This window comes from Mesorhizobium sp. B3-1-7, from assembly GCF_006439385.1.
In the GTDB taxonomy this organism is placed as follows: domain Bacteria; phylum Pseudomonadota; class Alphaproteobacteria; order Rhizobiales; family Rhizobiaceae; genus Mesorhizobium.
The window spans coordinates 1-53,446 of sequence record NZ_VFTL01000029.1; the positions used below are offsets into that span (position 1 = coordinate 1).

Sequence of the window (53,446 nt, forward strand, 5' to 3'; positions counted from 1 at the left end):
GCCATGGAAGAGAAGCTGCGCTTCGCCATCCGTGAAGGCGGCCGCACCGTCGGTGCCGGCATCGTCGTCACCATCAAAGAGTAATTTGGACTGAAACCGATCTGTCGCGGGCGCGGGAGCTGCCCGCGCCGCGCCAGAACAAGGAATTGACGCATGAACGGACAGAATATCCGCATCCGCCTTAAGGCGTTTGACCACCGGGTGCTCGACGCCTCGACGCGCGAAATCGTGTCGACCGCCAAGCGCACCGGCGCCAACGTCCGCGGCCCCATTCCGCTGCCGACGCGGATCGAGAAATTCACGGTCAACCGGTCGCCCCACGTCGACAAGAAGAGCCGTGAGCAGTTCGAGATGCGCACGCACAAGCGGCTGCTCGACATCGTCGATCCGACCCCGCAGACGGTCGATGCTTTGATGAAGCTCGATCTGGCGGCCGGTGTCGACGTCGAGATCAAGCTCTAAGGGAATGAGAGCGCGGTAAGGGGCGGTGCCCCTGGCCCGGAACTCTAAAGGAACAAGAGGCGTGGAGGGGCGATAGCCCCGACAGGGAACTCTAAAGGAATTGAACCGATGCGTTCAGGTGTGATTGCAAAGAAGGTGGGAATGACCCGCATCTACAACGATGCCGGGGAGCACGTTCCCGTCACCGTTCTCCAGATGGAGAACTGCCAGGTCGTGGCCCAGCGCACGCAGGAGAAGAACGGCTACACCGCCGTCCAGCTCGGCGTTGGCCTTGCCAAGGTGAAGAACACGTCGAAGGCGATGCGCGGCCATTTCGCCGCCGCTTCCGTCGAGCCGAAGGCGAAGGTCGCCGAGTTCCGCGTCTCCGCCGACAACATGATCGACGTCGGCGCCGAGCTGACCGTCGAGCACTTTGTCGCCGGCCAGAAGGTCGACGTCACGGGCACCTCGACCGGCAAGGGCTTCCAGGGCGTGATCAAGCGTCACCACATGGGTGGCGGCCGCGCCACGCACGGTAACTCGGTCTCGCACCGCACGCACGGTTCGACCGGTCAGCGCCAGGACCCCGGCAAGGTGTTCAAGGGCAAGAAGATGGCCGGCCACATGGGCGACACCCGCGTCACCACGCAGAATGTCGAGGTCGTCTCGACCGACGCCGATCGCGGCCTGATCCTGATCCGCGGCGCGGTTCCCGGCGTCAAGGGCGCCTGGATCCTGGTTCGCGACGCCGCCAAGGTTGCGCTGCCGGCCAATGCGCCGAAGCCCGCCGCGATCCGTGCCGCTGCTGCCGCCAAGAACGAAGCCCCGGCCACTGAGGGAGCCGAATAATGGATCTCAAGATCACAACGCTGGGCGGCAAGGACGCCGGCAAGGTGAAACTCTCCGAGGAGATTTTCGGCCTTGATCCGCGCGAGGACATCCTGCAGCGCGTCGTGCGCTGGCAACTCGCCAAGAAGCAGCAGGGCACGCACAAGGCCAAGGGCCGCGCCGAAATCGCGCGCACCGGCGCCAAGATGTACAAGCAGAAGGGTACGGGCCGCGCCCGTCACCACTCGGCTCGCGCTCCGCAGTTCCGCGGCGGCGGCAAGGCGCACGGCCCGGTCGTTCGCAGCCACGAGCACGAGCTGCCGAAGAAGGTCCGTGCGCTTGGCCTCAAGCACGCTCTCTCGGCCAAGGCCAAGAGTTCTTCGCTGATCATCGTAGACGAGCTGAAGCTGACCGAAGCCAAGACCAAGGCGCTGGTGGCGAACCTCGAGACGCTGGGGCTGACCAACGCCCTGGTTATCGGCGGCGCCGAGCTTGACCAGAACTTCAAGCTGGCCGCGACCAACATTCCCAACATCGACGTGCTGCCCATCCAGGGCATCAACGTCTACGACATTCTGCGCCGCGGCACGCTGGTCCTTTCGAAGGCCGCCGTCGAGGCTCTCGAGGAGCGCTTTAAATGACCGACCTCCGTCACTACGACGTGATCGTCTCGCCGGCGATCACCGAAAAGTCGACCATGGCTTCCGAGCAGAACCAGGTCGTCTTCAACGTCGCCAAGAAGGCGTCGAAGCCGGAAATCAAGGCTGCCGTGGAAGCTCTCTTCGGCGTCAAGGTGACGGCTGTGAACACGCTCGTCCGCAAGGGCAAGATCAAGCGCTTCCGCGGCACTGTTGGCCGCCAGGGCGACGTCAAGAAGGCGGTTGTGACGCTGGCCGACGGCCAGTCGATCGACGTCGCGACGGGTCTCTGAGCAAGGCCGCGAGGACAGGACAATGGCACTCAAGAAATTCAACCCGGTAACGCCGAGCACCCGCCAGCTGGTCATCGTCGACCGCTCGGGCCTCTACAAGGGCAAGCCCGTCAAGGGGCTGACCGAAGGCCTGACCAAGTCGGGCGGCCGCAACAATTACGGCCGCATCACGGCCCGCTTCATCGGCGGCGGTCACAAGCGTTCGTACCGCATCATCGACTTCAAGCGTAAGAAGTACGACGTCGTCGGCACGGTCGAGCGTATCGAATACGATCCGAACCGCACCGCCTTCATCGCGCTGATCAAGTATGACGACGGCGAGCTGTCCTACATCCTGGCCCCGCAGCGTCTTGCTGCCGGCGACAAGATCGTGGCCGGCGAAGCGGTCGACGTGAAGCCGGGCAACGCGATGCCTCTGGCCGCGATGCCGGTCGGCACGATCGTCCACAACATCGAGCTGAAGCCGGGCAAGGGCGGCCAGGTCGCCCGTTCGGCTGGCGGTTACGCCCAGCTCGTCGGCCGCGACCAGGGCATGGCGATCCTGCGCCTCAACTCGGGCGAGCAGCGTGTCGTGCACGGCTCCTGCATGGCCACCGTCGGTGCCGTGTCGAACCCCGATCACGGCAACATCAACGACGGCAAGGCCGGTCGCACCGTGTGGCGCGGCAAGCGCCCGCACAATCGCGGCGTGACCATGAACCCGGTTGACCATCCGCATGGCGGCGGCGAAGGCCGCACCTCCGGTGGTCGCCATCCGGTTTCCCCGTGGGGCAAGCCGACCAAGGGCAAGAAGACGCGGTCCAACAAGGCGACCGACAAGTTCATCCTGCGCTCGCGTCATCAGCGCAAGAGCTAAGAAGAGGTAACGCCAAGTGACTCGTTCGATTTGGAAAGGCCCCTTCATCGACGGCTACCTTCTCAAGAAGGTGGACAAGGTTCGTGAAGGTGGTCGCAATGAGGTGATCAAGATGTGGAGCCGTCGCTCCACCATCCTGCCGCAGTTCGTCGGCCTCACCTTCGGTGTCTACAACGGCCAGAAGCACGTTCCCGTCTCGGTGAACGAGGACATGGTCGGCCACAAGTTCGGTGAATTCGCTCCGACCCGGACCTATTACGGTCACGGCGCGGATAAAAAGGCGAAGAGGAAATAATCATGGGCAAGGCCAAAGCTCCGCGCAGGCTTGCTGATAACGAGGCGCGTGCCGTTCTGCGCACGATCCGCATCAGCCCGCAGAAGCTCAACCTGGTTGCCGCGCTGATCCGCGGCAAGAAGGTCGCGACAGCGCTTTCCGACCTCGAATTCTCGGCCAAGCGGATTTCCGGCACGGTCAAGAAGACGCTGGAATCGGCGATCGCCAACGCGGAAAACAACCACGACCTCGACGTCGACGCTCTGATCGTGGCGGAAGCCTATGTCGGCAAGTCGATCGTCATGAAGCGTTTCCACGCTCGTGGCCGCGGCCGCGCCAGCCGTATCGAAAAGCCGTTCTCGCACCTCACGATCGTCGTTCGTGAAGTCGAGGAAAAAGGGGAGGCCGCATAATGGGCCAGAAAGTCAATCCGATCGGGCTGCGTCTCGGCATCAACCGTACCTGGGATTCGCGCTGGTTCGCGAACACCGGCGAATACGGCCAGCTGCTGCACGAGGACCTCAAGATCCGCAAGTATCTCGAGAAGGAACTCAAGCAGGCCGCGATCTCGAAGGTCGTGATCGAGCGTCCGCACAAGAAGTGCCGCGTCACCATCCACGCCGCGCGTCCGGGCCTCATCATCGGCAAGAAGGGCGCCGACATCGAGAAGCTTCGCAAGAAGCTGACCGAGATGACGAAGTCCGAAACGCACCTCAACATCGTCGAAGTGCGCAAGCCGGAAATCGACGCCACGCTGGTCGCCCAGTCGATCGCCCAGCAGCTCGAGCGCCGCATCGCGTTCCGCCGCGCCATGAAGCGTGCCGTTCAGTCGGCCATGCGTCTCGGCGCCGAAGGCATCCGCATCAACTGCTCCGGCCGTCTCGGCGGCGCCGAAATCGCGCGCATGGAGTGGTACCGCGAAGGCCGCGTGCCGCTGCATACGCTGCGCGCCGATGTCGACTACGGCACGGCCGAGGCGAACACGGCCTACGGTATCTGCGGCGTCAAGGTCTGGGTGTTCAAGGGCGAGATCCTCGAGCATGACCCGATGGCCTCCGAGCGCCGTGCAACCGAAGGTGATGCCGCGCATGGCGGCGGCGGTGCTGGCGGTGAGCGTGAACGCGGTCGCCGTCGCGAGAACGCCTGAGACATTTGAGAATTTGGAGTTAGAACGATGCTGCAGCCAAAGCGCACAAAGTTCCGCAAGCAGTTCAAGGGCCGTATCCACGGTACCGCCAAGGGCGGCACCAATCTGGATTTCGGCGGTTTCGGGCTGAAGGCGCTTGAGCCGAACCGCGTCACCGCGCGCGAGATCGAGGCGGCCCGCCGCGCGATCACCCGCGAGATGAAGCGCGCCGGCCGCGTCTGGATCCGGGTGTTCCCGGACCTGCCGGTCACCTCTAAGCCGACCGAAGTCCGCATGGGTAAGGGCAAGGGCGCCGTCGACTACTGGGCGGCGCGCGTCAAGCCTGGCCGTATCATGTTCGAGATCGACGGCGTCAGCGAGGAGACGGCTCGTGAAGCGCTGCGTCTCGGCGCCGCCAAGCTCTCGGTCAAGACGCGCTTCGTGCAGCGCATCGCAGAATAAGGACAGGCGATCATGAAAGCCGAAGACATCCGGACCAAGACCCAGGATCAGCTGACCGACGACCTGGCGGCCCTCAAGAAGGAGCAGTTCAACCTGCGCTTCCAGAAGGCCACCGGCCAGCTCGAGAAGACCGCGCGCGTGAAGCAGGTCCGCAAGGACATCGCGCGCATCAAGACCATCGCCGCGGAAAAATCCGCGGCCAAGAAGGCTTAAGGACGAGAACCATGCCAAAGCGCATCCTGCAGGGCACCGTCGTCAGCGACAAGAACGAGAAGACGGTCGTGGTCAAGGTCGAGCGTCGCTTCACCCATCCGGTGATGAAGAAGACCGTGCGCATGACCAAGAAGTACAAGGCGCACGACGAGAACAACGCCCACAAGGTCGGCGACCAGGTGTTCATCCAGGAATCGAAGCCGATTTCCAAGGACAAGCGCTGGGTTGTCGTCTCTTCGGATCAGGCTTGATCCGGGCGAACGAACCGAATTTTGGACAGACCGGGGAGGGGTGAAGAACCCGTCCCGTTAGAAAAGAAGAAGGCGGCCAGTCATGATTCAGATGCAAACAAACCTCGACGTCGCGGACAATTCCGGCGCCCGTCGTGTCATGTGCATCAAGGTGCTGGGCGGCTCGAAGCGGAAATATGCCTCCGTCGGCGACATCATCGTGGTGTCGATCAAGGAAGCCATTCCGCGCGGCCGCGTTAAGAAGGGCGATGTGATGAAGGCGGTCGTGGTTCGCACGGCCAAGGACATCCGCCGCCCGGACGGCAGCGTGATCCGTTTCGACAAGAACGCGGCCGTTCTCGTCGACAATAAGAAAGAGCCGATCGGCACCCGTATCTTCGGACCGGTTCCGCGCGAATTGCGCGCCAAGAACCACATGAAGATCATCTCGCTCGCGCCTGAAGTGCTGTAAGGAGCCGGACCAATGCAAAAGATCAAAAAAGGCGACAAGGTCGTCGTGCTTGCCGGCAAGGACAAGGGCCGTTCGGGCGAAGTCCTGTCGGTGCAGCCGAAGGAAGACACCGCGGTCGTCCGCGGCGTGAACCTCATTCGCCGTCACCAGAAGCAGACCCAGTCCCAAGAGGCCGGGATCATCACCAAGGAAGCGCCGATCCACCTGTCGAATATCGCGCTGGCCGACCCCAAGGACGGCAAGCCGACCCGCGTCGGCTTCACCATCCAGAAGGATGGCAAGAAGGTGCGCGTCGCCAAGCGTTCGGGAGAAGTCATCAATGGCTAAGGCTGAAACCAAGCAGGCAACTGCCAAGAACGAGCCGCGCCTCAAGAAGGTCTACAACGAGACCATCCGCAAGGCGATGCAGGAGCAGTTCGGCTACAACAACGACATGCAGGTTCCGCGCATCGACAAGATCGTGCTGAACATGGGTGTCGGCGAAGCAACCGCAGACTCCAAGAAGCCCTCGGTCGCGGCCGAGGATCTCGCGCTGATCGCCGGCCAGAAGGCCGTCGTCACCCGCGCCCGCAACTCGATTGCCGGCTTCAAGGTGCGCGAGAACATGCCGATCGGCGCCAAGGTCACGCTGCGCAAGGAACGCATGTACGAGTTCCTGGACCGCCTCGTGAACATCGCGCTGCCGCGCGTTCGCGACTTCCGCGGACTGAACCCGAAGAGCTTTGACGGCCGTGGCAACTATGCCATGGGCATCAAGGAGCACATCGTGTTCCCGGAGATCAACTACGACAAGGTTGATCAGGTCTGGGGCATGGACGTCATCGTTTGTACGACGGCGAAGACGGACGACGAGGCAAGAGCACTGCTCAAGGCCTTCAACTTCCCCTTCCGCCAGTAACGGCAGCGAAAAAGGAAACATCTGAAATGGCAAAGACCAGCTCAGTCGAGAAGAACAACCGGCGCCGCAAGCTCGCCAACCAGTATGCCGCCAAGCGCACGGCGCTCAAGGCCATCATCATGGATCAGTCCAAGCCGATGGAAGAGCGTTTTCGCGCCCAGTTGAAGCTTTCGGCGCTGCCGCGCAACTCGGCCAAGATCCGCATCCGCAACCGCTGCGAAGTGACGGGCCGTCCGCGCGCCTATTATCGCAAGCTGAAGCTTTCGCGTATCGCGCTTCGCGATCTGGGCAATACCGGCCAGATCCCGGGCCTGGTCAAGTCGAGCTGGTAAGGAGACACTGAGATGTCATTGAGCGATCCTCTCGGCGATATGCTGACCCGCATCCGCAACGCCTATGGCCGCAAGAAGTCGAGCGTTTCGACTCCGGCCTCGCGTCTGCGCGCCCGCGTCCTCGAAGTGCTGAAGTCGGAAGGCTATATCCGCGACTACAGCCAGACCGATTTCGAAAACGGCAAGTCCGAAATCGAGATCGAGCTGAAGTATTTCGACGGCGCTCCGGTCGTGCGCGAAATCGAGCGCGTCTCGAAGCCCGGCCGCCGCGTCTATGTCTCGGCCAAGTCGATCCCGCAGGTCGCCAACGGCCTCGGCATCGCCATCCTTTCGACGCCGAAGGGCGTCATGGCCGACCATGAAGCACGCGAGCAGAATGTCGGCGGCGAGATCCTCTGCCAGATCTTCTGATCCGGCGCGAGATTGATGAATGGGCTTCGGTTCTCGGGATCGCGCCCGGGAACTGGAACCTGAAACGAAAGAAGTGACGAGGACAACAAAATGTCTCGTATCGGAAAGAAACCCGTTTTGCTGCCGCAGGGCGTGACCGCGTCCGTCAACGGCCAGACCGTGACGGCGAAGGGCCCCAAGGGCGAGCTGAAGTTCGTGGTGAACGACGAAGTGCTGGTGAAGATGGAGAACAACGAGATCTCCGTCGAGCCGCGCGACCAGACCAAGAACGCCCGCTCCAAGTGGGGTATGTCGCGCACGCAGATCGTAAACATCCTGCAGGGCGTGAGGGACGGCTTCGAAAAGAAGCTCGAGATCACCGGCGTCGGCTATCGCGCGGCGTTGCAGGGCAAGAACCTGCAGCTGGCGCTCGGCTTCAGCCACGACGTGGTTTATCAGACCCCGCAGGGCATCACCATTACGGTGCCGAAGCCGACCGAAATCACCGTCTCGGGCATCGATAAGCAGCAGGTTGGCCAGGTCGCCGCCGAGATCCGCGAATACCGCGGCCCCGAGCCCTACAAGGGCAAGGGCGTGCGCTATGCCAACGAGCGCATCGTGCGCAAGGAAGGCAAGAAGAAGTAATAGGCCTGGCCCCGAAAAGTTGCAGACTTTTCGCAAAGGGCCAAGCCGCAGAAGTGTAACGCCGCGGGGAGCGGCCGCGGGAGGCTTGGCCTACCGCACAGGGTTGCCCCCGTTTTCTGAAGGCAAGGAACTGACATTATGGCAAGTCCCAAAGAAACCATCCAACGCCGCGCGCAGCGCGTGCGCCGCCAGCTGAAGAAGGTCGCCGGCGAACGTCCGCGGCTTTCGGTGCACCGCACCTCGAAGAACATTTACGTCCAGGTCATCGACGACGCCAACGGCCACACGCTGGCCGCCGCGTCGACGCTGGAGAAGGACCTCAAGGGTTCGCTCAAGACCGGCGCCGACACCTCTGCCGCCGCCGCGGTCGGCAAGCTGATCGCCGAGCGTGCCACGAAGGCAGGCGTCAAGGAAGTCGTCTTCGACCGCGGCCCGTACATCTATCATGGCCGCGTCAAGGCGCTGGCCGAGGCTGCCCGCGAAGGCGGTCTCAGCTTCTAATGCATGATCCCGAACCGGGAGGTCCGCGCAGCGAAAAGTTGCAGACTTTTCGGATAAGATCATGCAAAGGAAAAATTCGCCGCTGACGACCCGAAGCGGCGTCGGCAAACAGCAACCCGTGCTTCCGGAAAAGAACAAGGACTAGGATATGGCACAGGAACGTAGAGAAGGCGGCCGCGGCCGCGAGCGCGAAGAGCGTGACGACGGCATGGTGGACAAGCTCGTCCACATCAACCGCGTCGCCAAGGTGGTGAAGGGCGGCCGTCGTTTCGGCTTTGCCGCTCTCGTCGTCGTCGGCGACCAGAAGGGCCGCGTCGGCTTCGGCCACGGCAAGGCGCGCGAAGTGCCGGAAGCGATCCGCAAGGCGACCGAGTCGGCCAAGCGCGACATGATCTTCGTGCCGCTGCGTTCGGGCCGCACGCTGCATCACGACGTCGAGGGCCGTTGGGGCGCTGGGCGCGTTCTGCTGCGCGCCGCCAAGCAGGGTACCGGCATCATCGCCGGCGGCCCGATGCGCGCCGTCTTCGAGACGCTCGGCATGCATGACGTGGTCGCCAAGTCGATGGGTTCGTCGAACCCCTACAACATGGTTCGCGCCACCTTCGACGCGCTGAAGAGCCAGATGCATCCGAAGGATGTGGCTGCCGCGCGCGGCATCAAGTACTCGACCCTTCAGGCCCGCCGCGGCACCGCCGTTGCGGCTGAAGAATAGTCGACGCTGACCAGGGATTTCGACCATGGCCAAGAAAGCTACCAAGACCATCACCGTCGAGCAGATCGGCTCGCCGATTCGCCGGCCGAAGGAGCAGCGCGCGACGCTGGTCGGCCTCGGCCTGAACAAGATGCACAAGCGGCGCACGCTGGAAGATACCCCTTCGGTGCGCGGCATGATCGCCGCCGTCCAGCACCTCGTCCGCGTCGTGGACGAGGCCTGAACGGAAGCGCAGGAGAAGAAACATGAAACTCAACGATCTGCGTGACAAGGACGGCGCCACGCACTCCAGGAAGCGCCTCGGTCGCGGCATCGGCTCCGGCTCGGGCAAGACCGCCGGTCGCGGCGTCAAGGGCCAGAAGGCCCGCTCGGGCGTTGCCATCAACGGCTTCGAGGGCGGCCAGATGCCGCTCTACCGGCGCCTGCCGAAGCGTGGCTTCAACAACATCTTCGCCAAGAGCTTCACCGTTGTGTCGCTGGCTCGTATCCAGGCCGCGATCGATGCCAAGAAGCTCGACGCCAAGGCGACCGTGACGGCCGAGGCCCTGGTTGCCGCCGGCGTCATCCGCCGCGCCAAGGACGGCGTGCGCGTGCTGTCCGACGGCGAACTCAAGGCCAAGCTCTCCTTCGACGTCGCCGGCGCCTCCAAGGCCGCGATCGAGAAGATCGAGAAGGCCGGCGGTTCGGTGAAGCTGCCGGAAGCGGCCGCCGCCGAGTAACGGCGATTTGAAGCGCGGCCGACCGGGATGATTTCGCATTTTCCGTCGAACCGTGCTTTGACCGGATGAAATGGGCGGCCGCGTCAACGCGGCCGCTTGCATGTTTACGGTCCGGAGCTTATCTCGTGAGCTTCGGTGACACGCGCCGCCTGAGCTGCGGGCATCGAGCGTGACATGGAAATCAAAAGAAGTAGAGCATGATATCGTCCGAAAACCGCTCCACACTTTTCGGCATCATGGTCTAGCGGAGAATCAGGCATGGCCTCGGCTGCTGAACAACTAGCCTCCAATCTGAATTTCGCGGCCTTCGCCAAGGCCGAGGACCTCAAGAAGCGCATCTGGTTCACCATCGGCGCGCTGCTCGTCTACCGCCTCGGCACCTATATCCCGCTTCCCGGCATCAATCCCGACGCTTTCGCCCAAGCCTTCTCCTCGCAGAGCAAGGGCGTGCTCGGCATGTTCAACATGTTCGCCGGCGGCGCCGTGCAGCGCATGGCGATCTTCGCGCTGGGCATCATGCCCTATATCTCCGCCTCCATCATCATGCAGCTGATGACCTCGGTCATCCCTTCGCTGGAAACGCTGAAGAAGGAAGGCGAGCAGGGTCGCAAGATCATCAACCAGTACACGCGCTACGGCACCGTGCTCCTGGCGCTGATCCAGGCCTACGGCATTTCGATCGGCCTCGAGGGCGGCAACGGCATCGTCAACGATCCCGGCATGTTCTTCCGCATCTCGACCGTCGTCACGCTGGTCGGCGGCACCATGTTCCTGATGTGGCTCGGCGAGCAGATCACCGCGCGCGGCATCGGCAACGGCATTTCGCTGATCATCTTCTCCGGCATCGTCGCCGGCCTGCCCCGCGCGATCTCCGGCACGCTGGAGCTCGGCCGCACCGGCGCGCTGTCGACGGGCCTCATCCTCGCGATCATCGTGCTGGCCATCATCGTCATCGCGCTCATCGTCTTCTTCGAGCGCGCGCAGCGCCGCCTGCTCATCCAGTATCCGAAGCGCCAGGTCGGCAACCGCATGTTCCAGGGCGATACCTCGCATCTGCCGCTGAAGCTCAACACCTCTGGCGTCATCCCGCCGATCTTCGCGTCCTCGCTGCTGCTTCTGCCGGCGACGGTCGCGGGCTTCTCGCAGACGACGAACCTTCCGGCCTGGGCCAGCACGATCCTCGCTTCGCTCGGCCACGGCCAGCCGCTCTACATGGTCTTCTATGCGGGCATGATCGTCTTCTTCGCCTTCTTCTACACGGCGATCGTCTTCAACCCGAAGGACACGGCCGACCAGCTCAAGAAGCACTCCGGCTTCATCCCGGGCTATCGTCCGGGCGAGCGCACCGCCGACTATATCGACTATGTTCTGACGCGCATAACCGTCATCGGCGCCATTTACCTGGTGCTGGTCTGTCTGCTGCCGGAGTTCCTGATTTCGGCGACTGGCGTACCTTTCTACCTCGGTGGCACATCGCTTCTGATCGTGGTCAGTGTCACGCTCGACACGGTGGCGCAGATTCAGGGTCACCTGATCGCGCACCAGTATGAGGGCCTGATCAAGAAGTCGAAGTTGCGCGGGGGGAAGAGGAGCAGATGAGGCTGATATTGCTTGGGCCGCCAGGAGCGGGCAAGGGGACGCAAGCACAAAGACTGGTAGAAAAACACGGCATCCCTCAGCTCTCGACGGGTGACATGCTGCGTGCCGCCGTCCAGGCCGGAACCGAGGTCGGCAAGCGTGCCAAGGCGGTGATGGATGCCGGTGAGCTGGTCTCGGATGCGATCGTCAACGCCATCGTCGCCGAACGCATCGATCAGCCGGATTGCGCCAAGGGTTTCATCCTCGACGGTTACCCGCGCACGCTGGTCCAGGCAGACGCGGTCGAGGCGATGCTCGCCGAGCGCGGCATAGCGCTCGACACCGTCATCGAGCTCGTCGTCGACGACAAGGCGCTCGTAGGCCGAATCGTCAAACGCGCCGACGATGCCAAGGCCGCCGGCCAGCCAGTGCGCAAGGACGACAACCCGGCGGTGTTCGAAGAACGCCTGCGCGAATACTACAAGAAGACGGCGCCGCTGATCGGCTACTACTACGCCAAAGGCAAGCTCAAGACCGTCGACGGCATGGCCAGTATCGATGCGGTGACCGCCGAGATCGGCAAGGTCCTCGCGGCGGCGGCGAAGTAGGCCGGGCCGACAATTGAAGATTGCGCTTGGCGACAATTGAAGATTGCGCTTGACTGGAATAGGCCGCTGGGGTATGGCGGCCCGTCTTCCTATCAGGCATGGACTTTGCTTGCCCTTGCGGGCAAGGCGGTCGCTTTGAACCAGGAAACTCCCGCAAGGGCCGGCCTCCACCGGACGCGGGGCAACTTCGACAGCGCCGGGCATGCCCGGCCCACATGGAGAAAGAGAAGAAAATGGCTCGTATAGCCGGCGTCAACATTCCGACCAACAAGCGCGTCGTTATCGCGCTTCAGTACATTCACGGCATCGGCAAGAAGTTTGCCCAGGAGATCGTCGACAAGGTCGGCATCCCGGCGGACCGCCGTGTCAACCAACTGACCGACGCGGAAGTGTTGCAGATCCGCGAGGCGATCGACCGCGATTACCAGGTCGAAGGCGACCTGCGCCGCGAAGTCTCGATGAACATCAAGCGGCTCATGGACCTCGGCTGCTACCGCGGCCTGCGTCACCGCCGCTCGCTGCCGGTCCGCGGCCAGCGCACGCATACCAATGCGCGCACCCGCAAGGGTCCGGCCAAGGCGATCGCCGGCAAGAAGAAGTAATTTAGGGGAGTAAGGGAGTAGGGCAGTAAGGCAATAGGGATTGTGTTTTCCCTACTCCCTTACTGCCTTACTCCCCTACTGCCTTCCCAAGGTGGAGCCGCTGGCATTACGGCGGTGTAGAGATCAACTGAAAGGACTACCATGGCCAAGGAAGCCGCTCGTGTTCGCCGTCGCGAACGCAAGAACATTTCGTCGGGCGTTGCCCACGTCAATTCGACCTTCAACAACACCATGATCACCATCACCGACGCGCAGGGCAATTCGATTGCCTGGTCGTCGGCTGGCGCGCAAGGCTTCAAGGGTTCGCGCAAGTCGACCCCGTTCGCCGCCCAGATGGCTGCCGAGGACGTCGCCAAGAAGGCCCAGGAACACGGCATGCGCATGCTCGAGGTCGAGGTCTGCGGACCCGGCTCCGGCCGTGAATCGGCGCTCCGCGCGCTGCAGGCGGCGGGCTTCACCATCACCTCGATCCGTGACGTGACGCCGATCCCGCACAATGGCTGCCGTCCGCGCAAGAAGCGCCGCGTCTGATTTTTAAGCGCCGCGCGAACGCCACGGCGTTCCTCCGCGGTTTTCCGTGTCGCCCGCCACGATTGGATGGTGGCGGGGCAAAGGAAGGAAGACATTTATGATCCAGAAAAACTGGCAGGAACTGATCAAGCCGAACAAGATCGAGTTCTCGTCGAAGAAGAAGACGCTGACCACGCTGGTGGCCGAGCCGCTCGAGCGCGGCTTTGGCTTGACGCTGGGCAACGCGCTGCGGCGCGTGCTTCTGTCTTCGCTGCGCGGTGCGGCCGTCACCGCGGTGCAGATCGACGGCGTGCTGCATGAATTCTCGTCCATCGCCGGCGTGCGCGAGGACGTGACCGACATCGTGCTCAACATCAAGGAAATCGCCATCCGCATGGAAGGCGATGGTCCCAAGCGCATGGTCGTTCGCAAGCAAGGCCCGGGCGCCGTGCTCGCCGGCGACATCCAGACCGTGGGTGACGTCGAGATCCTCAACCCCGACCACGTCATCTGCACGCTGGACGAGGGCGCCGAGATCCGCATGGAGTTCACCGTCGACACCGGCAAGGGCTATGTGCCGGCAGAGCGCAACCGCGCCGAGGATGCGCCGATCGGCCTGATCCCGGTCGACAGCCTCTACTCGCCGGTCAAGAAGGTCTCCTACAAGGTCGAGAACACCCGCGAGGGCCAGGTGCTCGACTACGACAAGCTGACCATGACCATCGAGACCAACGGCTCGATCTCGGGCGAGGACGCGGTGGCTTTCGCCGCCCGCATCCTGCAGGACCAGCTTGCGCTCTTCGTCAACTTCGACGAGCCGCAGAAGGAAGTCGCCGCCGAAGCCGTCACCGAGCTCGCCTTCAACCCGGCGCTGCTCAAGAAGGTCGACGAGCTCGAGCTTTCGGTGCGTTCGGCCAACTGCCTGAAGAACGACAACATCGTCTATATCGGCGACCTGATCCAGAAGACCGAAGCCGAGATGCTGCGCACCCCGAACTTCGGCCGCAAGTCGCTGAACGAGATCAAGGAAGTGCTGGCGGCAATGGGCCTCCATCTCGGCATGGAAGTGCCGGACTGGCCGCCGGAAAACATCGAAGACCTCGCCAAGCGTTACGAAGACCAATATTGAGCATGAATTCCAAGGATCGGCGGCGAGAGCCGCTCGATCCGACGGTCATGCGGAAAACCATCAGAGGCCGTGGCCTCTTGAACAACTGAAGAAGGAAAAGAGCCATGCGCCACGGTTTCAAAGGCCGTCGCTTCGCCCGCAGCGTAAGCCACCGCAAGTCAATGTTCGCCAACCTCGCCGTGTCTCTGATCGAGCACGAGCAGATCCTCACCACCCTGCCGAAGGCGAAGGACCTGCGTCCGATCGTCGAGAAGCTCGTCACGCTCGGCAAGCGCGGCGACCTGCACGCCCGTCGTCAGGTCATCGCCCAGATCGGCAATGAAGGCGTCGTCAAGCGCCTGTTCGAAACCCTCGCCCCGCGCTACGCCACCCGCAACGGCGGCTATCTGCGCATCATGAAGGCGGGCTTCCGCAAGGGCGACAACGCCGCGATGGCGGTCATCGAATTCGTCGACCGCGACACCTCGGCCAAGGGCGCCGCCGACCGCGCCCGCCTCGAGGCCGAGGGCGTCAACGAGGAAGCCGCGGCCGCCTGAGGTCAAGCGTTTTCGTCAATGACTTCAAGGGGCCTGCGGGCCCCTTTTTGCATTTGCCGGAGGGGCGGCAGGCGTGCAGATTTTTCGCCCTTGCGCGAACGCTTTTCCGCGACAAGTGTCGCATTTGTGTGCATTAGCCTTTCATTCTGCACAATCGTCGGGACAATGGCGCCCTATCCGGAGGGATTCGAGAATGCATCTCAAACGACTGTTTCTTGTTGCCGCGCTGGCGGTCTTCGCCGCGGCACCGGCCGCAAGACAGGCTTTTGCCGAGGATGCCGCCAAGCCGGCCGATCCGGGCCTCTCCGATGTGCTGACCGATCTCCTGCATGGCGTCGAGGGCGAGAACGGCACGTCCGGCCCCGACAAGCGCGTGCCGTTCGGCCGCGAGGAGGTGCAGCTCTCCTTCGCGCCGCTGGTCAAGCAGACGGCGCCGGCCGTGGTGAATGTCTATGCCTCGCAGACCGCAAAGGTGACGTCGCCTTTCGAGGGCGATCCCTTCTTCGAGGAGTTCTTCGGCCGTGCCCAGCCGCGCGCGCAGTCCTCGCTGGGCTCCGGCGTGCTGGTCGATCCGAGCGGCGTCATCGTCACCAACTTCCACGTCATCAAGGACGCCGACGAGGTGAAGGTCGCGACCGCCGACGGACGCGAGTTCACCTCCAAGGTCATGCTCAAGGACGAGACGCTCGATCTCGCCGTGCTCAAGATCTCGGCCGACAAGCCGTTCCCGGTGATTGCCATCGGCGATTCCGACGCGCTCGAGGTCGGCGACTTGGTGCTCGCCATCGGCAACCCGTTCGGCGTCGGCCAAACCACCACCAGCGGCATCGTCTCGGCGCTTGCCCGCAGCCATATCGGCGTCTCCGATTCGGGCTATTTCATCCAGACCGATGCGGCCATCAATCCCGGCAATTCGGGCGGCGCGCTGATCAACATGGGCGGCCAGCTGGTCGGCATCAACACCGCGATCTACAGCCGCAGCGGCGGCTCGATCGGCATCGGCTTCGCCATTCCCTCGAACATGGTGCGCGCCTTTGCCGACGCCGCCAAGGCCGGGCTTGACTTCTTCGAGCGCCCCTATATCGGCGCCGAGTTCGAAATGGTGACGCCGCAGATCGCCGAATCTCTCGGCATGGAGAAGCCGGCCGGCGCCCTGGTGTCGTCCGTGGACGCGACCGGGCCCGCGGGCAAGGCCGGCTTGAAGCCTGGCGACGTCATCCTGTCGCTCAACAACACGCCGGTTGAAAGCATCGAGGCGCTCGACTACCGCATGGCGACGCTGTCGATCGGCACCAAGGCGACGTTTGCCGTGCTGAGCAAAGGGCAGCAGGCGACGTTGGAGATTCCGCTGGAGCGCGCGCCGGAAGGCGCCAAGCCCAGCGAAGTCACCTTGCGCGGCCGCAGTCCCTTTTCCGGCGCCAAGGTCACGGAGCTGTCGCCCCGGCTTGCCCAGCGCCTTGGCCTTCGCACGGATATCAAGGGCGTCACCGTCATCGATATCAGCCGCGATTCGCCGGCCGCCGATTTCGGCTTCCAGCCCGGCGATATCGTGCGCGAGGTCAACGGCACCACCATCGACACTGCGGCGACGCTGGCGCAGGTTGCTCAGCAGGACACGCGCTGGTGGCGCTTTACCGTCGAGCGCGGCGGGCAGATACTGCGCCAGGTGTTGCGCTACTGAGGCGGTCTTCCCATCTTTGAAGATCGCTTTTCAACCAAAAGACTTGCATGGCCGATCTGTTCAGTTCCGATGAACCGGAGAAAGTGGCGCCCGGGCGACCGCTTGCCGACCGATTGCGCCCCAAAAACCTCGGCGAGGTCGTGGGCCAGGAGCATCTGACGGGTCCCGACGGCGCCCTGACCAGGTTGATCGATTCCGGTTCGCTCGGCTCGATGATCTTCTGGGGGCCGCCCGGCACCGGCAAGACGACGGTGGCGCGGCTGCTCGCCGGTGAGACCAATCTTGCCTTCGAGCAGATTTCGGCTGTGTTTTCTGGTGTCGCGGACCTCAAGAAAGTCTTCGAGGCGGCGAAGCTCAGGCGCTCCAACGGGCGCCAGACGCTGCTCTTCGTCGACGAGATCCATCGCTTCAACCGCGCCCAGCAGGACGGTTTTTTGCCGGTGATGGAAGACGGCACCGTGGTGCTGGTCGGCGCCACGACAGAGAACCCGTCCTTTGAGTTGAATGCAGCACTTCTGTCGCGAGCGCGTGTGTTGGTGTTCCGTTCGCTGGGCGAGGAAAGCATCGCCAAGCTTCTGGCCCGGGCGGAAGAAACCGAGGGCAGGGCGCTGCCGCTCGACGAAGAAGCGCGCGCGATGCTGATCCGCATGGCGGATGGCGACGGCCGCGCCTCGCTGACGCTGGCCGAGGAAGTCTGGCGCGCCGCCAAGAAAGGCGAGGTGTTCGGCCCGGAGGGCCTGCAGCGCGTCATCCAGCGCCGCGCCCCGATCTACGACAAAGGCCAGGACGGCCATTACAATCTGATCTCGGCGCTGCATAAATCGGTGCGCGGCTCCGATCCGGATGCCGCGCTCTACTATCTTGCCCGCATGTTCGATGCCGGCGAGGATCCGCTCTATCTCGGCCGCCGGCTCGTGCGCATGGCGGTGGAGGATATCGGGCTTGCCGATCCGCAGGCGCTTGTCGTCGCCAATGCGGCCAAGGATGCCTATGACTATCTCGGTTCGCCCGAGGGCGAACTCGCCTTCGCCCAAGCCGCTGTCTATCTGGCCACAGCGCCGAAATCGAACGCTGTCTACACCGCCTTCAAGGCTGCGACCGCGGCCGCCAAGGAGTTCGGCTCGCTGCTGCCGCCCAAACACATCCTCAATGCGCCGACCAAGCTGATGAAGCAGGAGGATTACGGCGCCGGCTATCGCTACGACCATGACGAGCCGGACGCATTTTCAGGCCAGGACTATTTTCCGGAGAAGATGGGCCGGCGCACTTTCTACGATCCGCCGGAGCGCGGTTTCGAGCGCGATATCCGCAAGCGGTTGGAATACTGGGCAAAGCTTCGCGGCGAACGGAGCAGCTGAGTTGCGCGGCCCGGCGGTCGGCACGCTTCGTCGCGAAAGCGTCGTCGGCTTCGAATTCCTGGCCGGCGATCCGATCCCTAGGGAAAGATGGGACGAGCTTGGTTTGCCGGCCGTGCATTGTTGAAGTGGAGTAACATACTCCAAATATTCATCCGGGGCCGACCACCGGGACCGTGCGCGGCATTGTGCCGGGAAACAAAAAATCTTATCAAGACGCACGGCGGGCGGGGGTCGCCGTGATTTTGGCAAACGGAACAGGATCGCGCTCCCGCGCGAATGACAATGACAAAGAAAACCGTCAAGACGCTCCGCAAGGCTGCGATTGCAGTCGTGGTTCTCGCGCTCGCCGTCTACTTCATCCCGATCCTGACCGCCATCTGGGTCGTTTTCGGCCTGATCGACGTCATGCGCAACGACCAGAAGAACCGGAATCTGTTCGAGCGCTATTTCCTCGGCAATGGCCTTTTCACCTGGCTGCTGTCGCCGTTCAACCTGATCGTCGACCTTCTCTGCTACCGCAACCCCGGCGTCTGGAAGCCCGAGCAGTTCCCCGAGGACTATCAGCGCGAGATCAACGAGGTGCTGGGCGTCTTCAACGCCCGCAAGGACGAGATCATCGCCGATATCGACGCCAATTTCGGCACCGGCCGGCGCGGCATGTATGTCTACCAGTGGTACGGCAAGCACAAGATCGACAACGTTCCCGAATTCAACAAGGATTACAAATACATCAAGACGATCGCAGTATCCGTTTTCAGCAAGCGCGAATCCACGTCCTGGCATTTCGGACCGCTGCGGCTCAGCCTGCGCATCCTCTACAACCTGATCCCGGTGAAGGCGGAGATCTTCGTCCAGTGCGGCAGCAAGAAGAACTACTGGTACGACAACCCGCTGTTCATTTTCGACGACACGCTCTTCCACCGCTCGGTCAACGAATATGACGGCCGCCGCTATTGCGTCTTCGTCGACATCATCCGTCCGTCTCCGTTCCCGAGGCTGATCGCTGGCCTTCTCTCGATCGTCTCGGTCAGCGTGGAGCGCATCAATTCCGTCTTCTACAAGAACTGGAAGATGATCGGCTCGTCCAAGCCGAAGGCGGCAAACTGACTACGGCCCCGCTTCAATCCAAGGTCGGCCAGCGTGCGGCCGAACCTCGGATGGCTGCGATTGGGGCAATCGTCGCGCTTTGTTGGGTCTTTGGCTCGCACAATGCCTGCCTTAGTGCTATGGCGCCGCTTTCAAACGGAAAAGCGTATCCATGGCGGGTGTTGAACAGATCACGATTGAGGCCGGCGAGGCGGGCATGCGGCTCGACCGCTGGTTCAAGGTCCATTATCCGGGCCTCGGCTTCGGCCATCTGCAGAAATTGCTTCGGTCCGGCCAGATCCGCGTCGATGGCGGCCGGGTGAAGGCCGACACGCGTGTCGAGCCCGGCCAGTCTGTCCGCGTTCCGCCGCTCGACGTCGATAAGAAGGGCGACGCGCCGCTTACCGGTCACTCGATCCGCAACCAGGGCGATGCCGACGTGCTCGCCAAGATGCTCTTGCATGAGGACCCGAAGGTTTTCGTCTTCAACAAGCCAGCGGGGCTCGCCGTGCAGGGCGGCTCCGGCGTCACCCGCAATGTCGACGACATGCTCGAGGCCTGGCGCAATCAGAAGGGCGAGAAGCCGCGCCTCGTCCACCGCCTCGACCGTGACACGTCCGGCGTGCTGGTGGTTGCCCGCACCCGTCTTGCGGCGATGAAGCTGTCGGAAGCGTTCCGGGCGCGAGAGACCAAGAAAACCTACTGGGCGCTGGTCAAGGGCGTGCCGCCCAAGCGCGAGGACAAGATCTCGACGTGGCTGATCAAGGAGCCGACGGAGGATGGCGACCGCGTGCGCGTGGCCGCGCATGGAGAGAAGGGCGCCGACCACGCCGTCTCCTACTACCGCGTCATCGAGCAGGCGGCGCAGACGATGACCTGGCTGGAGATGGAGCCCTATACCGGCCGCACCCACCAGCTTCGCGTTCACGCCGCCTATATAGGTTGTCCGATCATCGGCGACCCAAAATATTTCGAAGCAGATACCAACTGGGATTTCCCGGGCGGCATTCAAAACCGCCTGCACCTGCATGCGCGCCGCATTATCATCCCGCATCCGGACCAGGGCGTCATCGACGTCACGGCGCCGATGCCGCCGCATATGCGCCAGAGCTGGAACCTGATCGGCTTCGACGACCAGAGCGCGGAGGACTGACTTGGCTGTCGCCCCCGCATTGGATCGTCGCGATGCAGTCGACATGGCCGCGGCTGTCATTATGGTCGGACTGACCTTTTCCTGGGGCCTGAACTACGTCGCCGCCAAGGTCTCATACGCCGGCTACGACCCTGTCTTCGTCTCGGTCGCACGATCGCTCATTGGGGGAGCCTGCGTGCTTGGCTGGTGCCGGCTGCGCGGCATCAAGCTGTTCGAAGCGGATGGGACTTTGCCCGCCGGCATCGTCGTCGGCGTGCTCTTCGGCGTCGAGTTCCTGTGCCTCTATATCGGGCTCGAATACACCACCGTTGCCCGCAACACGCTCCTGGTCAACACCATGCCGTTCTGGGTCCTGATCGGCGGCCATTTCCTGCTCGGCGAGCGCATCAACCCGCGCAAGCTCGGCGGGCTTGTTCTGGCCTTCTGCGGCCTGGCGGCGGTTTTCTCCGACGGCATCACTGCCGGCAGCGACGCGACACTGGCGGGTGACCTGCTCAGTCTCGGCTCGGGCATTCTCTGGGCGGCGACCAGCATCTTCATAAAGCGGTCGAAACTGGTGGAAACCAACGCCGAAAAGCTTCTGCTTTACCAGCTGGCGGGTGCGACTGTCGTCGGACTGCTGGTGATGCCTTTCGCCGGCCCGCCGATCCGTGCGGTTGCCGCCTTGCCGACATTGGCGCTGCTCTTCCAGTCTTTCTATATCGTCGCCTTCACCTATGTGTTGTGGTTCTGGCTGCTCACGCGTTATCCGGCCGCCGGTCTGTCGAGCTTCGCCTTCCTGTCGCCGGTGTTCGGCGTCCTGTGCGGTGCGGTGTTGTTGGGCGAGCTGCCGACGACCAGGATTTTCCTGGCGCTCGGCCTGATCGCCGCCGGTCTGATCATCGTCAATCGCCCGGCGCGCAGGCAGCCCGCACCATAGATCAGCTCGCCGAACGGCAAGCTGCTCCATCTCTTTGTTTTGACGCAATTCCGGACGGAACCGCTTCACACTTTTCCCGGAATTGCTTTAAGGAGTTCGGCATGCGCGACATCCTCGAAGACCTCGAAGCCGGAAAGCTGCTTTCCGACCCCGATCCCGTGCGCCGCGCCCAGATCCAGATGAAGACGCCGCTGCCGAAGCGTTTCTACAAGGCTGTTTCGGTGGCTCCCGTCGAGAATGGCTTTGCCGTTCATCTGGACGGCCGGCCCGTGCGCACGCCGGGCAAGGCTGTGATGGTGCTGCCGACCGAAAACGCTGCCGCGCTCGTTGCCGATGAATTCAGCGCGCAAGGCGAGGTCATCGATCCCGTGACGATGCCTGTCATGCGGCTCGTCAACACCGCCATCGACGGCGTCGCCTCGGATCCGCAGGCGGTGCTGGAGGACGTGCTGCGCTTCGCCTCGTCCGATCTTTTGTGCTACCGCGCCGATGGCCCGCAGGGACTGGTCGATCGCCAGAACAAGCTCTGGGATCCGGTGCTGGACTGGGCACGCGGCAGCCTCGGCGCGCGCTTCAACCTTGCCGAAGGCGTCATCCATGTCGAGCAGCCGCGCGAGGCGATCGCCGTGCTCGGCGCGCATCTTGGCCAGCGTGTCGAGCCGATGCGGCTGGCCGCCATTCATGTCATGACCGCGCTGACCGGTTCGGCGCTGCTGGCTTTGGCCGTCGATTTCGGTCACCTCGACGGCGAGGAAGCTTGGGCTGCCGGCCATGTCGACGAGGACTGGCAGATCGAGCATTGGGGCCAGGATGCGGAGGCCGTTGCGCGCCGCTCGGCACGCAAGCGCGACATGATGGCGGCGGTCAGCCTGCTCGAAGCGCTGCAGGCCCAGAGCAATTCAAGCGCGGCGCCGCTTTCGCAGCGCACCTAATACCAAAGTCATAATCCCATCGTCGCGGTGCCTTTCGCCCGTCCTTTCTGTCATTTTTTCCTTCGTTGGCTGCGTCTTTGAGTCCGCGTTCGGAGGAGCGCGGACGGTGGCTCGCAGCCATCGAGGACAGACGGGATCTCACGGGAGGATACATCAATGGCAATGGCTTCGACCGCCGGCGGAACCAGCCGCGGCATGACGCGGGAGGAGAAGAAAGTCATCTTCGCCTCCTCGCTCGGCACCGTTTTCGAATGGTACGATTTCTATCTCTACGGCTCGTTGGCCGCCTTCATCGGCTCGACCTTCTTCAGCCCGGCGATTCCCGAGGCAACGCGCAACATCTTTGCGCTGCTTGCCTTTGCCGCCGGCTTCCTTGTCCGACCGTTCGGCGCGCTGCTTTTCGGCCGCATCGGCGATCTCGTCGGCCGCAAATACACCTTCCTCGTCACCATGACGATCATGGGTCTGTCGACCTTCCTGGTCGGCCTGCTGCCCGGCTACGCAACCTTGGGCATCTTGGCTCCCGTGATCCTGATCGGGCTGCGCATGTTGCAAGGCCTGGCGCTCGGCGGCGAATATGGCGGTGCTGCGACCTATGTCGCGGAGCACGCGCCTGACGACCGTCGCGGTTTCTATACGTCGTGGATCCAGACGACGGCGACGCTCGGCCTTTTCCTGTCGTTGATCGTCATCCTGATTGTTCAGGGCTCGCTCAGCAAGGAAACCTACGCTTCCTGGGGCTGGCGCATTCCCTTCATCGTTTCTTTCGTGCTGCTTGCCGTTTCGATCTGGATCCGGCTGTCGCTATCGGAGTCGCCGACTTTCCAGCGCATGAAGGAAGAGGGCAAGGGCTCCAAGGCGCCGCTCTCGGAAGCCTTCGGTCAATGGAAGAACGCCAAGATCGCGCTGCTGGCACTGCTCGGCCTCACCGCCGGCCAGGCCGTGATCTGGTACAATGGCCAGTTCTACGCGCTGTTCTTCCTCACGAACGTGCTCAAGGTCGACGCGCAGTCGGTCAACATCATGATCGCGATTGCGCTCGCCATCGGCTCGATCTTCTTCGTCGTGTTCGGCTGGCTGTCGGACAAGATCGGCCGCAAGCCGATCATCATGGCAGGCCTTGCGCTCGGCATCGTCTGCACCTTCCCGCTGTTCAAAGCGCTGACCTGGGCCGCCAATCCGGCTCTGGCCACCGCGCAGCAGAACACCCGGGCGACGGTGACGGCAGCGCCCGGCGACTGCAAGTTCCAGTTCAACCCGGTCGGCACGGCAAAATTCACGACATCCTGCGATATCGCGACTTCGTTCCTGACCAAGAACTCGGTGCCTTATGATGTGGTGACCACGGCAACCCCAGGCACCGCAGCCTCGGTCAAGATCGGCAACGAGACGGTGGAATCCTATGACGCCGTCGCCGCCGGCGATCAGGCCAAGGCCAAGGACGCGGCCTTCGCCAAGGCGGTGAACATGTCGCTTCAGGACGGCGGCTATCCGTTGAAGCGCGCCGCGGCCAAGGTGGCGGACCAGAAGCTCGACGCCTTCATCGCGGCCAATCCCGAGCTGAAGCTTGACGCGGCGGCCATCCGCGGCGGCGAAAAGGCGGCGGTTCCGACCGACAAGGCGATTGCCGACAAGATCCTGACCAAGGACGAGGCAGCCGGTGCGCCGGAAGTCACCGTCTACACCGTCCCGGGCGGTGGCGCCTTCGCCATGACTGCCGATCCGGCAGCGATCAACTGGCCGCTCACGATCGGTATCCTGTTCATCCTGGTGCTGTTCGTCACCATGGTCTACGGGCCGATCGCCGCGATCCTGGTCGAGATGTTCCCGACCCGCATCCGCTACACCGGCATGTCGTTGCCCTATCACATCGGCAATGGCTGGTTCGGCGGCCTGCTGCCGGCGACGGTGTTCGCGCTCAGCGCCTATAAGGGCGATATCTACTACGGCCTCTGGTACCCGGTGATCATCGCGGCGATGTCGCTCATCATCGGCATGATCTTCGTCAGGGATACGCTCGGCACCGACCTCCACGCCAAGGACTGACCTCGATCGTCCGCTCAAAGGAAGAAAGCCCGGCGCGAGTGGTCGCGCCGGGCTTTTCCGTTCATGAAGCTCAAAGAGGCGATCAGCTCTTGCGCTGATTTTCTTCCTCGACGGCTGCTTCGTGGTACCAGCCGTCAAAGTCGGCATGCTCGCCGCGAAGCGTCGCAAGCTCTGCCGCGAATTTGGCCTTGGCGCCTAAATTTGCGGCAGGCTTGCGTCCTGCCAGCGGGAACATCAGGATTTTTGCCGACGGACGCGGCTGCACGACTTGCATTGGCGACCTCCTTGCTTGTCCGGGGACTTGCCGATTCAACTTATCAGGCAAGATAGGTTCTGCGATTCGTTTAGGCAATATGCCTACAAAAAGATCATTATTTGCCAATTATTTATGCAGAAATATCGATTGAGCGATCCGAGCGCACAAGTGAGGCGGCTGAGCAAAATCAACGCCTTGCCATGACCCATTTTGCCGCACCCGCCGAAGGCGGAGTGGCATACGAATTGCTTTTTAATGATCGGCAGGCCGGCAAGCCCGGCCATGCGTTGACGCCGCCCACTTGCGGCGCCCAAGCAACGAGAGGCACTGGAATGACCAAATACAAGCTCGAGTATATCTGGCTCGACGGATACGTCCCGACCCCCAGCCTGCGCGGCAAGACCCAGATCAAGGAATTTGCCGAGTTCCCGACGCTGGAGCAGCTGCCGCTGTGGGGCTTCGATGGCTCGTCCACCAACCAGGCCGAGGGTCACAGCTCCGACTGCGTGCTGAAGCCCGTCGCCGTCTATCCGGATCCGGCCCGCACCAATGGCGTGCTGGTCATGTGTGAAGTCATGATGCCCGATGGCGTAACGCCGCATGCCTCCAACAAGCGCGCCACCATCCTCGACGACGAGGGCGCCTGGTTCGGCTTCGAGCAGGAGTATTTCTTCTACAAGGACGGCCGTCCGCTCGGCTTCCCGGAGAGCGGCTATCCGGCGCCGCAGGGTCCTTATTACACCGGCGTCGGCTACAAGAATGTCGGCGACGTCGCGCGCAAGATCGTCGAGGAGCATCTCGACCTGTGCCTCGCCGCCGGCATCAACCATGAAGGCATCAACGCCGAAGTGGCGAAAGGCCAGTGGGAATTCCAGATCTTCGGCAAGGGCTCCAAGAAGGCCGCCGACCAGATGTGGATGGCCCGCTACTTGCTGCTGCGCCTGACCGAGACGTATGGCATCGACATCGAGTTCCACTGCAAGCCGCTCGGCGACACCGATTGGAACGGCTCGGGCATGCACTGCAACTTCTCCACCTCCTACATGCGCGAAGTCGGCGGCAAGGCCTATTTCGAGGCGCTGATGGCCCAGTTCGACAAGAACCTGATGGATCACATCGCCGTCTACGGCCCGGATAACGACAAGCGCCTGACCGGCAAGCATGAAACCGCGCCGTGGAACAAGTTCAGCTACGGCGTCGCCGATCGCGGCGCTTCGATCCGCGTGCCGCACTCCTTCGTCAAGAACGACTATAAGGGCTATCTGGAAGACCGCCGCCCGAACTCGCAGGGCGACCCCTACCAGATCGCCTCGCAGGTCCTGAAGACGATCTCCGAGGTTTCGACCGCGGCCGTTTCGGCTGCCGCCTGATTTGTTTCGAGGTCACAGGCTTAAGCCTGTGACAAGACGAGAACGACAAAAAAGCCCCGGCGGGTCAACGCCGGGGCTTTTTGCATGGCAACTACCAGCGAGAAATCTCCGCCGACTATCGTCAACTGGTGATGACGCCACGCGATTTAAGCGCCGCCACCACTCGGCCATGCGGCAGGGAGGGGGTGCGGTTGCCGTCACGACCGACCATATCCTCGTTGGCGACCAGCGCGTTGAGCACGGCCTCCTCGGTCGCCTGCACGACGGCCGTGTAGAAGTCGTCCATGCGGCCCCAGGGAACGAAGTCCATATGGCTGTAGCTCTCCAGGGTCGGCGCGCCTTTCGGGAAGCGGCCGTTGAGCGCATCAGGGTTGGCAGTCGAGAAGGCGAGGAAAATATCGCCGGAAAAATGCGAGCCGGAGGTGCCAGTGCGCGCCAGCCCGAGCGGCACGCGCCGCGCCAGCGCCTTGCACTGTCCAGGCAGCAGCGGCGCGTCGGTGGCGACGATGCCGATGCAGGAGCCGGCGCCCGTCGGCCGACCGCTGAAATACACCTCCATTGGATTGTCGGCGGTAAGCTCGTGCCCGAGCGGAACGCCAGCGATGCTGATCTCATGTCGCGAACCGAAATTGGCCTGCAGGAAGACGCCGACCGTGTAGGCGCGGTGGCCATAATCGACGATCCGCGACGCTGAGCCGGAGCCGCCCTTGAAGGCGTAGCAGTTCATGCCCGTGCCGCCGCCGACGGATCCTTCCTCGATGGCGCCGGCGGCCGCATTCTCGATCGCCTCGATCGCGTGGTCGACGGTGACATGCGAGCCGTTGATGTCGTTGAGATAGCCGTCCCAGGTTTCGGCCACCACTGGCAGCAGCCATTGGTTCGCCACCTCGGGCTTGTTGCGCGCTACCCAGTCGATGACGCCGCGATGGCAGGGGCCGACGGCGTGCGTGTTGGTGATCAGGATCGGCATGGAGAGGCTGCCGGCCTCTTCCAGCCATGAAGCGCCGGTCATCTCGCCATTGCCATTGAAGGAATGATAGCCGGCAGCCAAAGCCGCGCCGATGCCGTCGCGGCCGAGCGGCAGGATCGCGGTGACGCCGGTGCGGACTGGCCCGTGACCCATGTTGAGCTTACCGTCGCCCTTGATCAGCGTTGAATAGCCGACGAGCACGCCATCGACATCGGTGATGGCATTGGCAGGTCCCGGCGTGCCCGGCAGGGGAATGCCGAGGCCGCGGGCGCGCGTCTTGCCGGCCGGCGTGGCGGTCAAGTCTATTCGTTGATCCATGCTGAGGATGCTCCGTTGATGAAAGCCGGCTCAGCGTAGGCTGCAGCCGGTCGCGAGTTCGGCGTAACCGGTGAGGATCGCCATTGCCGACGCGTGGTCGACAGCCGGCACGACGTTGACGAGGTGAAGGCCGAGACCGCCTTCCAAGACGACGAGGCTGCGGGCGATGACTTCGCTCGCAGCATTGAGCACGAAGACGCCGGTGGCCGCACCCGCTTCGAGGATGCCGACATAGATCGCCACTTGGCGCTCGAACAGCGTGATGTGTCGGGCGGCATAGCTTGCGTCCGAGCGCGAATAGGCGCCGAGCTCCAGCAGAAGTCGGCAAAGCTGGTCGCCCGGGTCGGTCGGCAGGCCGCTGTCGAGCATTGTTTTCAGGCGCGCCCTCGGATCGGCGATTGTCGCGACCGCTGCCGCGCGCTGCGTGCAGAAGCGCTCGACCGCCTTTGCCTGCACGTCGTCCAGCAGCTCCTTGAGGCCGGGATAGTAATAGAGCAGGGCGCTCGAGCTCATGCCGGCCTCGTTGGCCACGTCGCGCAAGGTGACGGCGGCGAGGCCGCGTTTGGCGATCATCGATTCCGCAGCCGCTACCAGGGTCAGGCGGCGATCGGTCTGTGTCTTGGGTCTGCCCATTTCGTTTTCCTGAATATGATTCAATAAAAACTGGCCTGTAGATTTTTGCAAGCCGACATATCGCATATTTGTTGACGTATGTGTCGACGCGGCTAGCTTCCGCTACGGATAGTAATTTTTATCAAATTAAAAATGGGGGAGGACAATGTCCACAAACGAAGCCACTACAGAGGCCGCCGACAAGGCCGCGCCCGGCGCCAAGGGTCTCGACCGGGCGCTGAACGCGCTGGGCACGCTGATGATCGTGCTTTCGGCGGTGACGCCGGCATCATCCGTCTTCATCATTGTGCCGGGCGTCATTGCGCTGGCCGGCACCGGCTCGTTCCTGAGCTTCGTGATCGCGGCCGTCATCGGCCTGTTCATGGCCTTCGTCTATGCCGAGCTCTCCTCGGCCTACCCGATGGCCGGCGGCGAATACACCATGATCGGCCGCACGCTCGGGCGCTTCTGGGGTTTCGTCACGCTGGTGCTCGTGTTCGTGTCGATCGTGCTCATCGTCGCGGTCATCGCGCTCGGCGTCGGCACCTATCTCGGCGTCCTCATTCCCAATCTCAGCCCGCAGTGGGTGGGTGTGGTGACCATCATCCTGGCCGGCGCCGTCGCCGCCATGCGCATCAAGCTCAACGCCTTCGTCACCGGCATCTTCCTCGGCATCGAGATGCTGGCGCTGCTGGTCCTGATCTGGCTCGGCTTCACCCATATCGAGCGGCCGCTCTCCAGCCTTTTCACCGCGCCGCAACTGCTCGACGCCACGACCGACACGCTGGTTCCGGCCTCGGCCGCCATCATCCTCGCATCCACCGCCGTGTCGCTCTTTGCCTATAACGGCTATGGCGCCGCCGCCTATTTCGGCGAAGAGACGCACGACGCCAAGCGCAACATCGGCAAGGTGGTGCTCTGGGCGCTGGTGATCACGGTCGCCGCCGAACTCATTCCGCTGACCGCGGTGCTGCTCGGCGCGCCAGATCTCGTCGGCCTGCTCTCCGCACCCCAGAAGATCGAGTATTTCCTTGAGGCGCGCGGCGGCCATTGGCTGACGGTGGCGATCAGCCTGGCAATCGCGGTCGCCATCTTCAACGCCGTCATCGCCATCATCCTGCAGGCGGCGCGGCTGTTGTTCAGCTCAGGCCGCGACAAGACCTGGTTCGGGCCGATCAACAACGCGGTCGCGTCCGTCCATGGCACTTACGCTTCGCCGTGGATCGCCACCATCGTGGTGGTGGTGCTGGCCGCACTGGCCTGCTTCATCGACCTCAACCTCTTGCTGGTGGTCAGCGGCACGTCGCTGGTGGTGATCTATGCACTGCTCTGCGTCGCGGTCTTCGCCGGCCGCCGCAACGGCACCACCTCGGGCGGCCACTATCGCATGCCGCTGTTTCCGGTGCCGGCGATCCTCGCCTTCGTGGCGCTTGTCTATGTCGCCTACCAGAACTGGCTCGACGCCGCCTTCGGACGCCCGAGCCTGATTGCGACGCTGGCGATCATGGCCGTGGCGGCGATCTACTTCCTGCTGTTTCTGGCACGCCGCGCCGGCTGGACGCTGCAGGGCCCCGACGAGCTTGCGGGATAGGCGTCAGCCCTCCGACACCTGTCCATGCGAGAACCCCGGCAAAACGCCGGGGTTCCTTTTTTTTGCCGATTGGAAAGCGTGGACGCGAAAACCCGTCTTCAGAAATGAAAAGCCCTTGGAAGTGAGAGCTTTCCAAGGGCGAAACTTTCATTCGATCAGACGCTTAGACCGAATAGTACATGTCGTACTCGACCGGGTGCGGGGTCATTTCGAAGCGCATGACCTCGGCCATCTTGAGCTCGATGTAAGAATCGATCTGGTCGTCGTCGAAGACACCGCCGGCCTTCAGGAAGCCGCGATCCTTGTCGAGGTTCTGCAGCGCTTCGCGCAGCGAGCCGCAGACGGTCGGGATCTTTTTCAACTCCTTCGGCGGCAGATCATAGAGGTCCTTGTCCATCGGCTGCCCCGGATGGATCTTGTTCTTGATGCCGTCGAGACCGGCCATCAGCATGGCGGCGAAGCCGAGATAAGGGTTCGCGCCCGGATCGGGGAAGCGGACCTCGACGCGCTTCGACTTCGGCGAGTTGCCGAACGGAATGCGGCACGAGGCCGAGCGGTTGCGCGCCGAATAGGCGAGCAGCACCGGCGCCTCATAGCCGGGCACCAGACGCTTGTAGGAGTTGGTGAGCGGGTTGGTGAAGGCGTTGATCGCCTTGGCGTGCTTGATGATACCGCCGATGTAGAACAGGCAGCTCTCCGACAGGCCGGCATATTCGTTGCCGGCGAAGGTCGGCTTGCCGCCCTTCCAGATCGACTGGTGGACATGCATGCCCGAGCCGTTGTCGCCGAACACCGGCTTCGGCATGAAGGTGGCTGTCTTCCCGTAGGCGTTGGCGACCTGGTGCACGACATACTTGTAGATCAGCATCTTGTCGGCGTTGCGCACCAGCGTGTCGAACTTGATGCCGAGCTCGTGCTGCGCGGCGGCGACCTCATGGTGGTGCTTTTCGACGCGCACGCCCATTTCGGCGAGCACGGTCAGCATCTCGGAACGCATGTCCTGGCAGGAATCGATCGGCGGCACCGGGAAATAGCCGCCCTTGATGCGCGGACGGTGGCCGAGATTGCCGGTCTCGTAGTCGGTGTCGTCGTTGGACGGCAGTTCGGTCGAGTCGAGACGGAAGCCGGTGTTGTAGGGATCGGCCTTGTACTTGACGTCGTCGAACACGAAGAACTCGGCCTCTGGACCGACATAGATGGTGTCGCCGATGCCTTCGGACTTCATATAGGCTTCGGCCTTCTTGGCGGTGCCGCGCGGATCGCGGTTATAGGCTTCGCCCGAGACCGGATCGAGGATGTCGCACAGGATGACCATGGTCGACTGGGCGAAGAACGGATCCATGTGGACCGTATCCGTGTCCGGCATCAGCACCATGTCGGACTCGTTGATCGCCTTCCAGCCGGCGATCGAGGAGCCGTCGAACATGACGCCGTCGGCAAACATGTCTTCCTCGACCTCGACGACATCCATCGTCACATGTTGCAGCTTGCCCCGCGGATCGGTGAAGCGCAGGTCGACGAATTTCACGTCGTTGTCCTTGATCTGCTTCATGATGTCTTTGGCTGTCGTCATGTCATTTCTTCCCTGTGTGATGACGTCCGGAATGATTGAAGGTCGGTCAGATGGCGTCGATGCCGGTTTCGCCGGTGCGGATGCGCACGACTTCCTCTATGTTGGAGACGAAGATTTTTCCATCGCCGATGCGGCCGGTCTGCGCCGCCTTGCGGATGGCCTCGATGGCGCCTTCGACGGCCTCGTCGCCGAGCACCACTTCGATCTTCACCTTCGGCAGGAAGTCGACGACATATTCGGCGCCTCTATAAAGCTCCGTGTGTCCCTTCTGGCGGCCGAAACCCTTGGCCTCAGTGACGGTGATGCCTTGCAGTCCGGCCTCCTGAAGCGCTTCCTTCACTTCGTCCAGCTTGAATGGCTTGATGATCGCTTCGATCTTTTTCATGTAAAAAGTGGCCTCCACTGCCAAGAAGACGGGTTGTGTGCCCCGCTTGCGCCTCCATCAAGCACGAACCGTGCCAATCCTGAGGAGCTCAGGCGGCGAGGGGCGTTTTCGAGCCCATTCCGCGTCCGGATGCACATTCGCGTCATCGGCTGCATCGGATGCGGCATGGACGCCCAAACCGTATACATCGCCCCTCCTCACGTCCGCACAAAAAATAGGCAGACAGCGCAATTTGCAGGCAGAACCCCTCCTGGATGCGACCGGATGCGCAACAGATGCGCGGTCGCGCTAGTTTGCTTCGAACCGAAAACTGGACAATGCTTGATCGTATGGAGATCGGCAATCCCATGTACAATGAACTTCTATCGCCAGCCGAAATGGCCGAGGCCGACAGACTGGCAATCGCGGCCGGTCCGCTCGACGGCTATCGCTTGATGCAACGTGCCGGCGAGGCGGTCGCTGCCGTCGTGCTGGCGCGTTATCCGGCCGCAACGAGGGTGCATGTATTGTGCGGCCCCGGCAACAATGGCGGCGACGGCTATGTCGTGGCGCGGCTGCTGGCCGAGGCGGGCGTGGATGTAGCCCTGTGGACATCCGGCGAACCGCGGGCAGGCAGCGATGCCGCGCTTGCGGCGGCTGACTGCACTCTGGAACGGCACCTGCTTTCGGCCTTCTCCGCGGAGGCTGGCTCGCTGGTTGTCGATGCGATCTATGGCGCAGGCTTGTCGAAGCCGCTATCCGGCGACGCCAAAGGCGCGGTCGACATCGTGACGGCGATGAACCTGCCGGTTGTCGCGATCGACCTGCCTTCGGGCGTCTCCGGCGAAAGCGGCGAAGTCCTCGGCGAGACATTCCGCGCGGTCCTCACGGTGACCTTCGCCCGAAAAAAGCCCGGCCATCTTCTGCTACCTGGCCGGGAACGATGCGGCGAGGTCGTGTTGGCCGACATCGGCATCCGTGACGAGATCATCGACGAGGTCGCGCCGCGCACCTTCGAGAATCGGCCAGGACTCTGGCTCGCGAACTTTCCCGCTCCCGCCGTCGACTCGCATAAGTACAAGCGCGGCCATGCAAGCGTCTTTTCAGGCGGACCATCCGCGACCGGCGCGGCGCGCCTTTCGGCGCTTGCGGCAGCCCGAAGCGGGGCAGGGGCTGTCACCGTGCTCTCGCCGGCGAACGCCATGCAGGTCAACGCGGCGCATCTGACCTCGATCATGCTGCGCAAGGTCGATGCGATCGAAGATGTGCATGACCTTATCGGCGATCGCAGACCATCCGCCTTCGTCCTCGGCCCCGGCTTCGGCATCGGCGACAAGGCGCGCGATTTCACCCTTGCCGTGCTCGCCAAAAACCGCCAGGACGGCGGCGTCGAGGGACTTGTGCTCGACGCCGACGGCATCACGTCTTTTCGCAACGCGGCCGCGACGCTGTTCGAGGCGGCCGGCAGGGCTGGCGCGCCGGCCCTGATCATGACGCCGCATGAGGGCGAGTTCGGCAGGCTGTTTGCCGACATTGCGGGTGACAAGGCTCTGTCTAAGCTGGCCAAGGCGCGCGAAGCCGCGCGACGCGCCAACGCCGTGATCGTCTACAAGGGCGCCGACAGCGTGATCGCTTCGCCGGATGGCAGCGCCGCGATCAACAGCAATGGCGCGCCCTGGCTCGCCACCGCCGGCTCGGGCGACGTGCTGGCGGGCATCATTGCCGGGCTTCTCGCGCAAGGCATGCCGGCCTTCGAAGCGGCTTGCGCCGGGGTCTGGATCCATGCCGAAGCCGGCAACCGTTTTGGGCCGGGTTTGATAGCCGAGGACCTGCCTCTGGCCATGGTGCCGGTTCTTCGCGAACTGGCGGAGAGCGCTGTCCGATGAAACGGCTGGTGCTCTCTATCGTAGCCCTTCTCCTGGCTCTATCCGCTACGCAGTCGGCGCGCGCCGCCGACCGCCCGATCACCATCGTCGACGACCCGCGCATCCTCGCCACGCTCGACGCCAGGGGATACGGTTTCGCCGGCCTGTTCGGCGTCGACGGCAGCGACGACCTGAAATCCCTCTACGATGAGGCACCCGCCTACCACGCCATCGTCGACACGGTGGCCGGCGATGTCGCCGCGTTGCGCGGCGACATGAAGACTGGCGGCCGCACTCTCTATGAAGTGACCGACGGCAATGTCGGCCGCATCATCGACATGCGCTGGCTGAAGACGAACGCGGCGCGCTTCCGCCTTGTCGGCGTCGTCAACCGGCTCGACCGGGGCGACTTCGCAGCACTTGGCAACGAGACGAGCTGCGGCGAGGTGCGGTTCATCTATCGCCTGGCCTACAGCTTCAAGAAGAACGGCAAGCAACTGGCCTCGCGCCTGCCGTTCAACTTCAGCGCGATATACCGCGTCGCTCAAGACGCCGATGGTGGCTGCGTGGGCGCTGCCGGCCGCTGGACGCCGCAGCTCGACGAAACGGTCGATGCCGGCTGGCTGACCGGCGGGCCGCTCGAGAAGACGAGCCTTTCCTTCAAGCAGCTCGAGCTCAACGCGCAGGTTGTGCGCTTTCCTTCCGGCCAGGAAACCGAGTTCGGCGGGCAGGCCGCTTACCTGATGCGCATCTTCGGCATCGATGGTTCGGCGGTCGGCGAGAAGCCGCTGGAAAATACGCCGGACATGGCCCGGCTTGCCGAGGATGCTGAGCTCAAGGCACGGCTTGCCGACTATGTTCGCGCCAATGCCGCGGCCGTCGATCTCGGCGTCTACGAAATCCCGGATGAATTTCTCGCCCGGAAAGTCGTCTCCTGGTCGACCTTCGGCAGCGCCAGGCAAGCCAATCATCCGTTCACGCCGTTGTTCGACCCGAAGGACTTTGCCGGGCTCGACTATTCCAAGCTGAAACTGGTACGCACGCCGGAAGCTCTGGTCGAGCGGCTCGACAACGGCGCCTGCCAGGGCTGCCATCAGGCGGGCTCGACCGCCGGCTTCCATTTCATCGGTCTGGACGACGCCACGACCTCGCCGTTGAACCGCCTCGAGGTCGGCATCTCGCCGCATCTCCATGCCGAGATCCCGCGCCGCGAGGCGTGGCTCAAGGCGACCGCCGAGGGCAAGGAGCCCAACCGCTTCCGCCCGCTCTCCTTCGCGCCGCCAGCCGCCTGGAAGGATACGGGCGAGGTCGCTTATGCGCCGGCCGAAACGGCGATGCCATGCCTGATGCCGGAAGACGCAAGTCGCTTCGGCGGCACCTGGCAATGCGGCGCTGGCACGGTTTGTATGCCGATCGCCACCGCTTCGGGCGTAAGAACCAAATTGGCGCAATGCCTGCTACCCAGGAAGAGCGACAAAATATTTTCCGGCTACCCATGCCTGACCGGAACTATCGCCAGCAACAGCGCACAGCCTTTCAACGACCGCTACAAGATCACCGGCCAGTTCGCCGCCTTCGCGCCGGCGATCTCGCGCACCGCCTATACCTGCCGGCCGCCAAAGATCGGCGTTCCAGGCGGCTTCGCCTATCGCGCCTGCGATGACAAGGATCGCGCCTTCGCCGCCTTCAAACCCGGCAAGCCGATGCCCAGCGAGATCTGCGGACTGGTCGGCGGCAAGAAGTTCGACATCTGCGTGGCCACCAACAATTTCGACCAATGTCTCGGTGGCGCCGTCAACCGCGGCAACCGCCCGGCGTGCTCGGCCGATCATTTCTGCCGCGAGGACTATATGTGCCAGTCGCTGCCGGCGGACACGCCGGGCGCCGCCAAGGTCAGGGGCATCGGCTTCTGCTCGCCGACCTATTTCATTTTCCAGATGCGCATCGACAACCATGCGACGCCATGGGCGACCACGGCTCGCGCGAGCCTAGGCGCGGGTTTCGGAGCGGCGGCCGAGGAATAAGTCAGGCGAATTGCGGCGCGTTTTTTCGGACCGCCGCCGCGAGCGCCTCACGAACCCTGTCTTCAGTCACTGCGCGCGTGTTCTCCACCCAACCCGGCGTCGAAATCGGCGGCTCGAGGAAGACCACCTGCCCGTTGACCGGACCGTGCACATAGGCTCGGTTCGAACCGTAGATGAGCACGCACGGACCGCCCAGCGCGCCGGCGGCATGGGAAATGCCGCCGTCGACGCCGAGAAAGACGGTCGAGGCCGCGATCTGGCACATCGCTTCCGCAATATCGGGTGTGGAGGTGAAATCGATCGCCTCAGGCAGTCGCGCCTTTATTTCCGCCGCGGCCTGCCGCTCGCGCGGCCCGCCGATCAGCCAAACCGACCAACCGCGGGCAGCATGGTCGCGCGCGACCGAGACGAAGCGCTCGATCGGCCATGAGCGCTTGTTGGCAAAATCCGAAGTGTAGAGCGCGAGCGCCGGCCTGTCCGTGTCGACGCCGTTGCGCCGACGCCATCCGGAAAGCTCCTCGGCGGAGACCACCAATTGCGGAGCCGGCAACGGCCCGTCTTCGGCTGGCGTTTTGCCGAGACGTGCGATTGCGCAGACCTGTTCCGCCAGCCGTGTCTTGCGCGGACCGAAGGCCACCATCGCTTTCAGCCAGCCGGCCGGCAGGCGGTTGACGATGCCGAACTGGAACTCGCGCGGATAGCCGACGCGCTCCGGTATTCCGGCAAGCCACGGCACCAGCGAAGCCTTGGTGCTGCTGGTGAGCATATAGGCCGCCTGATAATCCTCTTCGCGCAGTTTTCGCGCCAGGCGCGCCCGCTCTTTCAGTCCTGGCTTCCAGTCCTTCTCCGCTATCCAGACCTTGCGAACACGCGGCATCAGCCGCGCCAGCGGAGCGGCGATCCTCGAGGTGATGATATCGATCGGCTGCCCCGGGAATCTCTCGGCGATGATCTGGATAGCCGCGTGGCAGCGGATGAAGTCACCGATCGCCGGCAGACAGAAAACCAGGATGGGGCGCAATGCGCGATACCTTCTCGATCCGGAACGGCCATCGCCGACGGGAAATGCCTGCGTGATTTGTCACGGAAGCGCTTCGCCATCAAGAATGCGGTGGTAGAGCTCGACATAGGCTTTTGCGGCCTTCTCGATCGGAAACCTGTCTGCCGCGGATTCGCGGCATCTTTGCGCCGGCAAACCGCCAATTTCGCCGAAACCGCGCGCAAACTCCTCATCCGTGCCGAAGAAACGGCCGGTGTCGGCATCGACAGTTTCGGGCAACGCGCCGCGTGCCGTCGTGAGGACCGGCGTGCCGCACAGCATCGATTCGACCGGCGCATTGCCGAATGGCTCTTCCCACGAAATCGGGTTCAGAAAGGCCTTGGTCTCGCCCAGCAGGCGCACCTTCGGTTCGCCATCGACCATGCCGTGATAGCGGAAGCGGGACGACAGGCTTTTGAAGAAGACACCCTCGCGGCGGGTCTTGCTGCGGCCAAGCAGCTTCCAGCGCGAGCCGCCGGCGATATCGAGCTTGAAATCGTATTTCTTCGCGAGGTCCACCGCGCGGTTGAGACCCTTTCCGGCCCGCGCGATGGCCGCCATAAAAAACAGATGGTCGTTCTTCGACGGCGCCAGGCGATAGGCATCGACCGGAAAGCCGTTGTAGACGAAGGTCTTGCGGCCATGCAGCTCGGCATGGCGGGCGCTGATGAAGCTCCAGTTCGGCTGCAGCCTCGGATAGTCCGGCAGGTGGCCGCGCTCGGTATTGAGCGTCGGAAAGGGGACCTCGACCTTCCAGGCATGGAGATGGACGATGTCAGTGTCCTTGGGAACGGCCGCGCGGCACTCGTCATTGGTGACCGCGTGGCGGACCTCGCACATCGGATGCGACGACCCCGGGCCGGCGATCAGCGTCACCTGATGCCCCATCTTGACCATTTCCGTGGTCAGCCATTCGACCTGCCGCTGGATGCCGCCATAGCCCTTGCACGGAATAAGGCCCTGGGCCGCAAGTGTTATTCGCATTTCGTCTCCGCGCTCATGCTAGCGGTTGTTTTCCTCTCGGCTGATGGAGGAGGCATTCTCACAGCGGAATGTTGTCGTGCTTCTTCCAGGGATTCTGCATGTCCTTGTTGCGCAACATGCGCAACGCCCGCGCGACGCGGCGCCGGGTCGAATGCGGCATGATCACCTCGTCGACATAGCCGCGTTCGGCAGCGACGAAAGGCGACAGGAAGCGATCCTCGTAAGTCTTTGTATGCGCGGCGATTTTCTCCGGATCGCCGATGTCCTTGCGATAGATGATCTCGACCGCGCCCCTGGCGCCCATCACGGCGATCTGTGCCGTCGGCCAGGCATAGTTCATGTCGCCGCGCAGATGCTTCGACGCCATCACGTCATAGGCGCCGCCATAGGCCTTGCGGGTGATCACGGTGATCTTCGGCACGGTCGCCTCGGCATAGGCGAAGAGCAGCTTCGCGCCATGCTTGATCAGCCCGCCATATTCCTGCGCGGTGCCCGGCAGGAAGCCCGGCACGTCGACGAAGGTGACGATCGGAATAGAAAAACAATCGCAGAAGCGCACGAAACGCGCCGCCTTGCGGCTGGCGTCGGAATCGAGCACGCCTGCCAGCACCATCGGCTGGTTGGCGACGAAGCCCACCGTGCGGCCGTCGACCCGACCGAAGCCGGTGACGATGTTTTTGGCAAAGCTCTGCTGGATCTCGAAGAAATCGCCTTCGTCGGCAACCTTCAGGATCAGTTCCTTGATATCATAGGGTTTGTTGGCATTGTCCGGGATCAGCCGGTCGAGCGACAGGTCGTGGTCCGTCACCGACTGGTAGCACTCGACCTCGGGAATTTCGGCGGTGTTGGAGGCCGGCAGCAGATCGACCAGCCGGCGCATCTGCAAGAGCGCCTCGACGTCGTTGTCATAGGCGCCGTCGGCGATCGAGGACTTGGTGGTGTGGACGGATGCGCCGCCGAGACTTTCGGCGGTCACCGTCTCGTTGGTCACTGTCTTTACCACGTCCGGCCCGGTGACGAACATGTAGGAGGTGTCGCGCACCATGAAGATGAAATCGGTCATGGCAGGCGAGTAGACGTCGCCGCCGGCGCAGGGACCCATGATCAGCGAGATCTGCGGAATGACCCCGGAGGCAAGCACATTGCGCTGGAAGATCTCCGCATAGCCGCCGAGTGCCGCCACGCCTTCCTGGATACGCGCGCCGCCGGCGTCATAGAGGCCGATGATCGGCGCGCGATTGCGCAGCGCCATCTCCTGGACCTTGATGACCTTCTCCGCATGCGCCTCCGACAGCGAGCCGCCGAACACGGTAAAATCCTTGGCGAAGATATAGATCGGGCGACCGTTGACGGTGCCCCAGCCGGTGACGACGCCGTCGCCGGCGATCTTGGTCTTCTCCATGCCGAAATCGGTCGACCGGTGCTCGACATACATGTCGAACTCTTCGAACGAGCCCTCGTCGAGGAAGACCTCGATGCGCTCGCGAGCGGTGAGCTTGCCCTTCTTATGCTGCGCCTCGATGCGGTCCTTGCCGCCGCCCATGCGGGCAATCTCGCGGCGGCGCTCGAGTTCCTTCAGCACGTCTTTCATCGCTGGTCCCCAAAACGGATAAGTGATTTGTGGTAATCGCCGGGATAGGGGAGCGCAAGCGCCCTCATTTTTGTTGCACTGCAACATGAAGCCCCTTGCATTTCGGGCCGGACTCGGCCATATGCAGCGGCATAGGCGCTTGGGCCGGGAACGAATCCGGCCTTCTCGATGAATGAGACTGGTTGCGTCTGTTTTCCCTCTTTCCGGCAAATCGGCCCTGGTCGATCGGCAAGCTGGCGAAAAAGCCCCGAGGCATGATGCTTGCGGGCACGACAGCGCAGCCGCGCGGACGATCGTCCGCCGCCTTGTCGTTCCATGATAATTTATCCGACGGCAGGTTGCGCCCTGCCGCCATTGATGTTTGCGGCCACAAGGCCGCGTGAAAGAAGAATATTTTGACCAACGAAAACATGGCGGAACTGAATGGTTTCGCCGCACTTGGAATTTCGGGCGCGTTGCTGAAGGCCACTCATGCCGCCGGCTTCGCCGATCCCAAGCCGATCCAGATGCAGGCGATCCCGCCGCAGTTGGAAGGCCGCGATATTTTTGGCATCGCCCAGACCGGCTCCGGCAAGACCGCGGCCTTTGCGTTGCCGATCCTGTCCAAGATCATCGGGCTCGGCACCAAGCGCCGGCCGAAGACGACGCGTGCGCTCATCCTGGCGCCGACGCGCGAACTTGCCGTGCAGATCGAGGACACCATCAAGATCCTCGCCAAGGGCGCGCATGTCTCGACCGCGCTGGTGCTCGGCGGCGTCTCGCGCTTCAGCCAGGTGAAGAAGGTTGCGCCCGGCGTCGACATTCTGATCGCCACGCCGGGCCGCCTGACCGACCTGGTGCGCGAGGGCGATCTCATCCTTGCCGACACCAAATGGCTCGTCCTCGACGAGGGCGACCGCATGCTCGACATGGGCTTCATCAACGACGTCAAGCGCATCGCCAAGGCGACCGCGCCGGACCGCCAGACGGCACTGTTCTCGGCCACCATGCCCGATGAGATCGCAGAGCTTGCCAAGGGCTTGCTGAAGAACCCCGTCCGCATCGAAGTTTCGCCGCAAAGCACCGCGGCAGTCGAGATCGTGCAGAGTGTGGTGCTCGCCCGCACCAAGCAGAAGCGCCAGGTGCTGTCCAAGATGCTCGCCGACGAGGCAATGCGCTCGGTGATCGTGTTCTCGCGCACCAAGCATGGCGCCGACCGCGTCACCAAGGACCTGGCCCGTGACGGTTTCGAGGCTGCCGTCATCCACGGCAACAAATCGCAGAATGCGCGCCAGAAGGCGCTCAACGATTTCCGCGATGGCTCGGTTCGCATCCTGGTCGCCACCGATATTGCGGCGCGCGGCATTGACGTTCCCGGCATCAGCCATGTCGTGAATTTCGACCTGCCGGATGAGGCGGAAAGCTACGTCCACCGCATCGGCCGCACCGGCCGCAACGGCAGGGACGGCATTGCCATCACGCTTTGCGATCCTTCGGAGAACGCCAAGCTGCGGCAGGTCGAGCGTATCATCCGCATGAAGCTGCCGGTCGTCGCCGATCACCTCGGCAGCCCCGATCCGCAGCGCGACCCCAGGGAAAAGACCGAGCGTCATTTCGAACCGGCCAATGATCGCGAGCATCACGGCGCCCGCCGCGATGGCCGCCGTCCTGGCAACGGTGGCGACAACAAGCGTTTCGGCGGCAAGCCTCATGGCGAACGCGCTCCGAAGCCGCAGGGCGAACGCCCGACTGCGGCCAAGCCGAATGGCTCGAGCAAGCCTGACGGCTTCAAGCGCTTCAAGGGCAACAACAAGCGCCGCTTCGGCGGCAAGCGTCCGGCGAACCGGGCCGCTTAAGCCCAGCAGAACCACGCGAACAGGAACGGCCGGAGCGATGCTTCGGCCGTTTTTCATTTCACTGGCCTGACTTCACTCGCCTGACTGCTGCTGCATCAGCGCCTTCACCCACACCACGATGCGCTGGGTGAGAAAGGCCGTGGTCTGCGGCGACAGCACATCGCCGGCGATGACGTGATTGTCCGGATCGCCGGTATCGTCGACCGGCACCAGCTCGTGCGGAGCTCCCCAGCGTCCGGCAATCTCGCGCGTCCGGTCGGGTCGCACCACCTTGTCGGAATCGGAGAAGATGAACAGGGCCGGGACCGTCGCCTTCTCGACCGGCGCGCCATAAGCGAGTTCCGTGAGCGCGGCCATCGGCAGCACCGCCTTCATCGGATATCTGGTGGTCCAGAATTTTTCGTGGAGCGCGTTGCGCGGGGGGAAACTGCGCTCCTTGCCGCCAACGAGCTCGGCGAGTTGCCCGCCCCAGGGCATGGTCAGCAACTCGGCGCCGGAGGCCTTGACGCCGAAATTGGGCGATATGAACGCGATCGCGGCGACATCGTCCGAAGCGCCCGGCTGCGTTGCGGCCCACGCCGCCAGCGAGCCGCCGGTCGAGGTCCCGATGACGATCACCTTGTCGCCGATGGCGCGGCCGATGGCCAACGCCTCCTCATAGTCGTTGATCCAGGCATTGACGCTGCCTTGCGCCATTGCCGCGCCATCCTGACCGTGGCCGGTCAGGCGCGTGTAGAAGAGGTTGGCGTCCAGTTCATCCGCAATGTCGTCCGGCAAGGGGCGGACCTCGCCCTTCGAGGCGGAAAAGCCATGGATATAGACGATGGCCAAGGGCGTCTTGGCATGGACCATCGGGTTCGCCCAGATGATCTCCTTGTCGAGCCCGTCGCGGATATTGGGCACGGCAGCCTCTTCACGCGCCAGATAGGCCTGCGGATCGTCGCCGATCAGCGACGGATTGAAACGGATTGTCGTATCGACCGACACGCGCGGGCCAAGGAAGAAACCGGCGACCAGGACGACTGCAAGGCCAAGCACCGCAAGCACGATCCGCCGCCCCATTACAGTCTCCAAGCAATGATTCTCAACCTATGGCCGTCCCCGCCGGCAGGCAATCGCCGTTTCGCCGGCTTATGTCGCCTTGTCGCGGGGCGGATCTTTTTTGCCGGGCAGCCTGCGGTCGAAATGCAATGGCCGCCCCCACCAGTGGGTGGTGAGACCAATGACGAACCGGCAGATCGGCCGCGGCAGCAGGCTGAGCAGTTTCAGGGGCAAGCTTACGTGGTACGGGAAGGTGACTTCGAAGCCGCCCTTCCTGATGCCGCGCGCCATGCGGCGTGACGCGCGATGTACAGGCATCAGGCCCGGCATCGGCAGCTTGTTCTTTTCGGTCAGCGGCGTGTCGACGAATCCCGGATTGATGACCTGAACGCGGATGTTCATCTTGTCGAAGTCGTATTTCAGCGACTCCGCCAGGATGTTGATCGCGGCCTTGGTGCCGCCATAGGCCGCCGTGGTCGGCCAGCCGCAATAGGCGGTGACCGATCCGACCAGGACGACATGGCCGCGTCCGCGCACGCGCATATGCTCGACGACCGGCACCACGCCGTTGACGATGCCGAAATAGTTCACGGCGAAGGAGCGATGGAAATCGCGCACCACCAGGTTCTCGCCGGGTGTGGCGATATAGTTGCCGGCGTTGAAGACGGCAAGCACGATCGGCCCCATCTGTTCTTCGATCGCGGCGGCCGCGCGCGCCATGCCCTGCTCGTCGGTCACGTCACAGGGAAAGGACTTCACATGTCCGGACATCTGCGCCGTTTCGACGATCAGCGTGTCGGCTGGATCTTCCGGCAGCGACGTCACCGCGACGGCATAGCCTTGATTGGCGAGATCCTTGGCCAACGCCCGGCCAAGGCCGCTGCTGCCGCCCGTGATCCAGGCGACACCGTCTTTCGGATTGGCCCGGTAGAGTGCCATGGGATGTCCTGCGAATGTTCCGGTTTGCTCTAGCGGCGGAGAAATCGGTTGAAAAGAGCGGTTTTGCGCATGACGTTGAAATGATCGCGAGCATTGCACCATCCGGAATGCGACTGGACCAGGCAAAATCTTGCCTTGAAACCGCGGCTTCCGGTTTTTAGGGTCTCGCCGCACACATGAAGGAATCCCGCATGCCCCGTTCTGTGATCGAAGCGATCGGCAACACGCCCCTGATCCGGCTCAACAAAGCTTCGGAAGCGACCGGCTGTGAGATCCTCGGCAAGGCCGAGTTCATGAATCCCGGGCAATCGGTAAAGGATCGGGCCGGCCTTTTCATCATCCGCGATGCCGAGCAGCGCGGCCTGCTCAAGCCCGGGGGGCTGATCGTCGAAGGCACTGCCGGCAACACCGGCATCGGTTTGACGTTGGTCGCCAAGGCGCTTGGCTACCGCACCGTCATCGTCATCCCCGACACGCAGAGCCAGGAAAAGAAGGACACGATCAAGATCCTGGGCGCGGAGCTGATCGAAGTGCCGGCGGTGCCCTACAAAAACGCCAACAATTACATAAAACTGTCCGGCCGCCTTGCCGAGCAACTGGCGCGCTCGGAGCCGAACGGCGCGATCTGGGCCAACCAGTTCGACAATGTCGCCAACCGCGACGGCCATGTCCGCACGACTGCCCAGGAGATATGGGCCCAGACCGGCGGCAAGATCGATGGCTTCGTCTCGGCCGTCGGCTCCGGCGGCACGCTTGCGGGTGTCGCTCTCGGGCTCAAGGGCAAGAGCAAGGACGTCAAGATCGCGCTCGCCGACCCGCTGGGTGCCGCCCTCTACAGTTTCTACACCAGCGGCGAGCTGAAATCCGATGGCAGCTCGATCACCGAAGGTATCGGCCAGGGCCGCATCACCGCCAATCTGGAAGACTTCACGCCGGATTTCTCCTACCAGATCCCGGACGAGGAAGCTTTGCCGATTATCTTCGACCTGATCCAGGAAGAGGGGCTCTGCGTCGGCGGCTCGACCGGCATCAACATCGCCGGAGCCGTCCGACTGGCGCGCGAGCTCGGACCAGGCCACACCATCGTGACGATCCTTGCCGACTACGGCACGCGCTACCAGGCCAAGCTCTTCAATCCGGAGTTCCTGCGCGGCAAGAATCTTCCGGTGCCGGGCTGGATGGAAGAAAAAGCCGATATTTCAGTGCCGTTCGAAAAGGTGGCATGATGGCGTACAAAACCGAGGCGCGGTTTCGCGACGACGCCTATCAGAAGACGGCGGAGGCCGAGGTCGTCGCGATCAACGATCGTGGCGGCATCCTTCTCGATCGGACAGTCTTTTATGCAACGTCCGGTGGGCAGCCGGGCGACACCGGGATATTTGAGCGCGCCGACGGCGGCCGCATCGCGATCGCCGCCACCATCACCGGCGAGACCAAGGACGAGATCATCCATGTGCCGGCACCGGAGCACGCACTGCCCGCTGTCGGCGAAAGGCTGAAGCTCTTGATCGACTGGGAGCGGCGGCACCTTCTGATGCGCATGCATTCCGCCTGCCACCTGCTGACCGTGGTCTGTCCGTTTCCGATCACCGGGGCGGCGGTTGCCGAGGACGACAGCCGCGTCGACTTCGATATTCCTGATGCCGGCTTCAGCAAGGAGGATGTGACGGCGAGGCTGATGGAGCTGGTGCGCGCCGATCATCCGATCTTCACAAGGCTGATCACCGACGAGGAGCTCGCCGCCAATCCCGGCTTGGTGAAATCGAAGAATGTGCGGCCACCTGTCGGCACCGGCAATATCCGCCTGGTCTGCATCGGCGACAACGGCTCGATCGACAGCCAGCCCTGCGGCGGCACGCATGTGAAGTCGACAGGCGAGGTCGGCGAGATACATATCGGCAAGATCGAGAAGAAAGGCCGCGAGAACCGGCGCTTCCGTATTCGCTTCGGACCGATACCGGCGAATTGACGTTAAGGCGAGGCGGGGCAGGGAGAACAAAAATGGCGCAGGACAGCCCTTTCATCGTCGACGCCGATTGGCTGGAAAAGCAGCTTGGCGAGCCAGGCCTCACCATCATCGACGCCTCCTGGTACCTGCCGGCGCAAAAGCGCGACGCCCGCGCCGAATACGATGCCGCGCACATTCCCGGCGCGCGCTTCCTCGACCAGGATGCGGTTTCCGATCCGGATTCGAAACTGCCGCACACATTGGCCTCGCCACAGCACTTCGCCCAATATGTCGGCGCCATGGGCGTTTCGGCCGACGACACGATCGTCGTCTATGACGGTCCAGGCCTGTTCTCGGCGCCGCGCGCCTGGTGGATGTTCCGCGTCATGGGCGTCTTCCAGGTCTACATCCTTAACGGCGGCATCGACCGCTGGAAGGCCGAGGGGCGACCCGTGACGGCTGAGCCGACGAAGATCGCGCCAAGCGTCTTCCACGCCGATTTCGACGCGGGCCGGGTTGTCGGGCTCGACGAGATGCGCAGGATCGTCGGCGGCCGGAAGAGCCAGATCGCCGACGCGCGCTCTTCAGGCCGCTTTGCCGGCACCGATCCGGAGCCGCGCCCAGGCGTCCGTTCGGGCCATATGCCTGGCGCGCGCAATGTTCCGATCACGGCGCTTGCCGAGAATGGCGAGCTGCTGCCCAAGGATCGCTTGCGCAAGGTGATCGAGGGCGCCGGCATCGACCTGTCGAAGCCGGTCGTCACGTCCTGCGGCTCGGGCATCACCGCGGCGGCGATCACGCTGGCGCTGGAGACGCTCGGCCATACCGACAACCGGCTTTACGATGGTTCCTGGACAGAATGGGGCGGTCTCGGCGACACGCCGGTGGTGACGGGGAAAGAATGATGGAAAACGGCGCGCTGCAAGATATCGATGTCACGGTCACGTTCCTGGAGATGCATGCGGCGCCGGCGGTTTCGCCGCCGATCCCCTACAACCGCCAGATCGCGCTGCTGAAGACGAAAGATATCCCGCTCCATTTCTATCGCTATCTGATGGATCGCGTCGGGCGCAAATGGCACTGGGTCAATGTGCTGAGGCTGAGCGACGAGGAGCTTGCCGCCGGCCTGCACCGCGAGGACCGCGACATCAGGGTGCTCTATCTCGACGGCGCTCCCGCCGGCTTCTTCGACCTCAAGCCGCATCTGCCGGACGAGGTGGATCTCGCCTATTTCGGCATGATGGAGCATGCGCACGGCCAGGGCATCGGCCGCTGGTTCCTTGGCGCCGCGATCTCGGCGGCCTGGGCGCATGGGCCAAGGCGCGTCACCGTGCAGACCTGCACGCTCGACCATCCGGCGGCTCTCCCGCTGTACCAGAAGCTCGGCTTCACGCCGGTGGCGCAGAAGAAGGAGGTCGTGCATCCGCTGAGCTTCGCCGAGCGCTCGGCCAGCGTCATGCGAGGCTAAGCCGTTCAAGCAATTCTGAACGGCAAGCTATAACGTCTCACCGCCTGAACGCCTCGTTCATCGCCGCTTCAGACTGTCTTTGCCATTGTCCCGGCCGCATTACGAGGCCGGGCTTATAGGAGAAAAGACATGCTGACCCGACGTACATTCGCCGTAGCCATGATCGCGGCAATTGCCATGCCGAGCCTGGCATCCGCGCAGGCGACCACGCCTTCGGCTGCCACGATCGAGCGCCAGCTCGACGCCGCGCCCAGGAAGAAGCTAAGCCCGAACGAGCGCGTCACCATTCGCGAGTTCAAGCGCCGGCCCGATCTGCGGCGCATGGCGCGCTCGATCGACATCCAGTCGATCAATTTCGAATTCGGCTCGGCCGCCATCGCCCCTTCGCAATACGGCAAGGTCGAAATCATTGCCGACGCGCTCCATCGCATCTTGCGGCGCGACCGCGGCGCCCGCATCCTGATCGAAGGCCATACAGACGCCGTGGGTTCTTTCGAATCGAACCAGGTCCTGTCCGAACGCCGCGCCGCGTCGCTGAAGCGGACGCTGGTGGGTGAGTTTGGCGTGCCCGCCTTCGCGCTGGACACCGTCGGCTATGGCGAGGAATTCCTGCTTGTGCAGACCCAGCAGGAGAACTGGCGCAACCGGCGCGTGACGCTGCGCCGCTTCGACGATTTCGTGCGGTGAAGCTGAGCCGATAATACCGACAACGGAGCCCGGCCTGTTCAAGGCGGCCGGGCTCTTTCACTTGTGCGCGGCGTCAGTCAGGAATCGGGTGGGAGACACCGTCGCACAGGCATAATTTCCGGAAATCGACACCGGAGATTTGCCATGGGCATCCAGTTCCAAGCCTTGCCGACCGAAGCCGTGCGCGCCTTGCAGCGGGGAGGGCTCGATGCCTACGGCCGCACCCCGGAGCGCCGGATCTCCGATGGCGACGGCGTACCCTGCAGGCACTGCATGAAGAATGTCGCCGCGGGCAAAGGCTACCTGATCGTGGCCTACCGGCCGTTCCCGCAACTGCAGCCTTATGCCGAAACCGGCCCGATCTTCCTGCACGCCGAGGAATGCGAGCGCGCCGCCGAGGGCGATGCGCTGCCGGAGATGCTCGAAAGCAGCGACTATATCGTCAGGGGCTATGGCGAGGACGATCGCATCGTCTATGGCAGCGGCGCCGTCACGCCGACCGGCGAGATTGCCGCCCGGGCGCGGACGCTGTTTGGGCGCGACGACATCGCCTACATCCATGTCCGCTCGGCCCGGAACAATTGCTATCAATGCCGCATCGAGCGGGCATGACCCAAAAAAAAGCCCGCCGATGGTCGGGCGGGCCGTTGGAGGGTCTGACAGAAGCTGTCGGCCAGTGCTGTCCGGGCCGGACTTGTCCGACCCGGCAGGCTCAGGCCGCCAGTAACGGTCCGTCTCTAGGCGTCTTTCTTGTCGAGCGAATGTGAAGCATTTCACACAAGGGCGCATATTGGCGGAAGACGAGAAAAGGCGCATTTCGAGACTGTCGTATTCCCGTCGCACTACTGCGCTAGAAAGCAGTCGTTGATGATTTGCCGACCGCGGATGGACCGGCGGCAGGTCGCAACATTCGAGGAAGCGGGGCTTTTGCTCCGCTTTTTTGTTGCCCGGTTTTCTTGATGCGACCAGTTTGCGCTCAAGAAAAAGCCCGCCGGAGTGACCCGGCGGGCGACTGAAGGAAAGCTCTGCGAATTTATCAGGCGGCAAGAACCGCCTTCGGTTCGACCATTTCGTAGCCGAGCGCTTCGGCGACGGCGCGGTTGGTGATCTTGCCCTTATGGACATTGAGGCCGTTGCGCAGGTGATGGTCGTCGACCAGCGCCTTGAGGCCCTTGTCGGCGAGTTGCAAGCCGTAATGCAGTGTCGCGTTGTTGAGCGCGTGCGCCGAAGTGACCGGCACGGCGCCGGGCATGTTGGCGACGCAATAGTGGATCACGCCGTCGACCTCATAGGTCGGATCGGCATGCGTCGTGGCATGCGAGGTCTCGAAGCAGCCGCCCTGGTCGATCGCGACGTCGACCAGCACCGAGCCCTTCTTCATGCCGGAAAGCATTTCGCGGGTCACGAGCTTAGGCGCGGCGGCGCCCGGGATCAGCACGGCGCCGATCACGACGTCGGCCGAAAAGCATTCTTCCTCCAGCGCTTCGACGGTCGAGTAACGCGTATGCACGCGGCCGCCAAAAATGTCGTCGAGCTGGCGCAGACGCGGGATCGAGCGGTCGATGATGGTGACATCGGCGCCGAGGCCGGCCGCCATCTTGGCCGCATGCAGGCCGACGACGCCGCCGCCAAGCACGGTGACCTTGCCGGGCAGCACGCCGGGCACGCCGCCGAGCAGCACGCCGCGGCCGCCATTGGCCTTCTGCAGCGCGGTCGCGCCGGCCTGGATCGAAAGGCGGCCGGCGACTTCCGACATCGGGGCGAGCAGCGGCAGGCCGCCGCGATCGTCTGTTACGGTCTCATAAGCGACCGCGGTCACGCCCGAGCCAAGAAGACCCTTGGTCTGCTCCGGATCGGGAGCGAGATGCAGATAGGTGTAGAGGATCTGGCCGTCGCGCAGTTGGACCCATTCGTTGGGCTGCGGCTCCTTGACCTTGACGATCATGTCCGACTTGGCGAACACGTCGGCGGCCGTCTTGGCGATGGTCGCGCCGGCGGCGCGGTAAGCGTTGTCGTCGGCGCCGATACCGGCGCCAGCGCCTGTCTCGACCAGCACTTCGTGGCCATGCGCGACATATTCGCGGACCGAGCCGGGCGTCAAACCGACGCGATATTCATGGTTCTTGATTTCCTTGGGGCAGCCGACACGCATCTTTTTTCTCCTGTCCGCGCCCTTCAAGGGGCGCTCTCCCTGTCATTGGTGCATGCCACCGGCTCCAAATTCGGAGGTGGACACGCAGTAACCGCAGTCAACCACGAATCGTTCCGTATGTGTTTGCGAATGCACTTGCGGCAACGGTCGCTCTTCGATAATTGTTGCGCGAAATCACTAGAAATTCGCAGGAACCACGAAAAATGCCGCTCGACAGGATTGATATCGCCATTCTGGAGACTTTGCAGAAGGATGGGCGGATACCCAATGCGGCGCTTGCCGAGAAGGTCGGGCTGTCGCAGTCGGCCTGTTCGCGCCGGCTCGACAATTTGGAAAAAGCCGGGACCATCCGCGGCTATCACGCCAGGCTGTCCAATTCCGCGCTCGGCCACCAGATGACGGCGATCGTGCACATATCGCTGTCAGGGCAATTCGAAAAGACGCTGTCGGATTTCGAGGCGGCGATCAAGCGCTGCCCGAACGTGCTCTCCTGCCATTTGATGTCGGGCGAATACGATTACATTCTGCGCATCGCGGCGAAGGATCTCGTCGACTATGAGCGTATCCACAAGGAATGGCTGTCTGCCATGCCGCATGTGACGAAGATCAACTCATCCTTCGCGCTGCGCGAGATCGTCGATCGCACGGCGGTCGGGCTGCGGCCCGAGATGGCTTAGGCCGCTGCGGCTTCGGTCACCACAGTTGTCATCGGAATGTCGTGCGGCTGCGGATAGATCGTCGGAATGCGCTGCAGTTCGTAACCGACGCCGATGACGAGCGGCCTGAACGGCATGGCCGCCAGCGTGCGGTCGAAGAAACCGCCACCATAGCCCAACCGATAGTTGCCGGGATCGATGCCGACAATCGGCGAAATCACGATGTCGGGCAGCACCGGGTCGCCTTCGGCAGGGATTGGAATGTTCCAGACGCCCTTTTCCAGCCGGTCGCCCGGTCTATAGGCGCGAAACACCAGCGGCTGTCCCTTCTCGATGACGACAGGCAGCGCGGTGCGGCCACCACGATCGTTGATCGAGGCCATCCAGCCACGCAGATCCGGCTCGCCGCGAAATGGCCAGTAGAGGCTGACCATCCGGCCGGCTATGTCTCCGATCAGCGCGTCGAGGCCGTCCGCGATGCGCGCAGACATGGCCGCGCGCGCATCGGCTGAGACGACAAGGCGGGCGCCGATGAGCCGCTCGCGCTCGGCCTTGCGCCAGCGTCTGACATCCGTCCAGTCGGAGAACGGCTCCCGGTATTCCGGGTCGAGTTCATGCATGAAGCAGGGCGGCGAGGCGTATTGCGCCGGCCCTTCGTCGTCACGGTTGTCGGCCATGCTTGGCTCCTGTCGATTTGTTTCACGCTATACTCATGGCTGTGCGGTCGCATGTGCATTCACGACGCCGCGCGACGACTCCCGGGCATGGTTATTGCCCGATCCAACATTGTTGCAGTGCACAAAAATACTTACATCATGGGTGACGGTTACACTTGGCGAGGCGGAATGAAATGAGCGAAACCGAGCATAACGTCGTTGTCGTCGGCGCCGGCTTCGGCGGCCTCGAACTCACGCGTGCGCTGGCGGGAGCTCCTGTGCGCATCACCATGATCGACAAGCGCAATCACCATCTTTTCCAGCCGCTGCTTTACCAGGTGGCGACGACGTCGTTGGCGACCTCGGAGGTCGCCTGGCCGATCCGTCATCTGCTGCGCAGGCGCAAGGACGTGACGACGCTTCTCGGCAATGTCACCGGCGTCGACCGCGCCGGCAAACGCGTGCTGCTCGAAGACGGCAGCTCGGTTCCTTACGACACGCTGGTGCTCGCCACCGGCGCGCGCCACGCCTATTTCGGCCATGACGAGTGGGAGCCGTTCGCGCCGGGTCTGAAGACGCTCGAGGATGCCACGACGATCCGGCGACGCATCCTGCTGGCTTTCGAGCAGGCGGAGCGCGAAACCGACCCGGCCAAGCGCCAGGCCCTGCTGACGCTGGTCATTGTCGGCGGCGGGCCGACCGGCGTCGAACTCGCAGGCACCATTGTCGAGCTCGCGCATGACACGCTGCGCGGCGAGTTCCGCAACATCGATACCCGACAGGCGCGCGTCGTGCTGATCGAGGCTGGCGACCGGATCCTGGCCAATTTCGCGCCGCAGCTTTCCGACTATGCCCGCAAGGCGCTGGAACGGCTGGGCGTCACCGTCGAGCTCGGGCGCCCTGTCACGAAACTGGATGCCGAAGGCGTCGTCTTCGGCGACAGGCGCCTGCCGGCAAGGACGATCATCTGGGCGGCCGGCGTCGCAGCTTCGCCCGCGGCCGAATGGCTGCGGGCTGCGGCCGACCGGGCGGGCCGGGTGCTGGTCGAACCCGATCTCACTGTGCCCGGCAATCCAGACATTTTCGTCATCGGCGACACCGCGCATGTGCTGCGGCCGGATGGAAAGCCGGTACCGGGTGTGGCGCCGTCGGCCAAGCAGGAGGGCAAGCACGTCGCCGCGACGATCAAGGCGCGGCTGGCCGGCGACACCGCGACGCGTCCTTTCCGCTACAAGCATGCCGGCGACCTGGCGACGATCGGCAAGCGCGCCGCCGCCATCGATTTCGGTTGGATCAAGCTCACCGGCTGGCCCGCCTGGTGGCTCTGGGGCATAGCGCACATCTATTTCCTGATCGACTTCCGCAACCGCCTGGCGGTCTCGCTTAGCTGGCTATGGATATATCTTACCGGCCAGCGCAGCGCGCGGCTGATCACCCAGGGCGACGACGACAAGAGCTGATTTCCTCGCCGTCATCGGCTTCATCGAGACGTCACCTTCTCGTGATCGAAAGGCCTTTCGCGCGCGTGGACTCGAAGCCTCATCAGCGCCATGCTCCATGCCTGGGGGCAGGGTCGTCGCGTTGTCGAAGAGGAGAAGAAAATGTCACGGCTGCCCATCTCCCGTCGCGGATTCTCCCGTCGCGAATTCCTGGCTGGCGCCGCTGCCGGCGGCGCGCTGATCATGCTGCATCCGTTCTCCGCCCGCGCCGCGGCCAATCAGGCGCATCTCAGGATCATGGAGACGACCGACATCCATGTGAACCTGCTGCCTTACGATTACTACGCCGACAAGGCGAACGACACGATGGGCCTGTCGCGCACCGCCTCGCTGATCGACGCGGTGCGCAAGGAAGCCGTGAATTCGATGCTGATCGACAATGGCGACTTGCTGCAGGGCAGTCCGATGGGCGACTACATAGCCTACGAGAAAGGCATGAAGGACGGCGACCTGCACCCCGTCATGAAGGGCATGAACGTGCTCGGCTATGAATGCTCGACGCTCGGCAACCATGAATTCAATTATGGGCTGTCCTTTCTCGACAAGGTGTTGGCCGGCGCCAACTTTCCCTTCGTCTGCGCGAACCTGATCCGCGGCACCACGCTTGCCGCGAACCCGCGCGACGACAAGCTCTACCTCAAGCCCTATGTCATCCTCGACAGGAAGATCAAGGATGGGTCAGGGGCCGAGCAACCGATCAGGATCGGCGTCATCGGCTTCGTGCCGCCGCAGATCATGGTCTGGGACCTGAAGAACCTCGAAGGCAACGTCCAGACGCGCGATATCGTCGAGGCGGCCAAGGCCTGGGTGCCGCAGATCAGGGAGGAAGGCGCCGATATCGTCATCGCGCTTTCGCATTCCGGCATCGATATCAAGCAAGGCGACAAGATGGAGAACGCCTCGTTCTTCGTCGCCGGCGTCGAGGGCATCGACGCGGTCTTCACCGGCCACCAGCATCTGGTCTTCCCCGGCAAGAAGGATTTCCAGGCGCTCGCAGGCGTCGACACCGAGAAGGGCACGCTGCAGGGCAAGCCGGCCGTCATGGGCGGCTTCTGGGGTTCGCATATGGGTCTGATCGACCTGCTTCTGGAGCGCGACGGCTCGAAGTGGCGGATCGTCTCGGCCACCTCCGAGGCGCGGCCGATCTATGAGCGCGTCGACAACAAGAACAAGGCAACAGTTGGCGACGACAAGCGCATCATCGCGGCGCTCGAGCAGGACCACGAGGCAACCCTTGCCTATGTCCGCCGCCCCGTCGGCAAGACATCGGCGCCGCTCTACTCCTACTTCGCTCTGGTGGCCGACGATCCGTCCGTCCAGATCGTCAACCAGGCGCAGACCTGGTATCTCAAGGACATATTGAAGAGCACTGAGTGGAAGGACGTGCCGCTCCTGTCGGCGGCGGCGCCCTTCAAGGCCGGCGGCCGCAACGGCGCCGACTACTATACCGACGTTCCCGCGGGCGATATCGCCATCAAGAATGTCGCCGACCTCTATCTTTACCCGAACACAGTGCGCGCCGTCGAAATCACCGGCACCGAGGTGAAGGAATGGCTGGAGATGTCCGCCGGCATCTTCAACCATATCGAGCCGGGCAAAGCGGATCAGCTGCTGATCAACACAGACTTCCCATCCTATAATTTCGACGTCATCGACGGCATCACCTACCGGATCGACCTGTCGCAGCCGCCGAAATACGATGCCAAGGGCGGCGTCGCGAACGCCGGTTCCAATCGCATCGCCGACCTGAAATTCAACGGGAAACCGATTGATCCGGCAGCGAAATTCGTCGTTGCCACCAACAATTACCGCGCTGGCGGCGGCGGCAATTTCCCCGACA

General features: G+C 63.3%; 62 protein-coding genes and 1 pseudogene (1 of these 63 cut by a window edge). 49 read left to right on the forward strand and 14 right to left on the reverse strand.

What is annotated here, in order from left to right:
- The 35 genes and pseudogenes from FJ417_RS22640 to FJ417_RS22810 all read left to right on the forward strand — a co-directional run.
- Positions 1-84 (forward strand): annotated as a pseudogene (locus FJ417_RS22640) (elongation factor Tu); the annotation flags it as partial.
- 69 nt (positions 85-153) lie between these two features.
- Positions 154-462, forward strand: a complete 309-nt coding sequence (gene rpsJ / locus FJ417_RS22645; protein WP_006205468.1) for a 30S ribosomal protein S10 — start codon at positions 154-156, stop codon at positions 460-462.
- 108 nt (positions 463-570) lie between these two features.
- Complete coding sequence (rplC, locus tag FJ417_RS22650) at positions 571-1,290, forward strand: 50S ribosomal protein L3 (RefSeq protein ID WP_127252190.1); 720 nt, start codon at positions 571-573, stop codon at positions 1,288-1,290.
- Complete coding sequence (gene rplD / locus FJ417_RS22655) at positions 1,290-1,910, forward strand: 50S ribosomal protein L4 (RefSeq protein WP_140784986.1); 621 nt, start codon at positions 1,290-1,292, stop codon at positions 1,908-1,910. The genes rplC and rplD overlap by 1 nt, the downstream gene beginning before the upstream one ends.
- Positions 1,907-2,200 (forward strand): 50S ribosomal protein L23, encoded by a 294-nt coding sequence (locus tag FJ417_RS22660; RefSeq protein ID WP_040983033.1) that lies wholly within the window; start codon positions 1,907-1,909, stop codon positions 2,198-2,200. Before rplD ends, FJ417_RS22660 begins: the two co-directional genes overlap by 4 nt.
- Positions 2,201-2,222: 22 nt before the next feature.
- Positions 2,223-3,056 (forward strand): 50S ribosomal protein L2, encoded by an 834-nt coding sequence (rplB, locus tag FJ417_RS22665; protein ID WP_140646282.1) that lies wholly within the window; start codon positions 2,223-2,225, stop codon positions 3,054-3,056.
- A gap of 16 nt (positions 3,057-3,072) precedes the next feature.
- A complete protein-coding gene (rpsS, locus tag FJ417_RS22670) occupies positions 3,073-3,351 on the forward strand; it encodes a 30S ribosomal protein S19 (protein ID WP_015317982.1) in 279 nt (92 codons plus the stop codon).
- Between the two features lie 2 nt (positions 3,352-3,353).
- Positions 3,354-3,743, forward strand: coding sequence for a 50S ribosomal protein L22 (gene rplV / locus FJ417_RS22675; protein ID WP_006205462.1), 390 nt, complete (start codon positions 3,354-3,356; stop codon positions 3,741-3,743).
- Entirely contained in the window at positions 3,743-4,477 is a 735-nt protein-coding gene (rpsC, locus tag FJ417_RS22680; protein WP_095765512.1) for a 30S ribosomal protein S3, read from the forward strand. The genes rplV and rpsC overlap by 1 nt, the downstream gene beginning before the upstream one ends.
- 27 nt (positions 4,478-4,504) lie before the next feature.
- Positions 4,505-4,918 carry a 50S ribosomal protein L16 gene (gene rplP / locus FJ417_RS22685; RefSeq protein ID WP_027170364.1) on the forward strand — a complete coding sequence of 138 codons (414 nt, stop codon included), beginning with the start codon at positions 4,505-4,507 and terminating at the stop codon, positions 4,916-4,918.
- Positions 4,919-4,930: 12 nt separating this feature from the next.
- Positions 4,931-5,131 carry a 50S ribosomal protein L29 gene (gene rpmC / locus FJ417_RS22690; RefSeq protein WP_137934271.1) on the forward strand — a complete coding sequence of 67 codons (201 nt, stop codon included), beginning with the start codon at positions 4,931-4,933 and terminating at the stop codon, positions 5,129-5,131.
- Between the two features lie 11 nt (positions 5,132-5,142).
- A complete protein-coding gene (rpsQ, locus tag FJ417_RS22695; protein ID WP_023675136.1) occupies positions 5,143-5,382 on the forward strand; it encodes a 30S ribosomal protein S17 in 240 nt (79 codons plus the stop codon).
- Positions 5,383-5,464: 82 nt separating this feature from the next.
- Positions 5,465-5,833: a 50S ribosomal protein L14 gene (gene rplN, locus FJ417_RS22700; RefSeq protein WP_006205457.1), complete on the forward strand. Its 369-nt coding sequence runs from the start codon at positions 5,465-5,467 to the stop codon at positions 5,831-5,833.
- A gap of 12 nt (positions 5,834-5,845) precedes the next feature.
- Complete coding sequence (gene rplX, locus FJ417_RS22705; RefSeq protein ID WP_095765510.1) at positions 5,846-6,160, forward strand: 50S ribosomal protein L24; 315 nt, start codon at positions 5,846-5,848, stop codon at positions 6,158-6,160.
- Positions 6,153-6,731, forward strand: a complete 579-nt coding sequence (rplE, locus tag FJ417_RS22710) for a 50S ribosomal protein L5 (RefSeq protein ID WP_140784987.1) — start codon at positions 6,153-6,155, stop codon at positions 6,729-6,731. The genes rplX and rplE overlap by 8 nt, the downstream gene beginning before the upstream one ends.
- 26 nt (positions 6,732-6,757) lie before the next feature.
- Positions 6,758-7,063 (forward strand): 30S ribosomal protein S14, encoded by a 306-nt coding sequence (rpsN, locus tag FJ417_RS22715; RefSeq protein WP_140784988.1) that lies wholly within the window; start codon positions 6,758-6,760, stop codon positions 7,061-7,063.
- Positions 7,064-7,075: 12 nt separating this feature from the next.
- Positions 7,076-7,474 carry a 30S ribosomal protein S8 gene (gene rpsH, locus FJ417_RS22720; protein WP_042642201.1) on the forward strand — a complete coding sequence of 133 codons (399 nt, stop codon included), beginning with the start codon at positions 7,076-7,078 and terminating at the stop codon, positions 7,472-7,474.
- Between the two features lie 90 nt (positions 7,475-7,564).
- Positions 7,565-8,098: a 50S ribosomal protein L6 gene (rplF, locus tag FJ417_RS22725; protein WP_140646281.1), complete on the forward strand. Its 534-nt coding sequence runs from the start codon at positions 7,565-7,567 to the stop codon at positions 8,096-8,098.
- A gap of 138 nt (positions 8,099-8,236) precedes the next feature.
- On the forward strand, positions 8,237-8,599 hold the full coding sequence (gene rplR, locus FJ417_RS22730; RefSeq protein ID WP_140646280.1) for a 50S ribosomal protein L18: 363 nt from the start codon (positions 8,237-8,239) through the stop codon (positions 8,597-8,599).
- A 148-nt stretch (positions 8,600-8,747) separates the two neighbouring features.
- On the forward strand, positions 8,748-9,311 hold the full coding sequence (rpsE, locus tag FJ417_RS22735) for a 30S ribosomal protein S5 (protein ID WP_032933400.1): 564 nt from the start codon (positions 8,748-8,750) through the stop codon (positions 9,309-9,311).
- 25 nt (positions 9,312-9,336) lie between these two features.
- Complete coding sequence (rpmD, locus tag FJ417_RS22740; RefSeq protein ID WP_027170355.1) at positions 9,337-9,534, forward strand: 50S ribosomal protein L30; 198 nt, start codon at positions 9,337-9,339, stop codon at positions 9,532-9,534.
- Between the two features lie 22 nt (positions 9,535-9,556).
- Entirely contained in the window at positions 9,557-10,030 is a 474-nt protein-coding gene (gene rplO / locus FJ417_RS22745; protein ID WP_140646279.1) for a 50S ribosomal protein L15, read from the forward strand.
- 258 nt (positions 10,031-10,288) lie between these two features.
- Entirely contained in the window at positions 10,289-11,629 is a 1,341-nt protein-coding gene (gene secY / locus FJ417_RS22750; protein ID WP_140657159.1) for a preprotein translocase subunit SecY, read from the forward strand.
- The gene (locus tag FJ417_RS22755; RefSeq protein WP_140646277.1) at positions 11,626-12,216 is read left to right on the forward strand and encodes an adenylate kinase; all 591 of its coding nucleotides are present in this window, start codon (positions 11,626-11,628) and stop codon (positions 12,214-12,216) included. Before secY ends, FJ417_RS22755 begins: the two co-directional genes overlap by 4 nt.
- 233 nt (positions 12,217-12,449) lie before the next feature.
- Positions 12,450-12,818: a 30S ribosomal protein S13 gene (gene rpsM, locus FJ417_RS22760; RefSeq protein WP_140646276.1), complete on the forward strand. Its 369-nt coding sequence runs from the start codon at positions 12,450-12,452 to the stop codon at positions 12,816-12,818.
- Between the two features lie 141 nt (positions 12,819-12,959).
- Complete coding sequence (rpsK, locus tag FJ417_RS22765; RefSeq protein WP_006205444.1) at positions 12,960-13,349, forward strand: 30S ribosomal protein S11; 390 nt, start codon at positions 12,960-12,962, stop codon at positions 13,347-13,349.
- Positions 13,350-13,446: 97 nt separating this feature from the next.
- Complete coding sequence (locus tag FJ417_RS22770; protein WP_040983001.1) at positions 13,447-14,457, forward strand: DNA-directed RNA polymerase subunit alpha; 1,011 nt, start codon at positions 13,447-13,449, stop codon at positions 14,455-14,457.
- Positions 14,458-14,561: 104 nt separating this feature from the next.
- Positions 14,562-14,993, forward strand: a complete 432-nt coding sequence (gene rplQ, locus FJ417_RS22775) for a 50S ribosomal protein L17 (protein WP_140784989.1) — start codon at positions 14,562-14,564, stop codon at positions 14,991-14,993.
- 193 nt (positions 14,994-15,186) lie between these two features.
- Positions 15,187-16,674, forward strand: a complete 1,488-nt coding sequence (locus tag FJ417_RS22780; RefSeq protein WP_140784990.1) for a DegQ family serine endoprotease — start codon at positions 15,187-15,189, stop codon at positions 16,672-16,674.
- A 47-nt stretch (positions 16,675-16,721) separates the two neighbouring features.
- The gene (locus FJ417_RS22785; protein WP_140784991.1) at positions 16,722-18,032 is read left to right on the forward strand and encodes a replication-associated recombination protein A; all 1,311 of its coding nucleotides are present in this window, start codon (positions 16,722-16,724) and stop codon (positions 18,030-18,032) included.
- Positions 18,033-18,314: 282 nt separating this feature from the next.
- Positions 18,315-19,139 (forward strand): aspartyl/asparaginyl beta-hydroxylase domain-containing protein, encoded by an 825-nt coding sequence (locus FJ417_RS22790; protein WP_140708834.1) that lies wholly within the window; start codon positions 18,315-18,317, stop codon positions 19,137-19,139.
- A 151-nt stretch (positions 19,140-19,290) separates the two neighbouring features.
- On the forward strand, positions 19,291-20,271 hold the full coding sequence (locus FJ417_RS22795; RefSeq protein ID WP_140646271.1) for an RluA family pseudouridine synthase: 981 nt from the start codon (positions 19,291-19,293) through the stop codon (positions 20,269-20,271).
- A 43-nt stretch (positions 20,272-20,314) separates the two neighbouring features.
- The gene (locus FJ417_RS22800) at positions 20,315-21,190 is read left to right on the forward strand and encodes a DMT family transporter (protein WP_140785033.1); all 876 of its coding nucleotides are present in this window, start codon (positions 20,315-20,317) and stop codon (positions 21,188-21,190) included.
- A 101-nt stretch (positions 21,191-21,291) separates the two neighbouring features.
- Positions 21,292-22,122 carry an ATP12 family chaperone protein gene (locus FJ417_RS22805; protein ID WP_140784992.1) on the forward strand — a complete coding sequence of 277 codons (831 nt, stop codon included), beginning with the start codon at positions 21,292-21,294 and terminating at the stop codon, positions 22,120-22,122.
- Positions 22,123-22,278: 156 nt separating this feature from the next.
- Positions 22,279-24,168 (forward strand): MFS transporter, encoded by a 1,890-nt coding sequence (locus tag FJ417_RS22810; RefSeq protein ID WP_140784993.1) that lies wholly within the window; start codon positions 22,279-22,281, stop codon positions 24,166-24,168.
- 82 nt (positions 24,169-24,250) lie between these two features.
- Here the strand turns inward: FJ417_RS22810 and FJ417_RS22815 are convergent, their stop codons facing one another.
- Together FJ417_RS22815 and FJ417_RS22820 are read right to left on the reverse strand one after the other, a co-directional pair.
- Positions 24,251-24,442 carry a DUF2735 domain-containing protein gene (locus tag FJ417_RS22815; protein ID WP_140784994.1) on the reverse strand — a complete coding sequence of 64 codons (192 nt, stop codon included), beginning with the start codon at positions 24,440-24,442 and terminating at the stop codon, positions 24,251-24,253.
- 83 nt (positions 24,443-24,525) lie between these two features.
- Positions 24,526-24,708, reverse strand: coding sequence for a hypothetical protein (locus FJ417_RS22820; RefSeq protein ID WP_140657177.1), 183 nt, complete (start codon positions 24,706-24,708; stop codon positions 24,526-24,528).
- Positions 24,709-24,756: 48 nt separating this feature from the next.
- On the opposite strand from FJ417_RS22820, the gene FJ417_RS22825 reads away from it, so the two are divergent.
- Complete coding sequence (locus FJ417_RS22825; RefSeq protein ID WP_140646267.1) at positions 24,757-25,794, forward strand: glutamine synthetase beta-grasp domain-containing protein; 1,038 nt, start codon at positions 24,757-24,759, stop codon at positions 25,792-25,794.
- 121 nt (positions 25,795-25,915) lie between these two features.
- Here FJ417_RS22825 and FJ417_RS22830 read toward each other — a convergent pair whose 3' ends face one another.
- Both FJ417_RS22830 and FJ417_RS22835 read right to left on the reverse strand, forming a co-directional pair.
- Positions 25,916-27,082 (reverse strand): P1 family peptidase, encoded by a 1,167-nt coding sequence (locus FJ417_RS22830; protein ID WP_140784995.1) that lies wholly within the window; start codon positions 27,080-27,082, stop codon positions 25,916-25,918.
- A gap of 30 nt (positions 27,083-27,112) precedes the next feature.
- A complete protein-coding gene (locus FJ417_RS22835; protein WP_140784996.1) occupies positions 27,113-27,715 on the reverse strand; it encodes a TetR/AcrR family transcriptional regulator in 603 nt (200 codons plus the stop codon).
- A 145-nt stretch (positions 27,716-27,860) separates the two neighbouring features.
- Here FJ417_RS22835 and FJ417_RS22840 point away from each other — a divergent pair, with 145 nt between their 5' ends.
- On the forward strand, positions 27,861-29,285 hold the full coding sequence (locus FJ417_RS22840; RefSeq protein ID WP_140784997.1) for an APC family permease: 1,425 nt from the start codon (positions 27,861-27,863) through the stop codon (positions 29,283-29,285).
- A 163-nt stretch (positions 29,286-29,448) separates the two neighbouring features.
- On the opposite strand, the gene glnA is transcribed toward FJ417_RS22840, so the two are convergent.
- Entirely contained in the window at positions 29,449-30,858 is a 1,410-nt protein-coding gene (gene glnA, locus FJ417_RS22845) for a type I glutamate--ammonia ligase (protein ID WP_140784998.1), read from the reverse strand.
- Between the two features lie 46 nt (positions 30,859-30,904).
- Positions 30,905-31,243, reverse strand: a complete 339-nt coding sequence (locus FJ417_RS22850) for a P-II family nitrogen regulator (protein WP_018428041.1) — start codon at positions 31,241-31,243, stop codon at positions 30,905-30,907.
- Between the two features lie 347 nt (positions 31,244-31,590).
- Here FJ417_RS22850 and FJ417_RS22855 point away from each other — a divergent pair, with 347 nt between their 5' ends.
- Both FJ417_RS22855 and FJ417_RS22860 read left to right on the forward strand, forming a co-directional pair.
- Positions 31,591-33,108 carry an NAD(P)H-hydrate dehydratase gene (locus tag FJ417_RS22855; RefSeq protein WP_140785034.1) on the forward strand — a complete coding sequence of 506 codons (1,518 nt, stop codon included), beginning with the start codon at positions 31,591-31,593 and terminating at the stop codon, positions 33,106-33,108.
- Positions 33,105-35,111, forward strand: coding sequence for a hypothetical protein (locus tag FJ417_RS22860; protein ID WP_140784999.1), 2,007 nt, complete (start codon positions 33,105-33,107; stop codon positions 35,109-35,111). The genes FJ417_RS22855 and FJ417_RS22860 overlap by 4 nt, the downstream gene beginning before the upstream one ends.
- 1 nt (position 35,112) lies before the next feature.
- Here FJ417_RS22860 and waaF read toward each other — a convergent pair whose 3' ends face one another.
- The 4 genes from waaF to FJ417_RS22880 all read right to left on the reverse strand — a co-directional run bounded on the left by waaF (position 35,113) and on the right by FJ417_RS22880 (position 39,137).
- Complete coding sequence (gene waaF / locus FJ417_RS22865; protein ID WP_140785000.1) at positions 35,113-36,132, reverse strand: lipopolysaccharide heptosyltransferase II; 1,020 nt, start codon at positions 36,130-36,132, stop codon at positions 35,113-35,115.
- Between the two features lie 60 nt (positions 36,133-36,192).
- Entirely contained in the window at positions 36,193-37,134 is a 942-nt protein-coding gene (locus FJ417_RS22870) for a glycosyltransferase (RefSeq protein ID WP_140785001.1), read from the reverse strand.
- A 58-nt stretch (positions 37,135-37,192) separates the two neighbouring features.
- Positions 37,193-38,725 (reverse strand): acyl-CoA carboxylase subunit beta, encoded by a 1,533-nt coding sequence (locus FJ417_RS22875; RefSeq protein WP_140708852.1) that lies wholly within the window; start codon positions 38,723-38,725, stop codon positions 37,193-37,195.
- Between the two features lie 64 nt (positions 38,726-38,789).
- The gene (locus tag FJ417_RS22880; RefSeq protein WP_140646259.1) at positions 38,790-39,137 is read right to left on the reverse strand and encodes a hypothetical protein; all 348 of its coding nucleotides are present in this window, start codon (positions 39,135-39,137) and stop codon (positions 38,790-38,792) included.
- On the opposite strand from FJ417_RS22880, the gene FJ417_RS22885 reads away from it, so the two are divergent.
- Complete coding sequence (locus tag FJ417_RS22885) at positions 39,136-40,560, forward strand: DEAD/DEAH box helicase (protein ID WP_140646289.1); 1,425 nt, start codon at positions 39,136-39,138, stop codon at positions 40,558-40,560. The genes FJ417_RS22880 and FJ417_RS22885 overlap by 2 nt on opposite strands.
- Before the next feature lie 72 nt (positions 40,561-40,632).
- Here FJ417_RS22885 and FJ417_RS22890 read toward each other — a convergent pair whose 3' ends face one another.
- Together FJ417_RS22890 and FJ417_RS22895 are read right to left on the reverse strand one after the other, a co-directional pair.
- On the reverse strand, positions 40,633-41,622 hold the full coding sequence (locus FJ417_RS22890; RefSeq protein ID WP_140785002.1) for an alpha/beta fold hydrolase: 990 nt from the start codon (positions 41,620-41,622) through the stop codon (positions 40,633-40,635).
- A 69-nt stretch (positions 41,623-41,691) separates the two neighbouring features.
- Positions 41,692-42,540, reverse strand: coding sequence for an SDR family NAD(P)-dependent oxidoreductase (locus tag FJ417_RS22895; RefSeq protein WP_140785003.1), 849 nt, complete (start codon positions 42,538-42,540; stop codon positions 41,692-41,694).
- 191 nt (positions 42,541-42,731) lie between these two features.
- Between FJ417_RS22895 and FJ417_RS22900 the strand changes: the two genes are divergently transcribed.
- The 6 genes from FJ417_RS22900 (at position 42,732) to FJ417_RS22925 (ending at position 47,255) form a co-directional block, all read left to right on the forward strand.
- A complete protein-coding gene (locus FJ417_RS22900) occupies positions 42,732-43,766 on the forward strand; it encodes a cysteine synthase A (protein ID WP_095765481.1) in 1,035 nt (344 codons plus the stop codon).
- Positions 43,766-44,509 carry an alanyl-tRNA editing protein gene (locus FJ417_RS22905; RefSeq protein WP_140785035.1) on the forward strand — a complete coding sequence of 248 codons (744 nt, stop codon included), beginning with the start codon at positions 43,766-43,768 and terminating at the stop codon, positions 44,507-44,509. Before FJ417_RS22900 ends, FJ417_RS22905 begins: the two co-directional genes overlap by 1 nt.
- A 32-nt stretch (positions 44,510-44,541) precedes the next feature.
- Positions 44,542-45,393 (forward strand): 3-mercaptopyruvate sulfurtransferase, encoded by an 852-nt coding sequence (gene sseA, locus FJ417_RS22910; protein WP_140708858.1) that lies wholly within the window; start codon positions 44,542-44,544, stop codon positions 45,391-45,393.
- Positions 45,393-45,956 (forward strand): GNAT family N-acetyltransferase, encoded by a 564-nt coding sequence (locus FJ417_RS22915; RefSeq protein WP_140646287.1) that lies wholly within the window; start codon positions 45,393-45,395, stop codon positions 45,954-45,956. Before sseA ends, FJ417_RS22915 begins: the two co-directional genes overlap by 1 nt.
- A 129-nt stretch (positions 45,957-46,085) precedes the next feature.
- Complete coding sequence (locus FJ417_RS22920) at positions 46,086-46,643, forward strand: OmpA family protein (RefSeq protein WP_140785004.1); 558 nt, start codon at positions 46,086-46,088, stop codon at positions 46,641-46,643.
- 144 nt (positions 46,644-46,787) lie between these two features.
- Positions 46,788-47,255: a DUF1203 domain-containing protein gene (locus FJ417_RS22925; protein WP_140785005.1), complete on the forward strand. Its 468-nt coding sequence runs from the start codon at positions 46,788-46,790 to the stop codon at positions 47,253-47,255.
- A gap of 424 nt (positions 47,256-47,679) precedes the next feature.
- On the opposite strand, the gene ald is transcribed toward FJ417_RS22925, so the two are convergent.
- Positions 47,680-48,795, reverse strand: a complete 1,116-nt coding sequence (gene ald, locus FJ417_RS22930; protein ID WP_040982961.1) for an alanine dehydrogenase — start codon at positions 48,793-48,795, stop codon at positions 47,680-47,682.
- Between the two features lie 203 nt (positions 48,796-48,998).
- Here ald and FJ417_RS22935 point away from each other — a divergent pair, with 203 nt between their 5' ends.
- Positions 48,999-49,472, forward strand: coding sequence for an Lrp/AsnC family transcriptional regulator (locus tag FJ417_RS22935; RefSeq protein ID WP_140657197.1), 474 nt, complete (start codon positions 48,999-49,001; stop codon positions 49,470-49,472).
- Here the strand turns inward: FJ417_RS22935 and FJ417_RS22940 are convergent.
- Entirely contained in the window at positions 49,469-50,128 is a 660-nt protein-coding gene (locus FJ417_RS22940; protein ID WP_140785006.1) for a 5-formyltetrahydrofolate cyclo-ligase, read from the reverse strand. The genes FJ417_RS22935 and FJ417_RS22940 overlap by 4 nt on opposite strands.
- A 173-nt stretch (positions 50,129-50,301) precedes the next feature.
- Between FJ417_RS22940 and FJ417_RS22945 the strand changes: the two genes are divergently transcribed.
- On the forward strand, positions 50,302-51,567 hold the full coding sequence (locus FJ417_RS22945; RefSeq protein WP_140785007.1) for an NAD(P)/FAD-dependent oxidoreductase: 1,266 nt from the start codon (positions 50,302-50,304) through the stop codon (positions 51,565-51,567).
- A gap of 141 nt (positions 51,568-51,708) precedes the next feature.
- Positions 51,709-53,446, forward strand: the 5' portion of a protein-coding gene (locus FJ417_RS22950; protein WP_140785008.1) for a bifunctional 2',3'-cyclic-nucleotide 2'-phosphodiesterase/3'-nucleotidase. It continues 251 nt past the right edge of the window; 1,738 of the gene's 1,989 nt are visible here — the first part of the coding sequence; its start codon is at positions 51,709-51,711; the stop codon falls past the right edge of the window.

What these genes read in the sequence shown, in the direction of transcription:
- rplB (WP_140646282.1), top strand. Translation starts at nt 2,223, where the DNA reads ATGGCACTCAAGAAATTCAACCCGGTAACGCCGAGCACCCGCCAGCTG.
- FJ417_RS22660 (WP_040983033.1), top strand. Translation starts at nt 1,907, where the DNA reads ATGACCGACCTCCGTCACTACGACGTGATCGTCTCGCCGGCGATCACC.
- FJ417_RS22905 (WP_140785035.1), top strand. Translation starts at nt 43,766, where the DNA reads ATGGCGTACAAAACCGAGGCGCGGTTTCGCGACGACGCCTATCAGAAG.
- FJ417_RS22890 (WP_140785002.1), bottom strand. Translation starts at nt 41,622, where the DNA reads ATGGGGCGGCGGATCGTGCTTGCGGTGCTTGGCCTTGCAGTCGTCCTG.
- rpsC (WP_095765512.1), top strand. Translation starts at nt 3,743, where the DNA reads ATGGGCCAGAAAGTCAATCCGATCGGGCTGCGTCTCGGCATCAACCGT.
- sseA (WP_140708858.1), top strand. Translation starts at nt 44,542, where the DNA reads ATGGCGCAGGACAGCCCTTTCATCGTCGACGCCGATTGGCTGGAAAAG.
- FJ417_RS22935 (WP_140657197.1), top strand. Translation starts at nt 48,999, where the DNA reads ATGCCGCTCGACAGGATTGATATCGCCATTCTGGAGACTTTGCAGAAG.
- FJ417_RS22920 (WP_140785004.1), top strand. Translation starts at nt 46,086, where the DNA reads ATGCTGACCCGACGTACATTCGCCGTAGCCATGATCGCGGCAATTGCC.
- rpsH (WP_042642201.1), top strand. Translation starts at nt 7,076, where the DNA reads ATGTCATTGAGCGATCCTCTCGGCGATATGCTGACCCGCATCCGCAAC.
- rpsN (WP_140784988.1), top strand. Translation starts at nt 6,758, where the DNA reads ATGGCAAAGACCAGCTCAGTCGAGAAGAACAACCGGCGCCGCAAGCTC.
- rplP (WP_027170364.1), top strand. Translation starts at nt 4,505, where the DNA reads ATGCTGCAGCCAAAGCGCACAAAGTTCCGCAAGCAGTTCAAGGGCCGT.
- glnA (WP_140784998.1), bottom strand. Translation starts at nt 30,858, where the DNA reads ATGACGACAGCCAAAGACATCATGAAGCAGATCAAGGACAACGACGTG.
- FJ417_RS22940 (WP_140785006.1), bottom strand. Translation starts at nt 50,128, where the DNA reads ATGGCCGACAACCGTGACGACGAAGGGCCGGCGCAATACGCCTCGCCG.
- FJ417_RS22855 (WP_140785034.1), top strand. Translation starts at nt 31,591, where the DNA reads ATGTACAATGAACTTCTATCGCCAGCCGAAATGGCCGAGGCCGACAGA.
- FJ417_RS22805 (WP_140784992.1), top strand. Translation starts at nt 21,292, where the DNA reads ATGCGCGACATCCTCGAAGACCTCGAAGCCGGAAAGCTGCTTTCCGAC.
- rplF (WP_140646281.1), top strand. Translation starts at nt 7,565, where the DNA reads ATGTCTCGTATCGGAAAGAAACCCGTTTTGCTGCCGCAGGGCGTGACC.
- FJ417_RS22875 (WP_140708852.1), bottom strand. Translation starts at nt 38,725, where the DNA reads ATGAAAGACGTGCTGAAGGAACTCGAGCGCCGCCGCGAGATTGCCCGC.
- FJ417_RS22815 (WP_140784994.1), bottom strand. Translation starts at nt 24,442, where the DNA reads ATGCAAGTCGTGCAGCCGCGTCCGTCGGCAAAAATCCTGATGTTCCCG.
- FJ417_RS22810 (WP_140784993.1), top strand. Translation starts at nt 22,279, where the DNA reads ATGGCAATGGCTTCGACCGCCGGCGGAACCAGCCGCGGCATGACGCGG.
- FJ417_RS22885 (WP_140646289.1), top strand. Translation starts at nt 39,136, where the DNA reads ATGGCGGAACTGAATGGTTTCGCCGCACTTGGAATTTCGGGCGCGTTG.
- rpmC (WP_137934271.1), top strand. Translation starts at nt 4,931, where the DNA reads ATGAAAGCCGAAGACATCCGGACCAAGACCCAGGATCAGCTGACCGAC.
- FJ417_RS22870 (WP_140785001.1), bottom strand. Translation starts at nt 37,134, where the DNA reads ATGCGAATAACACTTGCGGCCCAGGGCCTTATTCCGTGCAAGGGCTAT.
- rplC (WP_127252190.1), top strand. Translation starts at nt 571, where the DNA reads ATGCGTTCAGGTGTGATTGCAAAGAAGGTGGGAATGACCCGCATCTAC.
- rpsM (WP_140646276.1), top strand. Translation starts at nt 12,450, where the DNA reads ATGGCTCGTATAGCCGGCGTCAACATTCCGACCAACAAGCGCGTCGTT.
- rpsE (WP_032933400.1), top strand. Translation starts at nt 8,748, where the DNA reads ATGGCACAGGAACGTAGAGAAGGCGGCCGCGGCCGCGAGCGCGAAGAG.
- FJ417_RS22825 (WP_140646267.1), top strand. Translation starts at nt 24,757, where the DNA reads ATGACCAAATACAAGCTCGAGTATATCTGGCTCGACGGATACGTCCCG.
- FJ417_RS22900 (WP_095765481.1), top strand. Translation starts at nt 42,732, where the DNA reads ATGCCCCGTTCTGTGATCGAAGCGATCGGCAACACGCCCCTGATCCGG.
- rplV (WP_006205462.1), top strand. Translation starts at nt 3,354, where the DNA reads ATGGGCAAGGCCAAAGCTCCGCGCAGGCTTGCTGATAACGAGGCGCGT.
- FJ417_RS22780 (WP_140784990.1), top strand. Translation starts at nt 15,187, where the DNA reads ATGCATCTCAAACGACTGTTTCTTGTTGCCGCGCTGGCGGTCTTCGCC.
- FJ417_RS22925 (WP_140785005.1), top strand. Translation starts at nt 46,788, where the DNA reads ATGGGCATCCAGTTCCAAGCCTTGCCGACCGAAGCCGTGCGCGCCTTG.
- rplR (WP_140646280.1), top strand. Translation starts at nt 8,237, where the DNA reads ATGGCAAGTCCCAAAGAAACCATCCAACGCCGCGCGCAGCGCGTGCGC.
- FJ417_RS22820 (WP_140657177.1), bottom strand. Translation starts at nt 24,708, where the DNA reads ATGGCCGGGCTTGCCGGCCTGCCGATCATTAAAAAGCAATTCGTATGC.
- rpsQ (WP_023675136.1), top strand. Translation starts at nt 5,143, where the DNA reads ATGCCAAAGCGCATCCTGCAGGGCACCGTCGTCAGCGACAAGAACGAG.
- FJ417_RS22785 (WP_140784991.1), top strand. Translation starts at nt 16,722, where the DNA reads ATGGCCGATCTGTTCAGTTCCGATGAACCGGAGAAAGTGGCGCCCGGG.
- FJ417_RS22895 (WP_140785003.1), bottom strand. Translation starts at nt 42,540, where the DNA reads ATGGCACTCTACCGGGCCAATCCGAAAGACGGTGTCGCCTGGATCACG.
- ald (WP_040982961.1), bottom strand. Translation starts at nt 48,795, where the DNA reads ATGCGTGTCGGCTGCCCCAAGGAAATCAAGAACCATGAATATCGCGTC.
- FJ417_RS22790 (WP_140708834.1), top strand. Translation starts at nt 18,315, where the DNA reads ATGACAAAGAAAACCGTCAAGACGCTCCGCAAGGCTGCGATTGCAGTC.
- rpsJ (WP_006205468.1), top strand. Translation starts at nt 154, where the DNA reads ATGAACGGACAGAATATCCGCATCCGCCTTAAGGCGTTTGACCACCGG.
- rplE (WP_140784987.1), top strand. Translation starts at nt 6,153, where the DNA reads ATGGCTAAGGCTGAAACCAAGCAGGCAACTGCCAAGAACGAGCCGCGC.
- FJ417_RS22755 (WP_140646277.1), top strand. Translation starts at nt 11,626, where the DNA reads ATGAGGCTGATATTGCTTGGGCCGCCAGGAGCGGGCAAGGGGACGCAA.
- FJ417_RS22945 (WP_140785007.1), top strand. Translation starts at nt 50,302, where the DNA reads ATGAGCGAAACCGAGCATAACGTCGTTGTCGTCGGCGCCGGCTTCGGC.
- FJ417_RS22800 (WP_140785033.1), top strand. Translation starts at nt 20,315, where the DNA reads ATGGCCGCGGCTGTCATTATGGTCGGACTGACCTTTTCCTGGGGCCTG.
- FJ417_RS22830 (WP_140784995.1), bottom strand. Translation starts at nt 27,082, where the DNA reads ATGGATCAACGAATAGACTTGACCGCCACGCCGGCCGGCAAGACGCGC.
- rplO (WP_140646279.1), top strand. Translation starts at nt 9,557, where the DNA reads ATGAAACTCAACGATCTGCGTGACAAGGACGGCGCCACGCACTCCAGG.
- secY (WP_140657159.1), top strand. Translation starts at nt 10,289, where the DNA reads ATGGCCTCGGCTGCTGAACAACTAGCCTCCAATCTGAATTTCGCGGCC.
- FJ417_RS22795 (WP_140646271.1), top strand. Translation starts at nt 19,291, where the DNA reads ATGGCGGGTGTTGAACAGATCACGATTGAGGCCGGCGAGGCGGGCATG.
- rpsK (WP_006205444.1), top strand. Translation starts at nt 12,960, where the DNA reads ATGGCCAAGGAAGCCGCTCGTGTTCGCCGTCGCGAACGCAAGAACATT.
- rplD (WP_140784986.1), top strand. Translation starts at nt 1,290, where the DNA reads ATGGATCTCAAGATCACAACGCTGGGCGGCAAGGACGCCGGCAAGGTG.
- FJ417_RS22770 (WP_040983001.1), top strand. Translation starts at nt 13,447, where the DNA reads ATGATCCAGAAAAACTGGCAGGAACTGATCAAGCCGAACAAGATCGAG.
- FJ417_RS22850 (WP_018428041.1), bottom strand. Translation starts at nt 31,243, where the DNA reads ATGAAAAAGATCGAAGCGATCATCAAGCCATTCAAGCTGGACGAAGTG.
- rplN (WP_006205457.1), top strand. Translation starts at nt 5,465, where the DNA reads ATGATTCAGATGCAAACAAACCTCGACGTCGCGGACAATTCCGGCGCC.
- FJ417_RS22840 (WP_140784997.1), top strand. Translation starts at nt 27,861, where the DNA reads ATGTCCACAAACGAAGCCACTACAGAGGCCGCCGACAAGGCCGCGCCC.
- rplX (WP_095765510.1), top strand. Translation starts at nt 5,846, where the DNA reads ATGCAAAAGATCAAAAAAGGCGACAAGGTCGTCGTGCTTGCCGGCAAG.
- rpmD (WP_027170355.1), top strand. Translation starts at nt 9,337, where the DNA reads ATGGCCAAGAAAGCTACCAAGACCATCACCGTCGAGCAGATCGGCTCG.
- FJ417_RS22835 (WP_140784996.1), bottom strand. Translation starts at nt 27,715, where the DNA reads ATGGGCAGACCCAAGACACAGACCGATCGCCGCCTGACCCTGGTAGCG.
- FJ417_RS22880 (WP_140646259.1), bottom strand. Translation starts at nt 39,137, where the DNA reads ATGTTTTCGTTGGTCAAAATATTCTTCTTTCACGCGGCCTTGTGGCCG.
- FJ417_RS22915 (WP_140646287.1), top strand. Translation starts at nt 45,393, where the DNA reads ATGGAAAACGGCGCGCTGCAAGATATCGATGTCACGGTCACGTTCCTG.
- FJ417_RS22860 (WP_140784999.1), top strand. Translation starts at nt 33,105, where the DNA reads ATGAAACGGCTGGTGCTCTCTATCGTAGCCCTTCTCCTGGCTCTATCC.
- rplQ (WP_140784989.1), top strand. Translation starts at nt 14,562, where the DNA reads ATGCGCCACGGTTTCAAAGGCCGTCGCTTCGCCCGCAGCGTAAGCCAC.